The organism is Paraburkholderia sp. RL17-347-BIC-D (assembly GCF_046027915.1).
GTDB lineage: Bacteria > Pseudomonadota > Gammaproteobacteria > Burkholderiales > Burkholderiaceae > Paraburkholderia.
The window spans coordinates 169,502-226,752 of record NZ_JARESS010000012.1; the positions used below are offsets into that span (position 1 = coordinate 169,502).

At 64.6% G+C, this 57,251-nt stretch carries 48 protein-coding genes (1 of these 48 cut by a window edge); 24 read left to right on the top strand and 24 right to left on the bottom strand.

The genetic code is table 11. The features are described from left to right. Positions 1 to 13: 13 nt before the first annotated feature. Positions 14 to 448, bottom strand: a complete 435-nt coding sequence (locus P0D96_RS18665; protein WP_408314721.1) for a rhodanese-like domain-containing protein — start codon at positions 446 to 448, stop codon at positions 14 to 16. Between the two features lie 132 nt (positions 449 to 580). Between P0D96_RS18665 and ftrA the strand changes: the two genes are divergently transcribed. The 9 genes from ftrA (at position 581) to P0D96_RS18710 (ending at position 10,334) form a co-directional block, all read left to right on the top strand. Then, on the top strand, positions 581 to 1,546 hold the full coding sequence (gene ftrA / locus P0D96_RS18670; protein WP_408314723.1) for a transcriptional regulator FtrA: 966 nt from the start codon (positions 581 to 583) through the stop codon (positions 1,544 to 1,546). Positions 1,547 to 1,633: 87 nt separating this feature from the next. Next, the gene (locus P0D96_RS18675; protein ID WP_408314725.1) at positions 1,634 to 1,954 is read left to right on the top strand and encodes a hypothetical protein; all 321 of its coding nucleotides are present in this window, start codon (positions 1,634 to 1,636) and stop codon (positions 1,952 to 1,954) included. A 45-nt stretch (positions 1,955 to 1,999) separates the two neighbouring features. Beyond that, on the top strand, positions 2,000 to 3,214 hold the full coding sequence (locus tag P0D96_RS18680) for a DUF2252 domain-containing protein (RefSeq protein ID WP_408314797.1): 1,215 nt from the start codon (positions 2,000 to 2,002) through the stop codon (positions 3,212 to 3,214). A 265-nt stretch (positions 3,215 to 3,479) separates the two neighbouring features. Beyond that, positions 3,480 to 4,892, top strand: coding sequence for a GH1 family beta-glucosidase (locus tag P0D96_RS18685; RefSeq protein WP_408314727.1), 1,413 nt, complete (start codon positions 3,480 to 3,482; stop codon positions 4,890 to 4,892). Between the two features lie 61 nt (positions 4,893 to 4,953). Beyond that, positions 4,954 to 6,192: an ABC transporter substrate-binding protein gene (locus tag P0D96_RS18690; protein WP_408281750.1), complete on the top strand. Its 1,239-nt coding sequence runs from the start codon at positions 4,954 to 4,956 to the stop codon at positions 6,190 to 6,192. A gap of 9 nt (positions 6,193 to 6,201) precedes the next feature. After that, positions 6,202 to 7,143, top strand: coding sequence for a carbohydrate ABC transporter permease (locus P0D96_RS18695; RefSeq protein ID WP_132382447.1), 942 nt, complete (start codon positions 6,202 to 6,204; stop codon positions 7,141 to 7,143). Then, the gene (locus tag P0D96_RS18700; protein WP_408281748.1) at positions 7,143 to 8,060 is read left to right on the top strand and encodes a carbohydrate ABC transporter permease; all 918 of its coding nucleotides are present in this window, start codon (positions 7,143 to 7,145) and stop codon (positions 8,058 to 8,060) included. The genes P0D96_RS18695 and P0D96_RS18700 overlap by 1 nt, the downstream gene beginning before the upstream one ends. A gap of 22 nt (positions 8,061 to 8,082) precedes the next feature. Then, a complete protein-coding gene (locus tag P0D96_RS18705) occupies positions 8,083 to 9,228 on the top strand; it encodes an ABC transporter ATP-binding protein (protein WP_408314728.1) in 1,146 nt (381 codons plus the stop codon). 50 nt (positions 9,229 to 9,278) lie between these two features. Beyond that, positions 9,279 to 10,334 (top strand): LacI family DNA-binding transcriptional regulator, encoded by a 1,056-nt coding sequence (locus tag P0D96_RS18710; RefSeq protein ID WP_408314730.1) that lies wholly within the window; start codon positions 9,279 to 9,281, stop codon positions 10,332 to 10,334. A gap of 42 nt (positions 10,335 to 10,376) precedes the next feature. On the opposite strand, the gene P0D96_RS18715 is transcribed toward P0D96_RS18710, so the two are convergent. Then, the gene (locus tag P0D96_RS18715; RefSeq protein ID WP_408177091.1) at positions 10,377 to 11,234 is read right to left on the bottom strand and encodes a PA4780 family RIO1-like protein kinase; all 858 of its coding nucleotides are present in this window, start codon (positions 11,232 to 11,234) and stop codon (positions 10,377 to 10,379) included. A 707-nt stretch (positions 11,235 to 11,941) separates the two neighbouring features. On the opposite strand from P0D96_RS18715, the gene P0D96_RS18720 reads away from it, so the two are divergent. Then, on the top strand, positions 11,942 to 13,654 hold the full coding sequence (locus P0D96_RS18720) for a SulP family inorganic anion transporter (RefSeq protein ID WP_408314732.1): 1,713 nt from the start codon (positions 11,942 to 11,944) through the stop codon (positions 13,652 to 13,654). Positions 13,655 to 13,698: 44 nt separating this feature from the next. Here P0D96_RS18720 and P0D96_RS18725 read toward each other — a convergent pair whose 3' ends face one another. From P0D96_RS18725 to P0D96_RS18735, 3 genes are all read right to left on the bottom strand, one after another. Next, positions 13,699 to 14,046, bottom strand: a complete 348-nt coding sequence (locus tag P0D96_RS18725) for a hypothetical protein (RefSeq protein WP_408281743.1) — start codon at positions 14,044 to 14,046, stop codon at positions 13,699 to 13,701. A 69-nt stretch (positions 14,047 to 14,115) separates the two neighbouring features. Further along, positions 14,116 to 14,754 carry a LysE family translocator gene (locus tag P0D96_RS18730; protein WP_408281742.1) on the bottom strand — a complete coding sequence of 213 codons (639 nt, stop codon included), beginning with the start codon at positions 14,752 to 14,754 and terminating at the stop codon, positions 14,116 to 14,118. A 168-nt stretch (positions 14,755 to 14,922) separates the two neighbouring features. Beyond that, positions 14,923 to 15,807 carry a LysR family transcriptional regulator gene (locus P0D96_RS18735; RefSeq protein ID WP_408281741.1) on the bottom strand — a complete coding sequence of 295 codons (885 nt, stop codon included), beginning with the start codon at positions 15,805 to 15,807 and terminating at the stop codon, positions 14,923 to 14,925. 145 nt (positions 15,808 to 15,952) lie between these two features. Between P0D96_RS18735 and P0D96_RS18740 the strand changes: the two genes are divergently transcribed. The 6 genes from P0D96_RS18740 (at position 15,953) to P0D96_RS18765 (ending at position 24,931) form a co-directional block, all read left to right on the top strand. Continuing rightward, positions 15,953 to 16,387 carry a VOC family protein gene (locus P0D96_RS18740; protein WP_408177096.1) on the top strand — a complete coding sequence of 145 codons (435 nt, stop codon included), beginning with the start codon at positions 15,953 to 15,955 and terminating at the stop codon, positions 16,385 to 16,387. Between the two features lie 323 nt (positions 16,388 to 16,710). After that, positions 16,711 to 19,950, top strand: coding sequence for an efflux RND transporter permease subunit (locus P0D96_RS18745; protein WP_132382462.1), 3,240 nt, complete (start codon positions 16,711 to 16,713; stop codon positions 19,948 to 19,950). Between the two features lie 22 nt (positions 19,951 to 19,972). Continuing rightward, positions 19,973 to 21,196: an efflux RND transporter periplasmic adaptor subunit gene (locus tag P0D96_RS18750; RefSeq protein WP_408281739.1), complete on the top strand. Its 1,224-nt coding sequence runs from the start codon at positions 19,973 to 19,975 to the stop codon at positions 21,194 to 21,196. Beyond that, entirely contained in the window at positions 21,193 to 22,689 is a 1,497-nt protein-coding gene (locus P0D96_RS18755; protein ID WP_408314735.1) for an efflux transporter outer membrane subunit, read from the top strand. Before P0D96_RS18750 ends, P0D96_RS18755 begins: the two co-directional genes overlap by 4 nt. Positions 22,690 to 22,790: 101 nt before the next feature. Next, on the top strand, positions 22,791 to 23,477 hold the full coding sequence (locus tag P0D96_RS18760) for a heavy metal response regulator transcription factor (RefSeq protein WP_007176723.1): 687 nt from the start codon (positions 22,791 to 22,793) through the stop codon (positions 23,475 to 23,477). Beyond that, positions 23,474 to 24,931 (top strand): heavy metal sensor histidine kinase, encoded by a 1,458-nt coding sequence (locus P0D96_RS18765; RefSeq protein WP_408281736.1) that lies wholly within the window; start codon positions 23,474 to 23,476, stop codon positions 24,929 to 24,931. The genes P0D96_RS18760 and P0D96_RS18765 overlap by 4 nt, the downstream gene beginning before the upstream one ends. Here P0D96_RS18765 and dinB read toward each other — a convergent pair. From dinB to P0D96_RS18785, 4 genes are all read right to left on the bottom strand, one after another. Continuing rightward, positions 24,898 to 26,064, bottom strand: a complete 1,167-nt coding sequence (gene dinB / locus P0D96_RS18770; RefSeq protein WP_408250543.1) for a DNA polymerase IV — start codon at positions 26,062 to 26,064, stop codon at positions 24,898 to 24,900. The two genes, P0D96_RS18765 and dinB, sit on opposite strands and share 34 nt — an antisense overlap. 365 nt (positions 26,065 to 26,429) lie before the next feature. Beyond that, positions 26,430 to 27,008 carry a YceI family protein gene (locus tag P0D96_RS18775; protein ID WP_132382471.1) on the bottom strand — a complete coding sequence of 193 codons (579 nt, stop codon included), beginning with the start codon at positions 27,006 to 27,008 and terminating at the stop codon, positions 26,430 to 26,432. A 45-nt stretch (positions 27,009 to 27,053) separates the two neighbouring features. Then, the gene (locus P0D96_RS18780) at positions 27,054 to 27,629 is read right to left on the bottom strand and encodes a YceI family protein (protein WP_132382473.1); all 576 of its coding nucleotides are present in this window, start codon (positions 27,627 to 27,629) and stop codon (positions 27,054 to 27,056) included. Between the two features lie 125 nt (positions 27,630 to 27,754). After that, positions 27,755 to 28,309, bottom strand: coding sequence for a cytochrome b (locus tag P0D96_RS18785; protein WP_132382474.1), 555 nt, complete (start codon positions 28,307 to 28,309; stop codon positions 27,755 to 27,757). Between the two features lie 208 nt (positions 28,310 to 28,517). Here P0D96_RS18785 and P0D96_RS18790 point away from each other — a divergent pair, with 208 nt between their 5' ends. Beyond that, positions 28,518 to 29,543 (top strand): sensor domain-containing diguanylate cyclase, encoded by a 1,026-nt coding sequence (locus P0D96_RS18790; RefSeq protein ID WP_408314737.1) that lies wholly within the window; start codon positions 28,518 to 28,520, stop codon positions 29,541 to 29,543. 133 nt (positions 29,544 to 29,676) lie between these two features. Then, the gene (locus P0D96_RS18795; protein ID WP_408314739.1) at positions 29,677 to 30,927 is read left to right on the top strand and encodes an arsenic transporter; all 1,251 of its coding nucleotides are present in this window, start codon (positions 29,677 to 29,679) and stop codon (positions 30,925 to 30,927) included. Between the two features lie 45 nt (positions 30,928 to 30,972). Here the strand turns inward: P0D96_RS18795 and P0D96_RS18800 are convergent, their stop codons facing one another. Both P0D96_RS18800 and P0D96_RS18805 read right to left on the bottom strand, forming a co-directional pair. Further along, a complete protein-coding gene (locus tag P0D96_RS18800; RefSeq protein WP_408314740.1) occupies positions 30,973 to 31,218 on the bottom strand; it encodes a hypothetical protein in 246 nt (81 codons plus the stop codon). A gap of 373 nt (positions 31,219 to 31,591) precedes the next feature. Next, positions 31,592 to 32,077, bottom strand: coding sequence for a hypothetical protein (locus P0D96_RS18805; RefSeq protein WP_408177106.1), 486 nt, complete (start codon positions 32,075 to 32,077; stop codon positions 31,592 to 31,594). 252 nt (positions 32,078 to 32,329) lie between these two features. Between P0D96_RS18805 and P0D96_RS18810 the strand changes: the two genes are divergently transcribed. The 4 genes from P0D96_RS18810 (at position 32,330) to P0D96_RS18825 (ending at position 35,202) form a co-directional block, all read left to right on the top strand. Next, positions 32,330 to 32,620, top strand: a complete 291-nt coding sequence (locus tag P0D96_RS18810) for an EF-hand domain-containing protein (RefSeq protein WP_132382480.1) — start codon at positions 32,330 to 32,332, stop codon at positions 32,618 to 32,620. Positions 32,621 to 32,733: 113 nt separating this feature from the next. Beyond that, a complete protein-coding gene (locus tag P0D96_RS18815; RefSeq protein ID WP_408177107.1) occupies positions 32,734 to 33,120 on the top strand; it encodes a hypothetical protein in 387 nt (128 codons plus the stop codon). A 16-nt stretch (positions 33,121 to 33,136) separates the two neighbouring features. Continuing rightward, positions 33,137 to 33,850 carry a response regulator gene (locus P0D96_RS18820; RefSeq protein ID WP_132382482.1) on the top strand — a complete coding sequence of 238 codons (714 nt, stop codon included), beginning with the start codon at positions 33,137 to 33,139 and terminating at the stop codon, positions 33,848 to 33,850. Next, positions 33,847 to 35,202: an ATP-binding protein gene (locus P0D96_RS18825; RefSeq protein ID WP_408314743.1), complete on the top strand. Its 1,356-nt coding sequence runs from the start codon at positions 33,847 to 33,849 to the stop codon at positions 35,200 to 35,202. The genes P0D96_RS18820 and P0D96_RS18825 overlap by 4 nt, the downstream gene beginning before the upstream one ends. A gap of 45 nt (positions 35,203 to 35,247) precedes the next feature. Here the strand turns inward: P0D96_RS18825 and P0D96_RS18830 are convergent, their stop codons facing one another. The 6 genes from P0D96_RS18830 to P0D96_RS18855 all read right to left on the bottom strand — a co-directional run bounded on the left by P0D96_RS18830 (position 35,248) and on the right by P0D96_RS18855 (position 41,359). Then, positions 35,248 to 35,514, bottom strand: coding sequence for a hypothetical protein (locus P0D96_RS18830; RefSeq protein WP_132382485.1), 267 nt, complete (start codon positions 35,512 to 35,514; stop codon positions 35,248 to 35,250). A gap of 106 nt (positions 35,515 to 35,620) precedes the next feature. Further along, positions 35,621 to 35,944 (bottom strand): DUF1634 domain-containing protein, encoded by a 324-nt coding sequence (locus P0D96_RS18835; RefSeq protein WP_408177110.1) that lies wholly within the window; start codon positions 35,942 to 35,944, stop codon positions 35,621 to 35,623. Then, entirely contained in the window at positions 35,941 to 36,813 is an 873-nt protein-coding gene (locus tag P0D96_RS18840; protein ID WP_408314745.1) for a sulfite exporter TauE/SafE family protein, read from the bottom strand. The genes P0D96_RS18835 and P0D96_RS18840 overlap by 4 nt, the downstream gene beginning before the upstream one ends. A gap of 14 nt (positions 36,814 to 36,827) precedes the next feature. Continuing rightward, positions 36,828 to 37,574: a GntR family transcriptional regulator gene (locus P0D96_RS18845; protein ID WP_408281719.1), complete on the bottom strand. Its 747-nt coding sequence runs from the start codon at positions 37,572 to 37,574 to the stop codon at positions 36,828 to 36,830. A 172-nt stretch (positions 37,575 to 37,746) separates the two neighbouring features. Beyond that, a complete protein-coding gene (locus P0D96_RS18850; protein ID WP_408281718.1) occupies positions 37,747 to 38,661 on the bottom strand; it encodes a DUF72 domain-containing protein in 915 nt (304 codons plus the stop codon). Positions 38,662 to 38,695: 34 nt separating this feature from the next. Further along, a complete protein-coding gene (locus P0D96_RS18855) occupies positions 38,696 to 41,359 on the bottom strand; it encodes a hybrid sensor histidine kinase/response regulator (RefSeq protein ID WP_408314747.1) in 2,664 nt (887 codons plus the stop codon). Positions 41,360 to 41,817: 458 nt separating this feature from the next. Between P0D96_RS18855 and P0D96_RS18860 the strand changes: the two genes are divergently transcribed. Continuing rightward, positions 41,818 to 43,050 (top strand): DUF2252 domain-containing protein, encoded by a 1,233-nt coding sequence (locus P0D96_RS18860; RefSeq protein ID WP_408314749.1) that lies wholly within the window; start codon positions 41,818 to 41,820, stop codon positions 43,048 to 43,050. A 62-nt stretch (positions 43,051 to 43,112) separates the two neighbouring features. On the opposite strand, the gene P0D96_RS18865 is transcribed toward P0D96_RS18860, so the two are convergent. The 7 genes from P0D96_RS18865 to bcsD all read right to left on the bottom strand — a co-directional run bounded on the left by P0D96_RS18865 (position 43,113) and on the right by bcsD (position 56,088). Continuing rightward, on the bottom strand, positions 43,113 to 47,822 hold the full coding sequence (locus P0D96_RS18865; protein WP_408314751.1) for a cellulose synthase subunit BcsC-related outer membrane protein: 4,710 nt from the start codon (positions 47,820 to 47,822) through the stop codon (positions 43,113 to 43,115). Then, on the bottom strand, positions 47,813 to 48,994 hold the full coding sequence (gene bcsZ, locus P0D96_RS18870) for a cellulose synthase complex periplasmic endoglucanase BcsZ (RefSeq protein ID WP_408314753.1): 1,182 nt from the start codon (positions 48,992 to 48,994) through the stop codon (positions 47,813 to 47,815). Before bcsZ ends, P0D96_RS18865 begins: the two co-directional genes overlap by 10 nt. A gap of 10 nt (positions 48,995 to 49,004) precedes the next feature. After that, positions 49,005 to 51,548 carry a cellulose biosynthesis cyclic di-GMP-binding regulatory protein BcsB gene (bcsB, locus tag P0D96_RS18875; RefSeq protein ID WP_408314755.1) on the bottom strand — a complete coding sequence of 848 codons (2,544 nt, stop codon included), beginning with the start codon at positions 51,546 to 51,548 and terminating at the stop codon, positions 49,005 to 49,007. A 3-nt stretch (positions 51,549 to 51,551) separates the two neighbouring features. Next, the gene (gene bcsA, locus P0D96_RS18880) at positions 51,552 to 53,756 is read right to left on the bottom strand and encodes a UDP-forming cellulose synthase catalytic subunit (RefSeq protein ID WP_132382499.1); all 2,205 of its coding nucleotides are present in this window, start codon (positions 53,754 to 53,756) and stop codon (positions 51,552 to 51,554) included. After that, positions 53,753 to 54,541, bottom strand: a complete 789-nt coding sequence (gene bcsQ, locus P0D96_RS18885; protein WP_132382501.1) for a cellulose biosynthesis protein BcsQ — start codon at positions 54,539 to 54,541, stop codon at positions 53,753 to 53,755. The genes bcsA and bcsQ overlap by 4 nt, the downstream gene beginning before the upstream one ends. Continuing rightward, positions 54,538 to 55,428 carry a cellulose biosynthesis protein BcsP gene (bcsP, locus tag P0D96_RS18890; RefSeq protein WP_408314757.1) on the bottom strand — a complete coding sequence of 297 codons (891 nt, stop codon included), beginning with the start codon at positions 55,426 to 55,428 and terminating at the stop codon, positions 54,538 to 54,540. The genes bcsQ and bcsP overlap by 4 nt, the downstream gene beginning before the upstream one ends. A 204-nt stretch (positions 55,429 to 55,632) precedes the next feature. After that, positions 55,633 to 56,088: a cellulose biosynthesis protein BcsD gene (gene bcsD / locus P0D96_RS18895; protein WP_132382504.1), complete on the bottom strand. Its 456-nt coding sequence runs from the start codon at positions 56,086 to 56,088 to the stop codon at positions 55,633 to 55,635. 557 nt (positions 56,089 to 56,645) lie between these two features. On the opposite strand from bcsD, the gene P0D96_RS18900 reads away from it, so the two are divergent. Further along, positions 56,646 to 57,251, top strand: the 5' portion of a protein-coding gene (locus P0D96_RS18900) for a GGDEF domain-containing protein (protein WP_408314799.1). The gene runs 540 nt beyond the window's last position; only the first 606 of its 1,146 coding nucleotides appear in the window; it begins with the start codon at positions 56,646 to 56,648; its stop codon lies off the right edge, out of view.

Here is a 57,251-nt window from a genome sequence, read left to right on the forward strand (position 1 = left end):
GATTTTCAATATGTTAGCCATTGGCGTCGGCCGTCTCGCCGGCGCGCGCCGCTTGTGCGAGGGCGAAGCCTTCGTCGAGCCAGCCGGTGATGCCGCCGCTCATCAGCTTGACGGGCCGCCCCAACTCGGCGAGACGCAGTGCGCCGCGCGCGGCGCCGTTGCAATGCGGACCCGCGCAGTACGTGACGAAGAGCGTCTTCTGCGGATAGCCGGCGAGCTTCGACGCCACAATCTTGCCGTGCGGCAGATTGAGCGCGCCCGGCACGTGACCCTGCGCGAACAGCGCAGGGCCGCGCACGTCGAGCAGCACGAAGCCGGGCGCGCCGCTCGCGAGCGTGTCGTGGACGTCGGCGCAATCGGTTTCGAACCGCAGCGAGTCCTGGAAGTGGGCTTGCGCGGCGGGGCTGTCGGCGGCGGGAATGGCGGTAACTGCGTTCAAGGTCGGCATGGTGAAGTGAGGTTCCGGTAGGAGCGGTGGGTGTGTAGTTGCCTGGCGATCGCGATTCGGACGCCTTCATTGTGGCGTTGCGCGCCACGCGGGATAAGTGGCGGAATCGTCAATCTCCGGTAACATCACGCCATGCACAATCATCTCGTCGTCGCGCTCGCCTACGATCGGCTCTGCACCTTCGAATTCGGCTGCGTGACCGAACTGTTCGCGCTCGAGCGTCCTGAGCTCGGCGTGGACTGGTATCGCTTCGCGGTCTGCGCAAGCGAGCCGGGCCCGATCCGGGCGGCGGGCGGCATCACGCTTGCCGCGCCTTATACGCTCAAGTTGCTGGAGCGCGCCGACACCATCGTCATTCCCGGCTGGCGCGATGCCGACGAAGTGCCGCCCGAACCGCTCCTGAAGAAAATCCGCGCCGCCTACGCGCGCGGCGCGCGCCTCTGTTCGATCTGCTCGGGCGTGTTCGTGCTCGCGGCGGCGGGCGTGCTCGACGGCAAGACCGTCACGACGCACTGGCGCTATGCCGAAAAATTGCAGCAGCGCTATCCGCAATTGCGCGTGCAGCCGGACGCGCTCTATGTCGACGAAGGGCAGATCATCACCTCGGCAGGTTCGGCGGCCGGGCTCGACATGCTGCTGCATCTGGTGCGGCGCGATCACGGCAGCGCGGTGGCGAACCGGGTCGCGCAGCGGCTCGTGGTGCCGCCGCATCGCGAGGGCGGCCAGGCGCAGTTCGTGCCGCGCCCCATGCCGCAGGACGACAGCGGTCGTCTGTCCAAACTGATGGACTGGGTGCGCAGTCATCCCGCTTTGCCGCACACGTTGCGCTCGCTCGCCGAGCGGGCGGCGATGAGCCCGCGCACACTGCAGCGGCAGTTTCACGATGCCACCGGCATGGCGCCTTATGAGTGGCTCGTGCGCGAGCGCGTGGCCATCGCGCGCGAGCTGCTCGAAGCGCAGGCGCCGCTGCCGATGGCGCGCGTCGCGGAACTGGCGGGATTCGGTTCCGAAGAATCATTGCGGCGGCATTTCCGGCGCATCGCATTGACGAGTCCGGGTGCGTATCGCAAGGAGTTCGGCGCGCGGGAAACGGTATAGACGCGCGCCCGTGTGGTGAGCAACACCCGCACCGAGAAAAACGCTAACCATGCAAACTAGTCTCGATCACCCGCCGCTCGTTTCATCGTGTCCTTCGCGTTGCTGTGGCTGCCGGCGCGGATCGGCGCGGCGCTTCTGCGGCGCTTCACAAAAATCGAGGACGACGCGATGTGGTCTACTGTGAAGCAGTCGACCGCCGCGCAGCCCACGCCGATGGTCGCGCTCGCCATCGCGGGAATGAACGATGTGCTCGACACGCAGGGCAATACGCCAGCCACGTGGTGGAACCGCATTCCTTATGCGGCGTGGGCGCTCATGATCGCCGACATCGACAGTCCGCGCGGTGGCGTGATTCGCGTGAAGCCGCTCAATCTGCATGCGCTTGCGGAGTCCATGCGCCCGCATTGAACGATGGTCGAGGCTCGCGCTGAGCCTCACATGCAAAGGAAACTCATGTTCGATATCGCCAGGACGATCGCCAGTTTCAACGCCGGTCGAGATCCCGAACGGCTCGCGATGAAATACAAGGCCATGCGCACATCACCGTTCGTGTTTTTGCGCGGCACATGTCACCTGTTTTACGAACGCCTGCCGCGCGACAAGGTGTTCGACGAGGCCCCGCCGGTGTGGATCTGCGGCGACATGCATCTGGAAAATTTCGGCAGCTACAAGGCCGACAATCGCCTCGTCTACTTCGATAACAACGACTTCGACGAAGCCTGTCTCGCGCCGAATCTCTACGAACTGGTGCGGCTGTTGACGAGCGTGCTGGTCGGCGCGAGCGATCTCAAGCTGAGCCGCGCGCAGGCGCTGGCGCTGTGCCACACCGCGCTGGAAGCGTATGGTGCGGCGCTCGCGTACGGCAAGTCGCGCTGGATCGAAGGGGAAACCGCGACCGGCATGGTGCGCGATCTGTTCGTCGCGCTCGCGAGCCGCACGCGGGTTGCGCATCTGGACCGGCGCACCACGCTCAAAGGCAAAACCCGCACGCTGAAAGTGGACGGCAAGAAAGCGCTGGCGGTCAGCGACACGCAACGTGCCGCCGTCACGCAGTTCATGCAGAAGTTCGCCGCGGGCGAGCCCAATCCCGACTTCTTTCGCATTCTCGACGTGGCGCGGCGGATTGCCGGCACCGGGAGTCTCGGCGTGGATCGTTACGTGATCCTCGTCGAAGGAAAAGGCTCGCCGGACGGCAACTATCTGATCGATCTGAAAGAGGCGCTGCCTTCTTCCGTGACGCCGCACTTGAGTACGCCGCAGCCGGCGTGGCAGACGGAAGCGCAGCGCGTCGTCGAGATTCAGCGGCGCAATCAGGCGGTCTCGCAGGCGTTCCTGCATGCGGTCGAATTCAATCAGCGCTCGTATGTGCTGCGCAGCCTGCAGCCTTCCGAAGATCGCGTGGCCTTGAGCGATTGGGACGGCAAGCTGCCGCGTCTCGAAGAGGTGGTCAACAGCATGGCCGAGTTGAGCGCATGGGCGCATCTGCGCAGCGGCGGGCGGCAGAAGTCGTCGATTGCAGACGAGTTGATTGCGTTCGGCAATCGTAAAGACTGGCAGTTGCCGTTGGTCAATATCGCGACGCAATGCGAGGCCCAGGTCGCGGCGGATTGGAAAACGTACTGTGAAGCCTACGACAGCGGCGTGTTCGACCTGACACCGAAGCCTTGAGATTGCGTCGCGCTGGCGGCGTATGACATCGTGACCGCCGCGCTTACAACGTCTTCGATTCGCCGCCGGCAGAGGCTCTCGGGATGCCCAGCGCATCGCGGTGCCGCGCCTGCCGATACGTCTCCAGACAAACCCTGATTGCTGCGTCGAATCCGCCGCTGCTATCGTTCGCAGGTCATGTGGAAGCGCTTCCACTCAGTTTCGGACGCGGGTACGCCGGAGCTTCCACCGTACCCGGTTCAACGACCTCAGCGCAGGAGAATCCGTGGCAAACGACACATCCGCTGTATCCGACGCTCTCTCCCCCCATTCCCAGTCAGTCGCCGACCCTTTCACCCCGCCCGCGGACTCGTCGCTGTGGCGCAAGAACTTCCTGCTCGGCGCGGCCACCGCTTCGTATCAGATCGAAGGCGCGGTGAACGAAGACGGCCGCCTGCCGTCCATCTGGGACACCTTCTCGGCGACGCCCGGCAAGGTGTTGGCCGGCGACACCGGCGAGGTGGCCTGCGATCACTATCATCGCTGGGAAGCGGACGTCGACCTGCTGGCCGGACTCGGCTTCGAAGGCTACCGGCTTTCGATTGCCTGGCCGCGCGTGATGGATGCGGCCGGCGCGCCGAACCGCACAGGCATCGACTTCTACAAGCGTTTGCTGGCGCGGCTGAAAGAGAAGGGCATCGCGACCTCCGTGACGCTTTATCACTGGGACTTGCCGCAGCATCTGGAAGATCGCGGCGGCTGGCTCAATCGCGATACCGCGTACCGTTTCGCCGATTACGCCGACCTGATGAGCCGCGAACTGGCCGGCAGCGTCGATGCGTGGGCGACGCTCAACGAGCCGTGGTGCTCGGCGTTTCTCGGCTATGGCAACGGCCACCACGCGCCGGGGCTCGCCGACACGCGCTACGCCACCCAGGCCATGCACCATCTGCTGCTGGCGCACGGCCTCGCGGTGCCGGTGTTGCGCGCCAACGATCCGGCTTCGCAAAAAGGCATCGTCGCCAACATCGGACGCGGCACGGCCAATAGCGAGAGCGCCGCCGACCAGCGCGCAGCGCATCTGTTCGAAGTGCAGCACAACGCGTGGATTCTCGATCCGCTCCTCAAGGGCAGCTACCCGCGGGATCTGTTCGAGTTGTGGCCGGGCACCGAGCCGCTGGTGCTCGACGGCGACATGCAAACCATTGCCGCGCCGCTGGACTTCCTCGGCATCAACTATTATTTCCGCACGAATGTCGCGAGCGATGGCGCGCACGGTTTCAGGGACGTGCCGCTCGAAGGCGTGGAGCGCACGCAGATGGGCTGGGAAGTGTATCCGGACGGCCTGCGTGATCTGTTGACGGGATTCAAGGCCACGTATGCGAATCTGCCGCCGATCTACATCACCGAAAACGGCATGGCGTCGGACGACAAGGTGATCGACGGCCATGTGGAGGACAGCCAGCGCATCTCGTTCCTCAAGCGCCATCTCGCCGCGGTCGACCAGGCGATCAAGGCCGGCGTGGAGATTCGCGGCTATTTCCTCTGGTCGCTGATGGACAACTTCGAGTGGGCCTTCGGGTACGAGCGTCGCTTCGGTGTCGTACACGTCGATTACGCTACCCAGAAGCGTACGATCAAACGCAGCGCGGAGCTGGTGTCGAAGTTCCTGAAGGAGCGCAAAGCACGCAGTGAATAGCAGGCGGGAGCTGGTTGGTATGTCGACTTGAAACACGGGCGCCAAGCCTGGAGGAGACGGAATGAACAGCAAAAAAATGGTCTTGCGAGGCGTGGTTGCGGCACTGGCGTTGTATGGCGTCGTCGCGCAGGCGGAGCCTTTGAAGGCCAACGTGATTCACTGGTGGACCTCGGGCGGCGAGTCGGCCGCGATTCGCCAGTTTGCCGATGCGTATAACAAGGCCGGCGGCCAGTGGGTCGACAATGCGGTGGCGGGCGCCGATCAGGCGCGCTCCACGGCGATCAACCGGATCGTCGGCGGCGATCCACCCACTGCCGCGCAGTTCAATACGTCCAAGCAGTTTCACGACCTGATCGATCAGGGCCTGCTGAACAACGTCGACGACGTCGCCGCGAAAGAGAACTGGAACGGCGTGTTCCCGCAGTCGATTCTCGACAGCATCAAGGTCAAGGGGCATTACTACGCCGCGCCCGTGGATATCCATATGCCGGCCTGGTTCTTCTACTCGAAGCCGGTTTTCCAGAAAGCCGGCATTGCCGGAGAGCCGAAAAGCTATGACGAGTTCATCGCCGATCTCGGCAAGCTGAAAGCCGCGGGCGTGATTCCGCTCGCGCTCGGCGGCCAGCCCTGGCAGGAGAAAATCACCTTCGACGCGGTGCTGGCGGATGTGGGCGGTCCCGATCTCTATATGAAGGTGTACCGCGACCGCGACATGAACGCCGTGAAGTCGGACGCCTTCAAGAAAGTGCTGGCATCGTTCAAGCGCCTGCACGATTTCGTCGATGCCGGCTCGCCCGGCCGCAACTGGAACGACGCCACGGCGCTCGTGATTTCCGGCAAGGCGGGCGTGCAGATCATGGGCGACTGGGCCAAGGGCGAATTCTCCGCGGCCAATCAGGTCGCGGGCAAAGATTTCGGCTGCTTCCCCGGTTTCGGTCTGCATTCGCCGTATCTGGTCGCGGGCGACGTGTTCGTGTTCCCGAAAACGGACAATCCCACCACGATCAAGGCGCAGAATCTGCTTGCCACGGTGATGACCTCGCCGGCCGCGCAAGTCGCATTCAGCGCGAAGAAAGGCTCGATTCCGATTCGTCCTGACGTGGACGGCAGCAGTCTCGACATCTGCGCGAAGGAGGGCATTGCGATCATGAAGGACAAGTCGCGTCAGTTGCCGAATCCGGAAATGCTGCTCTCGCCTGACACGCAGGGCGCGTTGATCGACGTCATTACCAACTTCTGGAACAAGAACCAGTCGGTCGACGACGCGCAGAAAGCGTTCGCCAGTGCGCTGAAGAGCTAGGTGCGCAGCATGCACGCGCTCAAGCTGCCGGCCGCCGGGTCGAAGACACGTCAAGCGCGGCTGAAGAAGCCGCTCAAAAAGCGTTTTCCGTTCGCGGCGTGGCTGGCGCTGCTGCCGATGGTCCTGACCGTTGTTTTCGCCTATCTCGGCACGATGATCTGGACCGCGCGCGTGTCGCTCAGCAATTCGCGCACGTTTCCTTCCGGCGACTTCGCGGGCTTCACGCAATACGTGCGGCTCTTCCATAACGATCGCTGGCTGCTGTCGCTGCAAAACATCGTGATCTATGGCGCGTGCTTTATCGTGGCGTGCATGGTGATCGGTTTGCTGCTGGCGATCTTCATCGATCAGCGCGTGGTTGCCGAAGGCGCATTGCGCACAGTGTTTCTCTATCCGTACGCGATGTCGTTCGTGGCCACGGGACTCGTCTGGCAGTGGATCCTGAACCCGCAACTGGGCGCGCAGGCCGTGCTGCACAAGCTCGGTTTCGCGCACGCGCGCTTCGACTGGATCGTCGATCAGGACTGGGTGATCTACACCATCGTCATCGCGACGGTGTGGCAGGCCTCGGGTCTGGTGATGGCGTTATTGCTCGCGGGTTTGCGCGGCATCGACGACGAGTTGTGGAAGGCCGCGCGCATCGACGGCATTCCGCGCTGGCGTGTCTATGCCAGCATCGTCGTGCCGATGCTCGGGCCGTCGATCTCCACCGCTTTCGTGCTGCTGTTCGTGATGGTCGTGAAGCTCTACGACGCCGTGGTCGCGATGACGCAAGGCGGCCCCGGCACGGCGAGCGAAGTGCCGGCGAAGTTCATCATGGACTATCTGTTCGGCCGCGCCAACATCGGGCTCGCGTCGGCGGCGTCGATCGTGTTGCTGGCCACCGTGCTGGCGATTCTCGCGCCGTTCTTCTACGCCCGCAGCCGCGCGGCCTTGCGTAAGGAGGTGTGATGAACACGCTCAGTCCGCCGCTGAAAGGCGGCACGCCGGACCGCACGCGGCCGCGTCGCCGCCGCACTGCATTCACACCGGCGCGCCTCGGCGTCTACGCATTTTTGCTGACGGCCGCGCTGTTCTTTCTGCTGCCGCTCTACGTGATGCTCGTCACCTCGGTCAAGCCGATGAGCGAGATCCGCCTCGGCAATCTGCTGGCGTTCCCAGCGCATTTCACGCTCAGCGCGTGGGGCGCCGCGTGGCAGTCCGCGTGCACCGGACTCGATTGCAACGGCATTCAGGTCGGTTTCTGGAACTCGGTGCGCATCGTCGTGCCGAGCACGATTCTGTCGATCGCGATCGGCGCGGTGAACGGCTATGCGCTGTCGTTCTGGCGACCGCGCGGCGCCGGCCTGCTGTTCGGCGTGCTGCTGATGGGCGCGTTCATTCCCGTGCAGGTGATGGTCTATCCGCTCGTACGCGTGCTGGCGAGCGTGCATCTGTTCAGCTCGCTGCCGGGTATCGTGGTGATTCACACCATCTTCGGCATGCCGGTGATGACGCTGCTGTTTCGCAACTACTACGTGTCGATTCCGCAGGAGCTGTTCAAGGCGGCGCGCATCGACGGCGGCGGCTTCTGGCGTATCTTCGTGCAACTGATGCTGCCCATGTCCACGCCGATCATCGTGGTGGCGATCATCATGCAGGTGACGGGCATCTGGAACGACTTCATTCTCGGTCTCGTGTTCGCCGGCACCAAAAACCTGCCGATGACGGTGCAACTGAACAACATCATCAATACGACGACCGGCGAGCGCCTCTATAACGTCAATATGGCGGCGACCATTCTGACCTCCATGGTGCCGCTCGCGGTGTACTTCGTTTCGGGCCGCTGGTTCGTGCGCGGCATTGCATCCGGCGCCGTCAAGGGATAGGGCGATGACAAACGTGGCTAATATGGCAAACGCCGTGGACATGGCGGGCGTAGCCGGCAGTTCCGATGCGGCGGACGCGGCGGATCTCACGAATCCGGCCAACGTCGCCGTGCGCAATCTGACCATTCGGCTGGGCGCGAACACGGTGATCGAGAACCTCGATCTCGACGTGCGAGCCGGCGAATTCGTCGTGCTGCTCGGCCCGTCCGGCTGCGGCAAATCCACCTTGCTGCACAGCATTGCCGGATTGATCGACGTGACCGACGGCGCCATCGAAATTGCCGGCGAGGACATGACCTGGGCCGACCCGAAGGACCGGCGCATCGCGCTGGTGTTCCAGTCGTACGCGCTCTATCCGACCATGAGCGTGGAGCGCAACCTGTCGTTTGCCTTGCGCATCAACGGCACGCCGAAAGCGGAGATCGCGCGGCGCGTGGCGCGCGCCTCCGAGATGTTGCAACTCGGGCCGCTGCTCAAGCGCAAACCGGCGCAGCTTTCAGGCGGCCAACGGCAGCGGGTGGCGATCGGCCGGGCAATCGTGCGCGAAGCGGACGTGTTCCTGTTCGACGAGCCGCTCTCGAATCTCGACGCCAAATTGCGCACTGAACTGCGCCGCGAACTCAAGCAACTGCATCAGCGTTTGGGCGCGACGATGATCTACGTCACGCACGATCAGGTCGAGGCGATGACGCTCGCTACCCGCATGGCAGTGATGCGCGGCGGCGTGATCCAGCAGTTCGGCACGCCCGCCGAAGTCTACGCGCGCCCCGACAACCTTTTCGTCGCGACATTTCTGGGCACGCCCGCGATGAACCTGCTCAAGGGCACGCTTGAAGAACGCGAGGGCAGGGTCCACTTCAGCACCGGCCATTGGCGCCTCGACGTGTCTGCGTACCCGTTCAAGACCACGCCGGTCAACGGGTTGCCGTGCGTGCTCGGCGTTCGGGCCGAAGACGTGCGCTTGGCCGAGGGCGCGAGCGAACACGCAAAAGTTTCGCTGGTGGAGCCGATGGGCAACCACCGCGTCATCTGGCTCGACTATCATGGAGTGCAGGTCGCATCGATCGACCAGACGAAGACGCCGTTGGCGATAGGGGACACCGCGGCGTTCTCGTTCGACAGTACCCATGTCTCTCTGTTCGACGAAGCGGGCGGCGCGCGTTTGTAGCGCCGGCACGCGGCGTCACTGAAAATACAACATGCTTGACGGAGATCCGCGTGGCAACACTCAAAGATGTCGCGGCACTGGCCGGCGTGGGCATGTCGACCGCCTCGCGTGCCATTTCCGGTAAAGGACCCATCTCAGCCGATGCCGCCGCCCGCGTGAAGGCGGCCATCGAACAGTTGAACTTTCGTCCGTCTTCCATCGGCCGGGCCATGGCAACGCAGTCGCTCGGCATGGTCGGCATTTTCGTGCCGACTTTCTTCGGCTCCTACTACGGCACGATTCTCAAGCAGACGGATACCGAACTGCGCGCGGTGCACCGTCACGTGGTGGTGGCGACGGGCTGCGGAGAAGTGTCGCCGCGCGAGCAGGCCATCGAGGCGGTGCGCTTTCTGATCGGCCGCGATTGCGACGGCGTGGTGGTGATCAGCCACGATCTGCACGACGAGGATCTGATCGTGCTGCACCGCATGCACCCGAAAATGGTGTTTCTGAACCGCGCGTTCGATCAGTTGCCGGAAGCGTCGTTTTGCGCCGACCATCATCGTGGCGGCGAACTGGCGGCGCGCACGCTGCTCGATCACGGGCACCGCGACATCGCGGTGATTTCCGGGCCGTTCAGCGCCTCGGACAACCAGACGCGTCTGGAAGGCTTCTTTGCCGAACTGGCGCGCGAGGGCATTGCGCGCGACGACGTCACGCTGATCGAATCGGACTTCTCACCGGAAGGCGGCTACGCCGCCGCGCAAAAGCTGCTCGACGCGAAGCGTCCCTTCACCGGCGTGTTCTGCGCGAACGATACGATGGCCGTGAGCGCGTTGGCGCGTTTTCACCAGGCGGGCATTGCCATTCCCGACGAGGTCTCGGTGATCGGCTATGACGACGATTACTCGGCCGCTTATGCCGCGCCCGGACTCACGTCGGTGCATATTCCGACTGCGGAACTGACGCAGAACGCCGTGCGCTGGCTGCTCAATCAGTGCTACCGGACCACGTGGGAGATTTTCCGTGAGTTTCCGGTGAGCGTGACGATGCGTGAGTCGGTGGGGCCGGCGCCGGGTGTGACGGCGGCCGCGATCGAGGCGGCGCGTTTGAGCCGCACGACGTAGCGGCGTCTCGCGTGGCGGCGAAGTGCCGCCCGCGGCTAACGCTCAGGTGCCGCTGCGCAGCGACTGCTCGTAGCGCAGGCGCGCTTCTTCGTCGAGCCGTGTATCTTCCAGTTCCTGGAGCACGGCTTCGAGATCGATCGGCGTGGTGTCCAGTTCGACGCGGCCGGTCAACGCGGCGTCGACATGCAGCGCGCCCGCTTCGTAGAGCGACCAGATTTCCTTGCCGTAGCTGGTGTCCAGCAACGCGGGCGCGAAGCGGCCGAAATACGTGGCGAGGTTGTTGACGTCGCGCTCGAGCATGGCGGGCGCTTCGAGATTGCCGGCGGCGTCCACCGCTTGCGGCAGGTCGATGATGACCGGGCCGTCGGCGGCAAGCAGGATGTTGTACTCGGACAGGTCGCCGTGAATCATGCCGGCGCACAGCATGCGCACCACCTGGTTCACCAGCAGCGCATGCAAGTCGAGCGCGCGTTCTTCCGTCAGCTCGACGTCGTTCAGACGCGGCGCGACATTGCCGTCGGCGTCGGTCACCAACTCCATCAGCAACACGCCGTCGGTGCAGATGAACGGCTGCGGCACGCGAACGCCCGCGTTGGCGAGCTGGAACAGCGCGTCGACTTCGGCGTTCTGCCAGGCCTGTTCCTGCACTTCGCGGCCATAGCGGCTGCCTTTTTCCATCGCGCGCTGCTGGCGGCTGTTCTTGACCTTGCGGCCTTCGCGATAGGACGCGGCCTGGCGGAAGCTGCGCTGCTTGGCGTCTTTGTAGACTTTCGCGCAGCGCGTGGCGTCGCCGCTGCGCACCACGTACACGGTGGCTTCCTTGCCGCTCATCAACTGGCAGATGACTTCGTCGATCAGGCCTTCTTCGACCAGCGGGAGCAGACGTTTCGGAGTTTTCATGCGACCGCCGAAGGGCGGCGGGCGGCGCGGCGGCGACAAGCGGCCGGTTGCGAGGGCAGATGATGCGGGATTCGGGTCATGCCGGATTATACGGGGAGACCGCGCGGAGCATGGAAAAGAGCCATGACGGGGGTCGCGAGTCGATCGCTTCTTGCCTGATGATTCCAATGCGCGCCCGAACCGCTAGAAGCGTTCGTCTAATTGCCGGACGGTGAAAAGGAAAGCCGACTTTTCGATCGTGACGGGTGAATGGGCTCGCAACCGTTTGCGTATCGCACGCGCCGTCGAACATACGCTTCGCTACCGTTTGCGCCGCATTTTCTGCTGATATCCCGATGCGGACGATCGCGGGCGCACGCGAGATTGTTGTAGCTGCCGACACACTGATTTGCTGATTTCCAGCATTCAATTCGCATGGTGATCGCTTAAACTTGGCGGTAACAATATGTTACGGGGTGCGAGATGTTGGCCGTGTTCTTCATTGCCTGCCCGATCTGCATCGCCGCGTTGGTTGGTTTCGCGCGGCACGTGGATCCGGTGACGGGGCAATTCAAGCGTTGAATCTGTAAGTGGGTGATTTTCCGCAGCGCCATGGGGGCGCGTGATGCGGTGTTCTCTTTTCTTGAGCCGATCTCGCTACAAGTCTTGCCTTTGAGTGCCGAGTCGCGGCACGATGCGCGATAACCTGGATTAGGGCAGTATCGCGTATGCGAGAATTTCTGGCGAATATCACGGCGCGCGCCAGCGTGCTGAAGGGCGTTCTTCCCCTGAACCGCGCCGCGGCGGCGCGCGATGCGCTGGCCGGTGTGCAGCTTGCGTCGATGGATATTCCGCAAGTGCTGGGCTACGCACGCATTGCGGGCATGCCGGCCGTCACGGGTCTGTATACGGTCTTTCTGCCGCTGATCGCGTTTGCGTTTTTCGGCGCTTCGCGGCACCTCGTTGTAGCCGCCGACTCCGCAACCGCCACGATTTTCGCAAGCCGGCTCTCCACCATGGCGCCGGCGGCGAGCGCTGAATATGCCGCGCTCGCCGCGATGGTCGCCTTGCTTACCGCTGCCTTGCTGTTCATCGCGCGGATTTTCAAACTGGGCTTTCTCGCCGACTTTCTGTCGCGTACCGTGCTGGTCGGCTTTCTCGCCGGCGTCGGCGTGCAGGTCGGCATTGCGATGCTCGGCGACATGTTCGGCTTGCCCGGGCACGCCGTGCGCAGCGTCGATCAGCTTGTGCTGGTGGTGCGCGAAGCCACCCAGGTCAATCGGCCGACGCTCGCCATTTCGCTGCTGGTGGTCGTCGCCATTCTGACGTTCAAGCGCTTCCTGCCACGCGTGCCGGTGCCGTTGATCGCGGTCGTGGCGGGTATCGCCGCGAGCGATCTCTATCATTTCCCGGCCCACGGTATCGCTGTGCTCGGCCCGGTGGCGGGCGGCTTGCCACCGCTGCGCATCCCGTCGGTGACATGGCAGCAGATGCTCGATTTGCTGCCCGTGGCGGCGTCCTGCTTCGTGATGATCGTCGCGCAAAGCGCCGCCGCGAGCCGCGTGTTCGCCGAGCGTCATCACGAGCCGGTGGATACCAACGCCGACCTGCTGGGCATCGCCGCGGCCAACACGGCGGCGGCGATCTCGGGCGCCTTCGTGGTGAACGGCAGCCCGACGCAAACCGCCATGGCCGATCTTGCGGGCACGCGCAGCCAGTTCGCGCAGCTCGTGTTCGCGGCGGTGGTGGTCGTGGTGCTGCTGTTTTTCAGCCGCTTTCTGCAGTATCTGCCGCACTGCATTCTTGCCAGCATCGTGTTCACGATCGCCATCGGCCTGATCAATCTGAAGACCTTGTTTGCGATTCGCCGCGAGAGTCCCGGCGAATTCGCGCTGGCCGTGTTCACCGCAGCGGCGGTGGTGCTGATCGGCGTCGAGCACGGCATTCTGGTGGCCGTGGCGCTCTCGCTGCTGCGGCACGTGCGCCACAGCTACCGTCCGCATACGATGATTCTCGCCCCTGGCGACGACGGCGTGTGGGTGCCGGTGCCCGCCGTGCCCGGCATCCAGACCGCGCCGGGCCTGATCATCTACCGCTTCGGCGCCGACCTGTTTTACGCGAACGACCACTTTTTCGTCGACGATGCGCGCCGCCTGATCGACGCAGCCCCCAGCAAGGTGCACTGCTTCGTGATCGACGCGAGCGCGATCACCGACCTCGACTATTCGGCCTCGCGTTCGATCGGCGAGTTGATCCAGACGTTGAAAAGCGTTGGCATCAAGGTGCTCTTCGCGCGCGTGAACCGCTATTTGCGCTCGGACATGGACCGGCACGGCATCACGCCGATCGTCGAGGAAACTTGCATTTTCAACACTTTGCACGAAGCGCTGCGCACGGCCGGCGTGGAGAAGCCCGACCGGCATGTGAAAGAGGCGACGTAAGCGCTGGTTTGCGCGAGGGTGGCGCGTGGCTTTTGGCGTTGCGCTTATTCGTCTGCGAAGAAATAGCCGATGAAGAAGCACACGCCCGCGATGACCGCACCGAGCACGGCCACCGTATAAGCGAGCGCCGTGCCGTGCCACAGTCCGTCGAACCACTGATGAAGCTGCGCCATCAGCACCGCCGCATTGCCGCCGATACGCTGCAATTCGATCTGATAGCGCGGATCGGCGATGCTGTACAGGGAGACGGCGCTGTCCGGCGGCGGCGTGGTCGCATAGATGATCACGGCCAGAATCACACCGGTCACCAGCGCCGCGACGCCCGCCAGATAGAGCCGCTTCTGCCACGGCGAGCGTTGCGCTGCCGGATTCACTTCGTTGCTGCCGCTCATCGTGTTCGTCTATCCGCTTCAATCGTCACGGCGACAGTATCGCAGAGCGGCGGCCGTTTCCAGGCGCGCTCAGGTTTTCGAAGTCAGCAGCTTGATGCCGGCAATGCCGAACATGATCGCGAGCGACCCGTCGAGCCAGCGGCGGATCGCCGAGTAGATGCGCCGTGCCGAAGCGGTCGAAAACAGCACCGCGTAGCTGCTGAACACCGATACGCCGATGCACATGCAGCCGAGCACCACCGGCGTGGTGTGCGAGGCGCCGCCGGCCGGCGACATGGCCAGCGAGACGATCGACAGCCAGACCAGAATCGCTTTCGGATTGGTGAGATGCAGCAGCAGGCCACGCAGATAGAGGCGCTTGAGCGATTCGTCCTCGCGCGCGGTGCCCGTGGGCAGCGCCTTGGGACGAAACGCGGAGCGTGCCGATTTGAAGCCGAGCCACAGCAGATACAGGCCGCCGGCGATCTTGATCGCCACCAGACATTCCGAATAAGTGGCGAGTACCGCCGACAAACCCAGCGACGCCAGCAGCGCCCAGAAGAACGAACCCGATACCACGCCGAGCGCGAAGGTCAACGCGCAGCGGCGGCCCGAGCTCATCGCCAGTGACATGATCGCGAGATTGCTCGGCCCCGGGCTCGCCGTACCGACGAAGTAGGCGCTGTAGGCGATCAAAACATCGGCGGTGAGGAAGGTGCTGGCGATCATGGGCTGGACCTCGGCGGCGGGCAAGGTGTGCGGCTGGGTGCGCACAGGGGTAAAGGCGCGAACGTCACGAAGCGTCGCGCGAACGGGGATTTTGCGCTCGGCAGGCCGAATCTCACAGATACAGTTGACTGTTCCGGCAACAGCACAATCACGCAGGCGCCTGCCGGCTCACGCACCCGCCGCCGCGCCGATGCAGTCGGCGAGCGCACCCGCCACCGCCTGCCGGCTATGCCGCGGGCGCTGCACGAGGCCGATCTCCCGCTGAAACGTCGCCTCGCCGAGTTCGAGCGCGACGACCCCGGCTGGCCACTTGCCGAGTCCCGCGCTATTCGGAAGCAGCGCCACGCCGATGCCGCGTGCGACCAGTTGCACGATCCCCTGCAATTCGTCCAGTTCGATCACGTCGTGCACGTTCAGCCGCGAGCGCTGCAGAAACCGGTCGACCAGCCTGCCGCCGAACGAGGTGCGGTCGTAGCGGATAAACGGCTCGCTGCGCAGCAGTTCGCGCCAGGACCGCGCCTCGCCCTTGCCGCGCGCAAGCGCCTTGGGCACGAGCAGCACGAACGGCTCGGTGACGAGCGTGCGCCATTCGAGTTCGGACGGTAGCGCGAAGGGCGGTTTGATGACGACGGCCAGATCCAGTTCGCCGGAGTCCACTTGCCCCAGCAAGCCCAGCGACACACCGGGCACGACGCGAATGCGCCAGCCGGGACGGTCGTCGCGAAAGCGCGCGAGCGCGTCGGCGAGAAACGACACTTGCGCCGACGCGATGGCACCCACCCGCAGCATGCCGCTTTCCGCCGCGACCGCGCCACGTTCGGAGAGCCGCGCGTAGAGCGTCATCATTTCCTCGGCGAGCGCGAGCGTTTCGCGGCCGGCGTCGTTGAGCGTGGCGGAGCGGCCGGTGCGGTCGAACAGCGCGAAGCCGAGTTCCTCTTCGAGCCGCTGCATCTGCGCGCTCACGGCGGATTGCGTCAAACCGATGCGCGCGCCCGCGCCGGAAAACGTGCCGTACTGACTCACGGCGATAAAAGTCTTGAGTTCGCTCAGCATGATAGATTGATCGATTTTGGTGATGGTGAGATCAAATATATATCGTTTTTCACCATTTTTAATCATGGTTAAACTTTGCCTCACGCGTGTGGCCTTCAAGGCGCATGCACGTTCAACCCAATTCCAATCAGCGAGTTTCCCCATCATGAGCGTTGCCGATACCGCCTTGCCGCCGTTCCATCTGGCGTTCCCTGTTCATAGCCTTGCCGCCGCACGCGAGTTTTACGGCGAACTGCTAGGCTGTCCGGAAGGACGCAGTTCGGACGCGTGGGTCGATTTCAATTTCTACGGTCATCAGATCGTCGCGCACCTCGCGCCCGAGGAAATTGGCCACCGCCACACCAGCAAGGTCGACGGCGACGCCGTGCCGGTCCGTCACTTCGGCGCGGTGCTCTCGATGGCGCAATGGCAGGCCGCCGCGGACAAGCTGCAGGCGGCCGGCATTGATTTCATCATCGAGCCGCACGTGCGCTTCAAGGGCGAAGTGGGCGAGCAGGCGACCATGTTTTTCCTCGACCCGTCGGGTAATGCGCTGGAATTCAAGGCGTTTGCGGATATGTCTGCGTTGTTTGCGAAGTAACGCTGACAGCGACATGGCAAATCGGCCGTGATCGACTAAGCTTTCAATATGCGTGAAGTATTTGCTTCGCGCAAATCAATCGATGCGATGTTTCGTGATGCTCTCGCGTGACATCGCGTTGAACCGAGGCCTCAACCTCGGCTATCTTCGCTCATCAAACGTTTGCTTTTCAGCAAACCGTCCCGCAGTTCAAGCACTGTTTTTCCTTACATTAGACTTCCTGACAATTCCGCCATTTTCGCGCCATGCAGGCGTTGGTGCTACCGATCTAGCATAAGCGCTGATTCACCCATCCCTTACCTGCATTCATTCGGGCGCGTTTCATGTGGATCGTCAACGTTGCGCTTAAACGGCCATACACGTTCATCGTGATGGCCATTCTGATTTTGCTGGCGACGCCATTCGTGCTGTTGACCACACCGGTCGACGTGCTGCCGGAGATCAATATTCCGGTGGTCAGTATCATCTGGACCTACACGGGCTTGTCGGCCGAAGACATGGCCAACCGCATCACGTCGGTGAACGAGCGCAGTCTGACCACCACGGTCAACGACATCGAGCACATCGAATCGCAGTCGCTCGCGGGCATCACGATCCTGAAGGTGTTCCTGCAGCCGAATGCGAACATCCAGACGGCGATCGCGCAGACGGTGGCCGTCGAACAGGCGCAGGTCAAGCAGATGCCGCCAGGCGCGACGCCGCCGCTGGTGATCAGCTACTCGGCCTCCAGTATTCCGGTGATCCAGCTCGGCCTGTCGAGCCCGAAGCTCTCCGAACAGGCGCTCAACGACACGGCGCTGAACTTCCTGCGTCCGCAGCTCGTGACGATTCCCGGCGCGGCCGTGCCGTACCCCTACGGCGGTAAATCGCGGCTGATCTCGGTCGACCTGGACACGCGCGCGTTGCTCGCCAAAGGGCTGACGCCATCCGATGTGGTCAGCGCGTTCAACGCGCAAAACCTGATTCTGCCGACCGGCACGGCGAAGATCGGACCGAAGGAATACACGATCAACATGAACGGCTCGCCCGCCACGTTGGAAGGGCTCAACGATATTCCGGTGCGCACCCTCAACGGTGCGACGACGTATCTGCGCGAGGTCGCGCACGTGCGTGACGGCTACTCGCCGCAAACCAATATCGTGCGGCAGGACGGCCATCGCGGCGTGCTGATGTCGGTGCTCAAGAACGGCAGTGCGTCGACGCTTTCCATCGTCAATACGCTGCGCGGCCTGCTGCCGAACGCGCAAGCCGCCTTGCCGCCGGATCTGAAGATCACCGCGCTATTCGATCAGTCGGTGTTCGTGAAAGCGGCGGTGCAGGGCGTGGTGCGCGAAGCGCTGGTTGCCGCCGCGCTGACCGCCGCGATGATTCTGCTGTTCCTCGGCAACTGGCGCAGCACCTGCATCATCGCGATCTCGATTCCGCTGTCGATCCTGTCCTCGTTGATCGCGCTGCATGCGCTCGGACAGACCATCAATATCATGACGCTCGGCGGTCTCGCGCTGGCGGTCGGGATTCTGGTGGACGATGCCACGGTGACGATCGAGAACATCGAACGGCATCTGCATATGGGCACGAATCTGCACGATGCGATTCTCGACGGCGCGGGCGAAATCGCGATTCCCGCGCTCGTGTCCACGCTATGTATCTGTATCGTGTTCGTGCCGATGTTCTTCCTGACCGGCGTGGCGCGTTACCTGTTCGTGCCGCTCGCCGAAGCCGTGGTGTTCGCGATGCTGGCTTCGTATGTTCTGTCGCGTACGCTGGTGCCGACCCTCGCGATGCTGCTGATGGGTCACGCGCACAAGCCGAAGCAGGGCGCGAAGCCGAATCTGTTCATGCGCCTCTATCACCGCTTCGATCGTGGTTTCGAGCGCATGCGCGCCGGCTACATCATGATTCTCAGCAGCTTGCTGGTGCGGCGTGGCATGTTCGGCAGCGTGTTCCTCGGCTTTTGCGTCGTCTCGATGGGCCTGATTTTCGTGCTCGGCGAAGACTTCTTCCCGAGCGTGGACGCCGGCGACATTCGCCTGCATATGCGTGCGCCGACCGGCACCCGCATCGAGGAAACCGCGCGTCTCGCCGACGAAGTCGAAAAAGTGATTCGCGAAGTCGTGCCGCAAAAAGAGCTCGGCACGATTCTCGACAACCTCGGTTTGCCCTATAGCGGCATCAATCTCTCGTACAGCAATGCGGGCACGATCGGTACGCTTGACGGCGAGATCCAGGTGGCGCTCAATGAAGATCACAAGCCCACGCAAATCTACATGGACAAACTGCGCGCGATCCTGCCGCAGCGTTTTCCGGGCGTCGAGTTTTTCTTTCAGCCCGCCGACATCGTCACGCAGATTCTCAACTTCGGCCTGCCTGCTGCCGTGGACGTGCAGATTTCCGGCGCGAATCAGGAGGGCAACTTCGACATTGCGCGCAAGCTGCTGAAACAGGTGCGCATGATTCCCGGCACGGTGGACACGCACATCCAGCAGAAACTGGATGAACCGGCGATCAATCTTCAGATGGATCGCACACGGCTTCAGCAACTCAATCTGAGCGCGAGCAACGTGGCGCAAAACGTGCTCATTTCGTTGTCGGGCAGTTCGCAAACCTCGCCGGGTTTCTGGTTCAACAATCGCAACGGCGTGGAATACAACGTGGCGGTGCAGACGCCGCAGTATCAGGTGTCGTCGATCGATGAGCTATTGCGCACACCGGTGTCGGGCTCGACCACCGGCCCGACGCAATTGCTCGGCAATCTGGTGCGGGTCACGCCCCGGACGCAGTTCGCGGAAGTCACGCATTACAACATCAGGCCGGTGATCGATCTCTATGTGAGCGTCGAGAAGCGCGATCTGGGCAGTGTGGCGAATCAGGTCGACAAGCTGGTGGACAACGTGCGTGCGTCGCTGCCGCGCGGCAGTCAGATTACCGTGCGCGGCCAGGTGCAGACCATGCGCAGTTCGTTCTTCGGTCTGGGGATCGGCGTGGCGATGGCGATCGTGCTGGTGTACCTGTTGATCGTGGTGAATTTCCAGTCGTGGGTCGATCCGCTGATCATCGTCAGCGCGTTGCCCGCGGCATTGGCGGGCATTGTGTGGATGCTGTTTCTGACCGGCACGCACCTGAGTGTGCCGGCGTTGACGGGCGCGATCATGACCATGGGCGTGGCCACCGCCAACAGTATTCTGATGGTGGCGTTCGCGCGCCAGCGCCTTTCCGCCGGCGCACCGCCGTTGACCGCCGCGCTCGAAGCCGGTGCAAGCCGGATCAGGCCGGTGCTGATGACCGCCTTCGCGATGATCATCGGCATGATTCCGATGGCGCTCGGTCTCGGCGAAGGCGCCGAGCAGAATGCGCCGCTCGGCCGCGCGGTGATCGGCGGCTTGCTGTTCGCCACCGTGTCTACGCTGTTTTTCGTGCCGCTGGTGTTCGCGGCGATTCACTCCCGCCTTGCGCGCCGTCACCGCGACGATGGTGACGACGGCGACGCAAACCACAACGGTTCCCACGGCGACGGCCACGACGGCCCCGCGCCCGGGCACGGCGGCGCCGGCAAGCCCGCGTAAAGTTAAATGATGGCTGACTGAGATGACCGAAAAAACTCATGCATCGCTAGCGATTCCGGCGCGAGAGACCGAAGGCGGCCACGCCTTGCCGCCGCGCCATCGCGAATGGAAACGCGCCAAGATCGCCGTATGGATCGTGCTGGCACTGCTCGCCGTCGGGGCCTTGCGCACCGTGGTTGCGAACATGATGCAAAACCGTTCGGTGGCGGAGACCACCAAGCAGAACGCCACGCAGTATGTGAACGTGGTGAGTCCGACGCAGACCGAAGGCGGCGGCAATACCTTGCTGCCGGGTACGCTGCGCGGCTACGTCGAATCGCCGATTTACGCGCGCTCCACCGGTTATCTGTTGCACTGGTACGCGGATATCGGCACGCGTGTAAAGCAGGGTCAACTGCTCGCCGATCTGGACACGCCGGAAATCGATCAGGAACTCGCGCAGGCATTGGCACAGCGCCAGCAAACCAGTTCGAGCCTCGGCCTTGCCAAGAGCTCGCTGGACCGTTGGCAGCAACTGCGTCAGCGCGATGCGGTCTCGCAACAGGAACTCGACGAACGGCAGAGCACGTACACGCAAGACGTGGCCAACCTCGCCGCCGCCGACGCCAACGTCAAGCGCCTGCAGCAGCTCGAATCGTTCAAGCGCATCGTCGCGCCGTTCGCGGGCGTGGTCACGCAGCGCAATGTGGATGTCGGCGACCTGATCGACGCGGGCAGCGGCACGAGCCGCGCGCTCTTCGCGCTCGCGCAGTCGGACCCGCTGCGCGTCTATGTGCAGTTGCCGCAGGCGTACGCGCAGAACGTGTCGGTGGGACAGAAGGTGGTGGTGACGCAGGCCGAACTGCCGGGCCAGCAATTCCACGGCACGATCACGCATATTTCCGGCGCGATCGACGTGCCCACCCGTTCGCTGCAGGTCGAAGTGACACTGCCGAATCCGGACGACAAGCTGCGGCCCGGCGCGTATGTCCAGGTCGCGCTGCCGGCGGTTGCGCACGCGCGATTGATGGTGCCGGGCAACGCCTTGCTGTTTCGCGCTGAAGGCCCGCGGGTTGCGGTGGTCGATGCGAACGGCAACGTGCAGTTGCACAAGATCGTGATCGCGCAGGATCTCGGCCAGTCGCTCGAAATCGAAAGCGGCATCGAGGCCAGCGACAGGATCATCATCAACCCGAGCGATTCGATCGCGGACGGCGATCACGTGCAGATCCAGCAGCCGCAGGCCAATGGCAAGGGGGCGTCGTGAGGCACGTGGCCACATGCCGTGCACTGACGACGCTGGCAGGCGCGGCGCTGCTGGCCGCGTGCACGGTCGGGCCGGACTATCAGCGGCCGCAGGCCGAAGTGCCGCCCACCTGGCAAACCGATTCGTACTGGCGCGTGGCCGTACCGTCTCATGCGCCGATTTCGCCGGACTGGTGGAGCGCGTTCAGAGATCCGACGCTCGCCACGCTGGAAACGCAGGGGCTCGCGCAGAATCAGACGCTGCTGGCGGCCAGCGCGCATTACGAGCAGGCGCGGGCGACGCTCGCGAACAACCGCGCGCAGCAGATTCCCGAAGTCGATTTCGCGGCGCAGGCATCGCGCTTCCGGATTTCGCAGAACCGGCCGCAGACGAATTACGGCACGCCCACGACGTCGACGGTGCAGAACAGTGTGCAGCTCGGCCCCACCATCAACTACGACACCGATCTATTCGGCCGGATACGTCGTGAGGTGGAAGGCGCGGCGGCTTCCGCGCAGCAGTCGGCCGACGACCTCGCCAACGCGCGGCTCGTGCTGACCACCGATCTCGCCACCGACTATTTCTCGCTGCGCGAACTCGACGCCGAGATCGACGTGCTGAATCAGTCGGTGAAACTGCAGCAGAAGGCGCTCGACTACGTCACCACGGAACACGATCTCGGTTCGGTGTCGGGGCTCGACGTGCTGCAGCAGAAATCGCTGCTCGACTCGACGCGTGTGCAGGCGCAACTGCTGCTGAACCAGCGCGCGCAGTTCGAGCATGCGATCGCCGCGCTAGTCGGCGTGCCCGCGCCGCAGTTCGCGATCGAACCGAAGGTGCTCGATGCGAAAGTGCCGTCGATCCCGCTCGGCGTGCCCAGCGACGTGTTGCAGCGGCGGCCGGATGTCGCCTCGGCGGAGCGCGCGATGGCCGCGGCGAATGCGCAGATCGGCGTCGCCAAGGCGGCATTTTTCCCGAGCCTCACGCTGGCGCCGAGCATCGGTTGGGAAAGCACACAGTTCGCCAGCCTGTTGAGTGCGCCCACGCTGATGTGGACGCTCGGCGCGGCGGTCGGCCAGGTATTGTTCGACGGCGGCCGCCGCGCGGCCAACGTGAAGTTCGCGAGCGAAGGCTACAAGGCCACTGAGGCGAACTACCGCCAGACCGTGCTCACCGCGTTCCAGCAGGTGCAGGACGGCATCACCGGACTCTCCGTGCTGGACGGCGCGGCGAAGCAGTCGAGCGAGGCCGTCACCGACGCGCAGCATCTGCTGGCGCTCGCCAACGACCGCTATTCGGGCGGCCTCGTCGCTTACCTCGACGTGATCACCGCGCAACAGCAACTGCTCACCAGCGAGCGCCAGGACGTGCAGATTCACGGCCAGCAGATGACGCTGTCGGTCTCGCTCGTGAAGGCGCTCGGCGGCGGCTGGGACGTCGGCGCGGACATGCCGAATACGCCCATGGGCGCGCAGCCGAACGACACGAAGGAAGCGATGGCTCCCGCGCGGTGAGCTACCGGATCATGAAGCAACAGGGGCGGCAACAGGAGCACGCGGCGGTGCGCAAGAAGATTGCAAGGCGTTTCGTATAATGCACATACAAGGGGACGCGCATGAAATTGCTGATTGTTGAAGACGAGCACAAGGTGGTGGACTACCTGCGCTCCGGTTTGACAGAGCAGGGCTGGGTCGTCGACGTCGCGCTCGACGGCGAGGAAGGCATGCATCTGGCCACCGAATTCGATTACGACGTGATCGTTCTCGACGTGATGCTGCCCAAACGCGACGGCTTCAGCGTGCTGAAGGCGCTGCGTATGCGCAAGTCCACGCCGGTCATCATGCTCACCGCGCGCGATCACGTGAACGACCGCGTGCGCGGCCTGCGCGAAGGCGCGGACGACTATCTCACCAAACCCTTTTCGTTCCTCGAACTGGTCGAGCGGCTGCATGCTCTCGCGCGCCGCACCCGTTCGCAGGAGTCGACGCTGATTTCCGTCGGCGATCTGTTCGTCGATCTGATCGGCCGGCGCGCGACCCGCGACGGCGTGCGGCTCGACCTGACCGCGAAAGAATTTCAGTTGCTCAGCGTGCTGGCGCGCCGGCAAGGCGACATTCTGTCGAAGACGGCCATTACCGAACTGGTCTGGGACGTCAATTTCGACAGCCATACCAACGTGGTCGAGACCGCGATCAAACGATTGCGCGCCAAGCTCGACGGCCCGTTCCCCTCCAAACTGCTGCATACCGTGCGCGGCATGGGTTACGTGCTCGAAGTGCGGGAAGAGGCGGAGCAATCATGAACCGCTCGATAGCCCGGCGCCTCGCGTTGATGTTCGCGTTCGTCGCGCTATTCGTGTTCACGCTGGTCGGCACGGGGCTCTTTCTCGTGCTGCGCACGCAGCTCGAACACCATCTGCGCGAGTCGCTCGACGACCGCACGCAGATCGCGCGCATCATCGTGTATCACGCCGTGACGCCGGAAAAGTGGCGCATGGCGCGCGAAAAGCTCACCGACATGACGCCGCACGATGGCAGCACCGTGTATGCGGTGTCGAGTCCCGATCCGTATTTCCATTACGGCACACCGGTCGACGGTTCGGTGGTCACGAGCTGGGCGGGCGGCTATGCGCGCGTGACGCCGGCCGGCGGCGGCCAGGACATGCTGACCTCCACGGCCACGATTCCAGCCTACGGCGCGCGTCCGGCGGTGCAATTGCAGGTGGCCGCGAGCTATTCGCCCAATGTGCGCACCATGCGCGTGTTCGGCTTCGCGCTTGCCGCGCTGTCGGCGCTGGGCAGCCTCGGCGTCCTGTTGCTCAGCTATTCGGTCACGCGGCTTGGCCTCGCGCCGCTCACGCGTCTCACGCGCGACGCTTCCGCGGTGAGCCCGAACAACCGCTCGCAGCGTCTGAATACCGCCTCGCTGCCGCTCGAACTGAACGACCTGGCCAACTCCTTCAACGGTGCGTTGGAGCGGCTAGACGGCGCGTATGGCCGCCTCGAATCGTTCAATGCGGACGTGGCCCATGAACTGCGCACGCCGGTGACGATTCTGATCGGCCAGACGGAGGTGGCGTTGACACGCAATCGCTCGGTCGACGATCTGCGCCATACGTTGCAATCGAATCTCGAAGAATTCGAGCGCATGCGGGCGATCATCAACGACATGCTGTTCCTCGCCCGCGCCGATCAGGGCGAACGCGCGACGGGCCTCATCGACGTGTCACTGGCCGCGGAAGTCGCGCATACGCTGGAGTTTCTGGAGATACCGCTCGAAGAAGCGCGGGTGCATGCGCAATTGCGCGGCGACGCCATGGCGCGGGTGAACCGCTCGCTGTTCGGCCGCGCCTGCACGAATCTGTTGATGAACGCGATCCAGCACTGCGAGCCGGGCGCCGAGATCAGCGTGACGATCGTGAGTGATCAGGATCAGGTGCGCGTCGCGGTGGCCAACCCCGGCGAGCCGATCGCGCCGGACGTGCTCGAACATCTGTTCGACCGCTTCTATCGCGCCGAGGTCTCGCGCACGAACAGCCGCGAAAACCACGGGCTGGGTCTGGCGATCGTGAAAGCGATTGCGGAGATGCATAGCGGCACCGTGTCGGCGCAAAGCGCGCACGGCATCAACACCTTTGCGTTCTCGGTTGCGGCGGTCTCGCCGCTCGAAGCCGGCGTGCCGGCGGCGCGCTCGAACACGAGCGCGGCGGCCGAGGGAACCGGTTATTCGTCGCTGGTGAAGGGCAAGTCGGCCTGAACCGGCAGACGTCGCGGCGGTGTCAGCGCGTTGGCCGGCGTCAACGCACTGACGCGCACGCCGAGGAGCCGCAGCTTGCGGTTCAATTCCACTCTGCGCAGGCATTCGGTCGCCGCGCGCCGGATCTCGGCGGCGTCGGCGGTCGGCACGTCCAGCGTCAGATCGCGCGTGACCGTGCGGAAATCGTCGTAACGCAATTTGATGCCCACGGTCCGTCCCACGTAGCCCTTGCGCACCAGATCTTCCGCCACCCGCACGCACAGGCCGGTAAATGAACTCGATAGCGCGGGCCGGTCGTGACGCGGATGCAGATCGCGCTCGAAAGTCGTCTCGCGGCTCATCGACTTGGGCTCCGATTCGACCACCACCGGCCGCTCGTCGTGGCCTTGCGCGACCTGCATGAGCCACGCCGAATAGCTGCGCCCGAAGTGGTCCTGCAAGAGCCCCGCGTCCGCCGCCGCCAGATCGCCGACGGTGGCGAGACCGAGCGCGGTCAGCTTCTCCGCGGCCTTCGGTCCGATGCCATTGACCTTGCGCACCGGCAGCGGCCAGACGCGCAAGGGAATGTCAGCGGGCGTGAGGATGGTGAGGCCGTCGGGTTTGTCGAGTTCGGAGCCGATCTTCGCGAGCAGCTTGTTCGGCGCCACGCAAATGGAGCAGGTGAGGCCGGTGGCCTGATTGACCGCCTGCTTGATGCGCGCGGCGATCTCGCGCGGCTCGCCCGGCAGTTCCGTCAGATCGATATAGATTTCATCGATGCCGCGATCTTCGATGCGCTCGGTGAACGTGGCGACCGCCGCCTTGAACAGGCGCGAATAGTGGCGATAGGAGTCGAAGTCGGTGGGCAGCAGGATCGCATCCGGCGCGAGCACGGCGGCCTTCATCATGCCCATGGCGGAGAACACGCCGAGCGCGCGCGCTTCGTAAGTGGAGGTGGTCACTACGCCGCGGCCCGCGTAATCGCGCAGCTTCGCGAAGCGGCGGGTGCCGTCTTCGAGCGTTTGCGGTATGCCATTGCGGCCGCCGCCGATCACCACCGCCTGGCCTCGTAGTTCCGGATAGCGCAAAAGCTCGACGGACGCGTAGAACGCGTCCATGTCGAGGTGCGCGATGCGGCGGCTTGCAGAACTCATGGGATGGCAAAAAACGGCTGACGACGGCGGTCAAACCGTAATAGTACCTTGCTCCGCCGCCGCCAGGACCGCTCAGAAGCGGTAGCTCACCCCGTACACGGCCGTTGAGTCTGCCAATGCGTCGACGCTGGTTTCCGCTAACCGCACGAGCGTGGTGAAAGACGCGCCGACGCTCGGCATCACGGTGACATCGAATCGGCAGACGGGGACTTACACGGAAAGCGCGGACGTTCGGCTCGCCGGTGAGCGGCTGAGGGAAGAAACGGGCTGGCGTGGAGAGTTGGGAGCGGGTTGCGGCAACGGAAGTCGAGGGACTGGTTGCCGCAACCGCCTGATGCAAACCCGGGAGTCCGGGCGACAGGCAATTACTGCTTGATGCCTTCGGCCTGAATGTGCAGCGTGGTCTGCATCTTGAAGCCGTAGGTCTTGCCGAAGTCGACGCCGAAGTCGTCGCGATTGAACGTCGCGGTCGATTCCGTGCCGCACACTTCACGCTTGAGCATCGGGTTCATGATGCACTTGAACGATTCGATCTTCAGATTGACCGGCTTGGTGATGCCGTGCATCGTCAGCGTGCCGATCACTTCCACCGGCTTGTCGCCGTCGAAGCGGATCTGCGTGCCCTTGTAGGTCGCGGTCGGGTACTTCGCGGCGTCGAAGAACTTGTCCGTGACCAGTTCCGCGTCGAGCTTGTCGTTGCCGATATCCACCGAGCTCATGTCGATCGTCACGTCGACCGTACCGGTCTTCGCCGCGCGATCCAGCACCACGGTGCCGCTGCTCTTCTTGAACTTGCCGCGCCAGATGGACAGGCCGCCGAAGTGATCGGTTTCGAAGCTCGGGTAGGTGTGCGTCGGGTCGAGCTGATACGTATCGGCTGCCATCGCGTTGAACGACAGTGCAGTGGCCAGCGCGCCTGCGGCGAGCAAAAGTTGTTTCTTCAAGTTGTTCTCCAGGTTTCAGAAAGTGCTGTGACGCTTCGTGTCGAGTTATTTCTTCGAAGCGACGATGTGAAATTTGATGACGACTTCATCGGCGACCACCGACGTGTCTTTCCATTCGCCAGTACCGACGTCGAATTGCGAGCGCTTGATCGGCAACGCGCCGTCGAAGGTTTGCGTGGCGCCCTGGCTGGCAATGGTGACGGGCACCACGACGGTTTGCGACTTGCCCTTGATGGTGAGCTTGCCGGTGATCTTGTACTGGTTGCCGCCGGCCGGCGCGATCGCGCTGGAGACGAAGGTTGCGGCCGGGAAGGTGGCGCTGTCGAACCATTCCTTGCCTTGGGCCTGCTTGTTGTAGTCGTCGGCGCCGAGGTCGTAGCTGCCGGTGTCGATCGACACATTGGCGCTGCCCGCGGTGGGCTTGGCCGGATCGAAATTCAGTTGCGCCGAGAATTTCCTGAACTTGCCGTCGACGGGCACGTTCATCTGTTTCGTGGTGGCAATTACGCTGCTCTTGCCCGTGTCGACATCGGCATGCGCGAGGCTTGCGCCCAGCAGCGAAAAGGCCGTGATGCCGGCGAGCGTCACGCGTTGAACGGAGTGGTAAAAGTTTGCTTTCATGGTGGTACGCATCCTATGAACCCGCGTGCGTTGATTGCGCACCGCTGGGAATTAGATTGCCAACAAGCCGTAGCCAATCGCCGGCTGTCCGCCGCTGTCTGCTGCCGTGTGGCTATCGTCTGCCGTTACTTGAGGAACGGAATCATTCGGGCCAGCAATCCGTCGCGATCGACGAATTGATGCTTGAGCGCCGCCGCCACATGCATCGCCACCAGCGCGAGCAAGGTGTAATTGAGCAGCACGTGGACCGTGCGCAGACTTGCCTTGAGCGCCTGATCCGGGCCGATGAAGGTAGGCAGCGGCACGATGCCGAGATACACCACCTGAATGCCGGCGGCGGAACTATAGAAGTAGCCGGACAGCGGAATCGCCAGCATCAGCACGTACAGCACGCCGTGCACCAGATGCGCGGCGGCCTTCTGCCATGCGGGCGTGGCGCTGTCGAGCGCCGGCGCGCGGTGGGTGGCGCGCCACAGCACGCGGGCCACGGCGAGCACAAATACGGTTACGCCGATCCACTTGTGCCAGGAGAAATACTTCAGCTTGGTAGGCGTGAAGCCGGGGATATCGGTCATGATCCAGCCGATATAGAAGCCGCAGATGATCAACGCCGCGATCAGCCAGTGCAAGGCAATGGCGGCGCCGTGGTAGCGGTCTGAACGGACGGGGCTGGATTTCATGCTTTAACGTTCGTGGGTTATCGGGTATTGCAAGTGAATGCGAATGGTAGGGATGCCAATGAAAACTGAATAGCCGGGGAGAAAGGAACAGATTGTTGTATCCGTGACGCTAATGTCGCTGGAATAAAGCGGCGCGGCGGCCGTAATGGGCCGGTAGGTCCTCCACTGTGTTAATTTGCCGGCTGAACCGCCAGGAGAGTCGAGACCGATGAACAGGATTGAAAACAACAACATTGCGCTAGGCGCGGATTTTCTGCGCCACGAGGTGGCACCCGTGGCGACTGCCGCGGCCGGGGTGGAAGGCTACATGGAGCACGACGCGGCTGTCTACCGCACGTTGCTCGAATCGACCAAAGCGATTCCGTGGAAGATCGATTGGGCGACCATGGAGTTTGCCTATATCGGCCCGCAGATCGAAGGCCTGCTGGGCTGGGCGCCCTCGAGCTGGAAAACCGTGCAGGACTGGGCCGCGCGCATGCATCCCGAAGACCGCGAGAAGGTGGTCGAATTCTGCGTCGCCCAATCTCAGGCGGGCACCGATCACGAAGCGGACTATCGCGCGTTGACGAGCCGGGGCGAATACGTCTGGCTGCGCGACGTGGTGCATGTGGTGCGTGACGCGCGCGGCGAGGTGGAGTCGCTGGTCGGCTTCATGTTCGATATCAGCGAGCGCAAGAAGACCGAGGAGAAACTGGCCGCGCTGCAACGGGAACTCGAGGCGCTCTCGTTCGTGGACGGCCTGACGGGCGTCGGCAATCGCCGCGCGTTCGACGCGCGCCTGCAGCGCGAATGGAGCGCGGCGTTGCGTCATGCGGCGCCGCTCTCGTTGATCATGGTCGATATCGACTTCTTCAAGTCCTACAACGACTACTACGGACACGTGCAGGGCGACGAGTGCCTGAAGCGGGTCGCCGGCGTGTTGAGCAGCGCGGTGCGGCCGGGCGACTTTGTCGGCCGCTTCGGCGGGGAAGAGTTCGTGCTGATCCTGCCGAACACCGGCGCCGACGCCGCCCGCCAGGTGGCCGAGCGTTGCCGCGACCGTATTGCGACCGAAGAGATCGCCCATGAGCGCTCGCCGTTCCGCCAGACGGTGACCGCCAGCTTCGGCGTCGGCACCACGATTCCGGTCGAGGCGGCCGATCCGGTAGCCTTCGTCAATCTGGTGGATACACAGTTGTACTGCGCCAAAGATAACGGCCGCGATTGCATTGCGGCGGTGAACCGCGTGGGATGAAGCGAACGCAACGGCACGGCCATAGGCGCGCAACTTGCTATATCAGCGCCTGCGACCACCGCAACATGGGCGAGTTCGCCCGGCCATGCCGGACATCGCGCTCGCGCGTCATCAATCATCCTGGGCTCACTTCGTGAATTCCATTTTCCTGTCTTGGGGTATCGCCGCCGCCGCCACGGCGGGCGTCATCACGCGGCCGTTCAAATGGCCCGAAGCCGTGTGGGCCGTCGCCGGCGCGCTGCTGCTGGTCTCGCTCGGTCTGTTGCCGGTCCATCTGGCGCTCGAGGCGATCGGCAAGGGCACCGACGTCTATCTGTTTCTCTTCGGCATGATGCTGCTGTCGGAAGTGGGGCGCCGTGAAGGCCTGTTCGACTGGGTCGCCGTGCTCGCGGTCAACCATGCCCAGGGTTCGCCGCGCAAGCTCTTTCTGCTCGTCTACCTGGTCGGCGTGGTGATCACCGCGTTTCTCTCGAACGACGCCACCGCCGTCGTGCTCACGCCGGCCGTGTTCGCCGCGGCCAAAAAGGCGAAGACGCATCCGCTGCCCTTGCTGTTCGTCTGCGCGTTCATCGCCAATGCGGCGAGCTTCGTGCTGCCGATCTCGAATCCGGCCAACATCGTGCTGTACGGCAATCACACGCCCGCGCTCGGCGCCTGGCTGATGCGCTTCACGCTGCCCTCGCTGCTATCGATCGTCGCGACCTACGTGATGTTGCGCTGGACCCAGCGTGACGCGCTCGCCGGCGCCTGCGAGGCGAATCTGGAGCCGGTCGAGCTCTCGTCGAGCGGCAAGGTGGCGCTCGCGGGCATCGCGGTGACGGCCGTCGCGCTGCTGACGGTCTCCGCGTTCGATGTTCCGCTCGGCATGCCGACCGCGATACTCGGCGCGCTGACCGCGCTGGTGGTGCTGATTCTGGAGCGCAAGTCGCCGCTGCCGATGATCCGCGAAATCTCGTGGAGCGTGCTGCCGCTGGTGGCCGCGCTGTTCGTGCTCGTCGAAATGCTCGATCACACCGGCGTGATCACGGCGGCGGCTCAACTGACGCAGCGCGCCGCGCAACATCACGAACTGGCCACGGCGGGCTGGGCAGGCAGCGTCATCGCGATCGGCAGCAATCTGATGAACAACTTGCCGGCGGGTCTGATCGCCAGTTCGACCGTGATGCAGGCGCATAGCCCGGAGCGTGTGATCGACGCGCTGCTGATCGGCGTCGACCTCGGCCCGAATCTGTCCATCACGGGTTCACTCGCAACGATCCTTTGGCTCAACGCGATTCGCCGCGAGGGCGAAGACGTGAGCTTCATGAAGTTTTTGAAGGTGGGCGCGCTGGTTATGGTGCCGGCACTCGTGCTGGCGCTCGCCGCGCGGATCCTGACTGCTTGACGGCGTGAATCGAGCATCGAGGGCGGCGGCTTCCGGGCCGCCCGGTTACCACCGCGTACCGGTGGGACGCAGCGGCGCTTCGGCGAACGACGCTTCGTCCGCTTCGTTCAGCGAGCGCAGCGTCTCCTCGAGCCGCGCGATACGCTCGCGCTGTGTCGGCATCAACGTCGGCCTGGGCAAATTTCGCAGGCGATTGTGCCAATAGGACAACGGAATGCGATCGTTGCTGGAGATCATCCCGAACACACGTTCGAGGTGGGCGATCTCCTTGTCGAGTTCCTGGTAGTTCATCTGATGTTTCCCCAAAGGGTGGTGGCCGGGCCGACATCTGTCCGCAAGCCACTCGCGAGTCCAATGGTTGGACAGCTATGTCCCACGAATGGACATGCGCCACGTGACAAGCGACATTTAGCCAACGATGTTCCGCACCCGCTGGAACGGAACCGCATCGCATTTGGCCTTCCTCTAGAACCGCGAAACCCACCGCTTTATTCCAAGGGTCCGTTCGGAGTTTTGCAACACGGACTCGCGCTCCGCATCACGTCGCCGGACATGCTTCAGGACAACGGGAATTCACCAGGCGTTCTCCCCAACAGCATGTCCTATGCTGGTTCAGCGGCTTTTGTTGTAACCAGCACATCGGCTGACAAGAAGCTGAGCGCGCCTAACGCGGCATCATCATGACGGGCTGGGCGTAGGTCACCGCGGGGGCGGGCACGATCGCGTAGTTGGTTGGCGCGGGTACGACGACGGTGGTGTACAGGGGAACGGGCTTCGGCGCCGTCACCGTTGCCGCGACCGGAACGGCCACGGGAAGGGGAACCGGCGGGGGCGCCACCACATACACGGGATTGACCGGCACGGAGTAGTAGACCGGGCGCGGCGGCGGTGCGTAGATCACGGCGGCGGGCATATAGACGACCACGCGGGCGAACGCCGTCGACGAACAGGCGAGGCCGATGGCGGTGACAGTTGAGGCGCAAACGAGGCGGATAGTCAATTGGTACTCCTGATGCGTTGAGCGGTGCGATGCGTCTTCGGGTGAAGAGGCGGGCCGGCTGGCTCGGGTGACGTGAGAGTTCAGCCGTTGCGACGAGGCGCTGATGGCGCCGGCAGACGAAAGATACGCAAAGCGCGGTGAAAACGGCATCGCATACTCATTTCATTCCATGTCACGCCGAGGCGGTGTTGCGGCGTGCGTGTGTGTGTATGGAGCGCATGCTGCATTTGCAGTGGCGGCAAGCGTGGCGGCTCGTGACGCGGTCACGAAAGCCATGACATAAGTCGACATGATTCTGAAGTTGCCTTCAGGCGACGCTTCCCCAAGAATTCGGCCTGTCATCGAAACGGATCGCGGCAAAACAGCAGGCGACGCTCGGTGGCTCAATCGAAGGAGTCAGTCATGAAGAAGTTGATCGCTATCGTGTTGCTGTGCTGCGCATCCACCGTCACGTTCGCTCAAGCCGCGCCTCAAGGCGGCGACTCGCAGCGCATGGAGCGCATGGTGCAGCAGTTGCAATCGCGCTTTGCGAATGCCAATGCCACGCACGACGGCAAGCTCACCAAGGACCAGGCCGCCGCGGGCATGCCGATGGTCGCCAAGCATTTCGATGAGATCGATACGCAGAAGGCGGGCTACATCACCCTGCCGCAGATCGAGGCATTCATGCAGCAACGCGGGGCAACGCACTGAAGCGCGCGAGCATCGGCGGGACCATGAGGCCGTGGCGCGGCGCGGTGTGCCGCCGGCGCGCGAGCCGTCCTGCCGAACCATCAGCCGTCCTCTGAAACCAATAAAAACGCGCGATGAAACCTGCCACGTCCCGCCATCTGTGCAGCTCCGGCGCGTCGATCAGCGGTCGCGTGAGCGTCGGCAAGCCGGCCGCGGGCATCGGCATTTATCAGTTACCCGAAGCGAATGCGCTTGAAGCCGGCATCGTGCTGGACGACGCGATCGTGACGTTCGAGCAGGAAGCCGCGCGCATTCTGCCCGCGGGTATCGGCTATGAATCGACCGCGAGGTCGTATCAGGAGAAGTGCCAGCGCGCACCGTTCGCTCGGGATTGCGGTATTTTCGGGGATGCTCGCTTCCACCTGCATCGCCGTGCTGTTCATTCCGTCGTTCTACGTGTCGTTGCAGCGCCTCTCCGAGCGGCATGCGGCGCGGAAAACGCCGCCCGACGCCTAGCGTGAACCGAGGAGCCTTCGCATGGATCGCCCCGCCAAAATCATCGTGCTCGACGACGAAGTCGAATTGCGCAACATGCTGCAGCGCTTCCTGCGCGGGCACGGCTTCGACGTGCGCGTCGCCGAGGACGGCAAGCGTCTGGACCGCTACCTGGAGCGCGAACCATTCGATCTGCTGGTGCTCGATCTGATGATCGGCGAAGAGGACGGTCTCGCCATCTGCGCCCGCTTGCGCGAGCAGGGGCAGACCTTGCCGATCCTGATGCTGACCGCGAAGGGCGATCCGCTCGACCGGGTGGTCGGCCTCGAAACCGGCGCCGACGACTATCTCGCCAAACCGTTCCTGCCGCGTGAACTGGTGGCGCGCATCAACGCGCTGCTGCGCCGCCAGAAGATCGCCTCGGGGGAAGTCACCGTGACGTCGCAAAGCGTGCGCTTCGGCGATTTTTCGCTCGATGTCGCCAAGCAGCAGCTCTCGCGCATGGGCGAGTTGCTGGATATTCACTCGGCGCAGATGCTGCTGCTGGTCGCACTCGCGTCGTCGCCGAACCGGCCGGTGAGCCGCGACAATCTGCTCGCGCGCGCGCGGGGCCGCGAGCACGATGCGCTCGATCGCAGCATCGACGTGCAGGTGCTGCGGCTGCGGCAGATCGTCGAGGACGATCCGTCCAAGCCGCGCTTCATCAAGACCGTGTGGGGCGTGGGCTACATGCTGGTCGCGGACGTCGACTCATGACGCGCCCGCTGCTGCACAGGTTGCTGCCGAGAACGCTGCTGGCGCGCAATATCGCGCTGCTGATCGCGCTCGTGATGCTGAGCCAGGTGTGTTCGCTCGCCGTGTTGCTGCATTATGTGCAGCGGCCGCGGGTCGAGCGCGCGGCGGCCGTGTTCGCCACTTATGTGACCACACTCGACAATCTGCTCGCGGCCACGCCGCCCAACACGCGTCGAGAATTGACGACGCGCCTCGATATGCGCGCACAGGTTCCGGACGAAGCCGTCGCCGAGCCGCCGCCGAGTTTCATGGGCGCGTATCGCGTTTATCAGCGCCGCATCTTTCTCCAGAGCCTGCGCGCGCATCTGCCCGCCGACATGCCGACACGCTGGCAATTGGTGGGCGGCCAGCGCCTGTGGATCCGTATGCACGCGCCGGCCGACGCTCCGCAAACGCCGTACTGGATCGCCCTGCCGATTCCCGAAGACGCGCAGGGCAACGGACTCGACGCCGCGATCGTGCTCTCGCTCGGGCTCGGCGCGCTGGCGGCATTGACCGGTTATGTGATCCAGCGCCACCTCAACCGGCCGCTTCAGGAATTGACGCGGGCGGCGCGCCGCGTGAGCGCCGGCGAAACGCCCGCGCCGCTGCCGACAGACGGCCCCACGGAAATCGCCGCGGTGAGCGGCGCCTTCAATCAGATGACGCAGGCGTTGCAGCAAGCCGAGGCGACGCGCGCGCTGATGCTCGCCGGCATCTCGCACGACATCCGCACGCCGCTCACCAAGCTGCGCCTTTCGATGGCCATGGCGATGCCCAGCGGCAGCGACAGCAGCTTCGTGGTCGCCGCCGAATCGTATCTGGATCAGATCGAAACGATCTTGCAGCAGTTCATGGATTACGCGGGCAGCGGCGAGCGCGAGCAGCCGGAGCCCGGCGATCTGAACGCCTTGGTCGAACGGCTCGCGGGGGATTTCGCGGGGCTGGGTCACGAGTTCGATCTGTCGCTCGCGACTTTGCCCGCTGTGCCGTACCGGCCGATCAGCATGATGCGGCTGCTGATGAACCTGATGCAAAACGCGATCGTATACGGCGGAACCGGACTGGCGGTGCGAAGCTGGGCGACGGGCGAGGCGGTGTATGTGGCGGTCGGCGATCGCGGCAAAGGTCTTTCAGCGCAGGAACTGGAGCAACTGAAGGCGCCGTTTCAGCGTGGCCGCAATGCGCGTTCGCATAGCGGCGGCACCGGTTTGGGACTGGCGATCGTCGAGCGGATCGCGCGGCTGCATGGCGGCAGTCTGGAGTTTCATGCGCGCGAGGGCGGCGGGCTGGAAGTGTGGGTGGTGTTGCCCCTTAGCGCCTCGACGCGCTAAAAGTGGCCGTTGCGAGGCGTCGTTCCGCTGCTGCGCGTTCTTCGCTCACTTCCGGTCGAACCATGCATCCAGCCCGACCCGGAACGCCACGCCCGCGATCACCGGCACGGTCAACATGAGGATGATGCCGAAGTTCGGAATCTCGTCGCCGTACGTAATCGGACCGTAAAGCACGACGGTCGCCACGATCGCGAAGACCACGATGCCGACGGCCACCATCAGAAGATTGCGCGCGGCGATGGGCATCACCTTGCGCGGGGCCTTGTCCGGCGTGGCGCTGGCAGCGGGGACTTTGTCGGGTTGGACGGGCATGATGGTTCTCGTGACGATGGGAAGCTGCGTGAGGAGCACCGGTGAACCGAACTCCACGGAAGGCGCACGATGGGCATCATACCAGGGCGCGTGCGTGCCGCGCATCTCACGCCGCGCCGACCACCAATCCCGCGGCCACGATCACCAGCACGAGTGCGGCGATCGCGCTGAACCGGTAATCCCGTTGATGCAGGAACACGCCTAACATCAATATAAGCCGCATTACCGGCAGCAGGATAAAAAGCGCGATGCCGATAGTCACGACAGGCATCCCGGCCGATGCCGGGAGACCGGCGCCCGTGGTCCGCATGGCGGCCAGGGCGATGGCGAGGCCGAGCGCGATCGTGCCCGTCGCGATCCACGTGCCGTAATGCAGCAGCGCCGCCAGCCAGTGTTCGAGCCGGGCGCCGGCCCGCGCGATGCGGCTCATGCCGACGCTCCGAACAGGTGAACGCCGAAGGCTTCGAGCAGCATCTGCACGGCAAGCGCCGCGAGCACCGCGACGAACAACACGCGCAGCCGGTCGTTGGAGACGCGCATGAGCACGCGCGCGCCGAGCAGCGCGCCGGCCACCGAGCCCAAGGCCACCGGACCGGAGATCGCGGTCACGATCTCGCCCCTCAGGAAGTACGCGCCGGCGCTGGCCGCCGCCGTCACGCCGATCATGAAGTTGGAGGTCGCCGACGAGACCTTGATCGGCAGGCGCAGCGCGGTATCCATCGCGGGAATCTTGAGCACGCCGCTGCCGATGCCAAGCAGCGCCGAAATCAGACCCGCGCCGTACATCAGCGACAGGCCCAGCGGCACGCGCTGCACACGGTACGCGACGTCGCGTCCGAGCGCGCGGTCCGGATAGCTCGAATCCAGCCGCAACGAGGCGCCCCACGAGTTGGCGCGGGGCGTGCCGGCGGCATCGGCGGCGGTCGCCGGATCGGTGCGCCGTGCGAGCATTTGCTGCGCCGACAACAGCAGGATCACGGCGAAAATGAAGTACAGCGCGGGCACGGGAATCAGCCCGCTCAGCAGCACGCCCGACAGCGCGCCGAGCGTGGTCGCCGTTTCCAACACGAGCGCGAGCCGGACGTTGGTCAGGCGTTCGCGCAGGAAGGGCGCGGCGCCGCCACACGAACAGGCGATCACTGAGACGATGCTGGCGCCGATCGCGACGTGGATATCGACGTGGCCGAACATGGTCAGGACCGGCACGATGAAAATGCCGCTCGCCATGCCGAGCATGCCGCCCAGCGCGCTCGCGCCGAGCGACACCGCGAACAGCCATAACGTGTAGTGCAGATCCATCGCCGCCGCGCCCGTCATTGGCCGCGCGGCTTGCGCCGCGCGAGGCGGGTCACGAACTGGATCTGGTCGCCGCGGTAGTAGAGCTTTTCGTAATCGACGGGACGGTTGCCGTCGCCATACGAGGTGCGCTCGATGAGAAAGATCGGGCTGCCGGGCGCGATGTCGAGCGCCCGAGCGACGGCTTTGTCGGCGGCGATCGCTTCGAGGCGGTACTCCGCCTCGATCAGCGGCATGCCGTACTTTTGCTCGAGCAGCGTAAAGATCGGCTCGGCCTCCAGATCGTCTTGCATGATCTTTTCGCCGATGTCTTGCGGCAGCCAGGTTTCGTCGAACGAGAGCGGGGTGCCGTCGGCGATGCGCACGCGCCGGATGTGCACGACCGGCGTGCCGGGTGCGAGCGACAGCTTGCCGGCCACTGCTTCGCTGGCCTTTTCGATCTGCTTGCCGACCAGCCGGGCGGTCGGATGACGGCCGTGCGCGCGCATGTCCTCGACGAAGCCGCTCAGTTCGGTGAGCGGCTGGGTCAGGCGCGGCTGCGTGACGAAGGTGCCTTTGCCACGGCGGATTTCGATCAGGCCGCGCGCGATCAGGTTCTGCACCGTCTTCTGCAGGGTGGTGCGGCTGATGTTGAAGCTGGCGAGCAGGCTGGCTTCGTTGGGTAGCTGGGTGCCCGGCGGATAGGTGCCGTCGGCGATGCGTGCGGCGAGGGTCGCTTCGACTTGCGCGTAGAGAGGGAGCTGGTTGCTGCGGTCCGTGGTCATGTGAGACATCATGACGTCATGATGTCTTGGTGTCAAGGGCCGGTTTTGAGGGGCGGCGTCAGTGCCTGGCTGCGATCGTCATGAGGTCAAGGCTGAAGGGATTCGATCGGCAAAGATACTGACGCGCCTCGCGTGGGCGGCGAAACGATCATTGGAGTGTTCAGCGCGATTGCTACGGGAAATCATTTCCCAGAATCTCCATCAACGTCCGCGCATTCCGCTGCCCCTGATCCTCGAAGCAATTATTGAAAATGACATGCGTGCGTCCTGCCCGTCTCGCGATCGCGCGGATCGGGACGGCCAGTTCCGTCAGTTCCGCTTCGTTGTAGTCATAGTCGAAGCGATCCGCGGCGCTCGCGGCGCCTGTCGCGCTCCACGTTTGCGTGTTGCGCCCATGCAGACGCACCATCGCGAGTTCAGGATTCGTCGCCTCCCACACGGTATGCACGCGGTTGCTCACGTCCGGCGGCGCATCGACGATCACATGCACGATGCCCCGCTCGCGCAGAAACTCGAGCGACCAGGCCGCATGCTCGTCATCGAACCACGACTGATTGCGAAATTCCGCCGCCATCATGTAGCCCGCCATGCGCGCCCGGCATTCCTCGACCAGCGCGAGGCCATCCGGCGCGCGCGTGATCCACGGTGCAAACTGGAACAGCACGGCGCCGAGTCGTCCGCTCACGCGCAGCGGTTCGAGCGCTTCCAGATAGCGCCGCCACAGTTCATCGCGGATGTCGTCGGGCATGTCGCGGTAGTAGACGTTTTTCTTGCGCGGGCCGGTGATGCCTTCCGGCAGCGCCATTGCGATGTCTCTCGGCAGCGCTTCGGGCGAAGTCTGATGTCCGGTGAAGAGACGAAACGCCTTGAAGTTGAAGGTGAAGCCTTCGGGCGTGCGCTCAAACCACAATTGCGCATTGCTCGCCGATGGCATTGCGTAGTAAGCCGAATCGACTTCGACCAGCGGGAACTGCGACGCATAAAAACGCAGACGTGCTTCAGCGCTGCTGCTGCCGCGCGGATAAAAGCGCTTGCAGGCAATCAGCGTCTTGTCGGTCCAGCCCGCGGTGCCGCAGCGAATGTCCATCGGCGAAGTCAGTTGAATGCGTGGCGTGCGCCGGCTAGGACGCTTCTTCGGTGTGATCGATCCAGTCCGCGAGTTCGCGCCGCAGCTCCGCGATATCGAGCGGTTTGCCGAGCAGCCGCGCGCCGGGAATGGCGTCGCCGATCTGCGCGCTCTTGCCATAGCCCGACACCAGCAGCACGCGAATACCCGGCTGCTGGCGCAGCATGGCGCGCGCGAGGCTGTCGCCGGACATGCCCGGCAACGTGAGATCAGTAAACAGGATGTCGAAGTGTTGCGCGGGCACGAGCGGCAGCGCTTCTTCGGCGCTCGCGACCGCGGTGCAATCGAGGCCCAGGGCGTTCAGCAGGTCACTGAATGCTTCGCGTGAATCCGCGTCGTCTTCGACCAGCAGCACGCGAGCCGGCGTGCCGGGCGAGCGCGCCGTCCCCCACGGGGCCCTCCTTTGGGATGCAGCCTCGGTAGCGCAATGCTGGCTTTCCTGCCTGGACTCTCTGCCTGGGTCGTACACGGCGGGCGGCACGCAGGCGGCGATCTGTCCATCGGCGACGGACACGGACAAGGACACGCCGGCAGGCGTGGCCGCGCCGGCACGCAACACGCCCCGCACCTTGCGGGCGAGATCGTCGCGCCGGTACGGCTTCGAGAGCAGCGTGATGCCGGCGTCGAGTTTGCCGTGATGGACGATTTCATCGCGCGTATAGCCGGAAGTGAAGAGCGTCGGCACGGCGGGCGAGCGCGCCGCGGCACGTTGCGCGAGCTCCACGCTTTTCACCTTGCCGGGCATGACCACGTCCGTGAACAGCAGATCGATCGGCACATCGCTGTCGATGAACTCGATCGCCGCGTCGCCGCTCGACGCGGTCAGCACTTTGTAGCCGAGTTGCGCGAGCATTTCGACGGCGGTCAGGCGCACGTCGGCATCGTCTTCGACGACCAGAACGGTTTCGCCGCCGCCGCTCGGCGCCGCGGTCTCGTCGACGGCTTCCGAGGTTTCGGCTTCGCAGCTGCGCGGGAAAAACAGCGAGACGGTGGTGCCGCGTCCTACTTCGCTGTCGATCAACGTGTGACCGCCGCTTTGCCTGACGAAGCCGAACACCATGCTCAGGCCGAGGCCGGTGCCGTGGCCGTCGGGCTTGGTGGTGAAGAACGGTTCGAACACGCGTTGCAGGATTTCGGGCGGCATGCCGGCGCCGGTGTCGGTGACGGAAAACACCACGTATTCGCCCGGAGAGAGTTCCGGTTTGCCTCGGCAGAACGCGGCATCCAGCACTCGGTTGGCCGCGCGCACGGTGAGCGTGCCGTCCGCCTGCATCGCGTCGCGCGCGTTGATCGCTAGATTGAGCAGCGCGTTTTCCAGTTGATTGCGATCCACCTGCACGTTCCACAGATCGTCGCTCAGGACCGTATCGATCCGGACCGTTTCGCCGAGCGCGCGATGCAGCATTTCGCTCATGCCGCGGAGCAGGCGGCGCGGGTTCAGCACGGTCGGCGAGAGCGGCTGGCGCCGTGCGAAGGCGAGCAGATGCGCAGCCAGTTTCGCACCGCGTTTGACGGCGTCCGTCGCGGCGGACAGGCGGCGCAGCGTGGCCGGGTGCCCGCCGGCGTCGGCGGCAAGCATTTGCAGGTTGCCGTTGATCACCTGCAGCACGTTATTGAAGTCGTGCGCGACGCCGCCCGTGAGGCTGCCGATCGCTTCCATCTTCTGCGCCTGGCGCAATTGCTCCTCGGCCAGCGCGCGTGCCGCGACTGCGTCGGCGACGCGCTGTTCGAGGGTCTCGGTCAACTGGCGCAGCGACTGTTCGGCGATCTTGCGTTCGTGAATGTCGATCAGCACGCCGGGAAAGCGTGTCGGTTCGCCATGCTCGTCGAATTCGCACTGGCCGTTTGCCTGCACCCACATATAGTCGCCATCGGGCCGGCGGATTCGAAACTCGGCGCGAAACGGCTCGCCCGAGCGGATCGCCTCGGCGGTCAGTTGATCGTTGAGCGCCTGATCGTCCGGATGAAGCATCTGGATGGCTGCATCGCGCTCGACGCCCTTTGCGGCTTCTTCCTGCAGAAAGGAAAAGGTGCGCGCGAAACGTTCGTCGCCGCTGACCTTGCCCGTGTGCACATCCAGCACCCATGTACCGAGCACCGTGCCGGTATTGAGCGCGAGTTGCAGCCGTTCGTTGGTCTCGTGCAGTTCGGCCTCGGCGCGCTGCCGCCAGCGTTCGGTGAGCACGCGCGCGGTGGTTTCGACGACCACCGCCAGCACGCCGGCCGGCGCGCCGCTGTCGTCGGCGACCGGGCTGTAGTAGAGATCCATCCACACGTCTTCGGGTTTGCCGTCGCGCAGCAGCACCAGCTCCTTGTCGCGATACGACAGCGTGCCGCCCGCGAGACAGGTGGCCATGACATGCCGGTTGAAGTCGGCGACTTCCGGCCAGCCGTGTTCGACAGGACAGCCGAGCAGATAGGGATGGCGTCCGCCCGCGAAGATCGCGTAGGCGTCGTTGTAGATCATGTAGCCGGGCTTGCCCCACAGCAGCACCAGCGGCACCGGCGAGGCGAGCAGCAACTGGACCGTGGCGGTCAGACTGCGTGGCCAGTTTTCAATGGCGCCGAGGCCGGTGGCGGCCCAGTCGAATGCGCTGATGCGCTGCGCCATCTGCCCGCGCCAGCCGGGGCAGCCGTGGTCTTGTGCCGGAAATGGCATGCTGCGCTCCACAGAGGTCACGTCGATGAAAGTGTCCCCACTCTGCCGGCGCGCGCGACGCGCTTGCACTCTCAGCAGGAGGCGGGATGAATCTTCTGCCGTGCACCGCGAGCCGGCGGATAGCTGACACGCGGTTGCGACAATTGTAGGCCACAACGCCGGGCCGGTGACCCGTCACGCATGGGTTATGGGGTTTAGCCGAAGCCTGTCCGCAACGGGGTTCGCAAGAATTACCTGGACGAAGAACCGAGTGCCCCGGATAGCGGAAAGAAGCTCACAGGTAGGCATTTCATGCGGAAGATGCCGGCGTGATTCCGGCCGCTGCGTGCCGCTTACAGACTGCATTCATCACGCGGGCGCGCATCCTGCTGCCGCCATTTGTTCAACTGCGCCGACCGGCGCACTGTGGGCCTGGACGCCACGCAGAAATTTGAACGTCGATAAAAGCGGACCGCACAATGAGCAAGAAAAACATCACACGAAACAAGCTGCCTAAAGCGGATGCGCGCCAGGCGTTGTTGATCACGCGCCGCAACGCCAGAATGGCGCGCTCGGCACACGCTTATGTACGCGGCAACACCAGCAAGTTCTACGAATGGCTCGAGGGCATCGAAGGCCATGCTTTGCCGGAGGGTCCCGCGATCTGGATTTGCGGCGATTGCCATACCGGTAATCTCGGACCCGTTGCCGACGCGCAAGGGCGCGTCGAAATCCAGATTCGCGATCTCGATCAAACGGTGATCGGCAATCCGGCCCACGACCTGATTCGCCTCGGCCTGTCATTGGCGACCGCCGCGCGCGGCTCGGACCTGCCGGGCGTGACGACGGTACGCATGATGGAAGCGATCGCGGACGGTTACGAGCGCGCCTTCGACGACGCCGCGGGCGACGCCGACATCCACGCGGAAAAGCCCGAGGCGGTGCGAGTGGTGATGAGGGAAGCGGTGCGCCGTTCGTGGCGTCATCTCGCTGAGGAGCGCATCGAGGATCTCGATCCGACCATTCCGCTCGGCCCGCGCTTCTGGCCGCTCGCCAAGAGCGAGCGGCGGGAGATCGAGACGTTGTTCGAGAAAGGCTCATTGGCGCGGCTCGCCACAGTGCTGCGCGGCACCGGCGACGAGGCCGACGTGGAAGTGCTCGACGCCGCCTACTGGGTGAAAGGCTGCAGTTCGCTCGGCAGGTTGCGCTATGCGGTGCTGCTCGACATCGACGGCGCGGCGGTGGAGGGCGACGACTTGTGCCTGATCGATATCAAGGAAGCGGCGCAAGCGGCCGCGCCGCGCTATCCCGGCGTGCGCATGCCGCGCGATAACGCGGAGCGGGTGGTGGAGGGCGCGCGGCATCTGTCGCCCTCGCTTGGCGAGCGGATGCGCTCGGCGCGTCTGGCGGAGCGCGCCGTCGTGATTCGTGAACTGCTGCCGCAGGACATGAAGCTGACCATCGAGCAGTTCACCCGCGACGAGGCGATGAAGGTAGCGCGCTTTCTCGCGATGGTGGTCGGCAAGGCGCACGCGCGGCAGATGGATAGCGCCGAGCGCAAGGGCTGGCTCACCGAGCTACGCAGAAACCGCTCGAAGACGCTCGATGCGCCGGGGTGGCTGTGGACGGGCATCGTCGAATTGGTGAGCAGCCATGCTGCCGGTTATCTGGAGCATTGCCGGCGGTATGCGACCGGTCGCGATGACGGCTGATGCGGTGTGCTCGCGGCGGCGGCAGCCTGAAGCGGGCCGCGCCGTCGTGAGACACGCAAAGATCAATTCGACAACGACAGATACGGCGAAACAAGCGGCGTGGGCGGGAACGGCTGCAACCCGGTCTGCTTGCTGAAGCTATACCGCACATAGACCGCCGCGAGATACTCGCGATATTCATAAGCATTGCCGAGCGAAGCCGTCGCCCCGAACGCCAGTTGCGGCGCGAGTTGATATTCGCCCACTGCGCTGAGCGAATACGACACGCCGGTCTTGCTTTGGCTCGGGTACTGCGCGTTGCTCTGCACGCTCGTACCGAACTGCGCTGCGTTTCCTACCGCCGAACTCTGCCGGTTGGATCCGTCATTGAGCGGGAAATAATTCGACGCATCCTGGCGGTAGTGCTGCACTCCGATCGATCCCTTCACGTCGTACGTGAACGCGCCATTACGTCCTGTCCATTCGATCGGCAAGTTCAGAATGACGTATTCCTGCGGGCTGAAGTAGCCCCCTTGGCCATACGTGAAGTACGACAGATTCTTGTTGTAGCCCATCACCGTCGTATTCACGCCGATCGTAAAGGTCTGGTCGGCATCTTTCAGCAGGCGCGTGTAGACGCCACCCCCTACCTTGACGGCGACATTGCCCTGCACGTTGTCGCCCTTGTAGTACTGAACCGCCCCGTTCACATACAGGCCGCTCGTGCCGTCGTCCCATGCGAGGCTGGCAAGGCCGCCGGTCGATGTGATGCCACCCCATTCGAGGCCGGAACCGGCATCGTGCGCACCGGCATAGGACAGCAGACTGTCGGTCACCGCGCGGCGCGCGACGGCCAGAGAATACGACACCTTGTCGGTAATGCCGCCGTTGTATTGCGCGCCGCCCACGATGTTGGTCTCGCGGAAGCCGATCGGCGTCACGCCGATATCGCCGCTGATGCTGCGGCCTTCGTAGCCGACCGACAGGCCCACGCCGCTCGCCGTCTGGTTCCCGTAGGTGTTGTTGCCCGCCTTGGCCGCCGCGGTGGACGTGTCGTTCGAGAGGCCGGCGCCGAATCGCGCGAGCGTCGAGACATTGCCGGCGGCCGTGCCGGCATCGAGGGTGACAGGCGTCGCCGTGACGACGACGTGGCCGTTGCCCGCCCGGATGCGCCCCTGGATCGGCGCTTCGATGTCGGTAAGGTTGGACAGGCCGTCCTCGCCGCTGCGGTTACGGAACACGATCCCGCCCGAGATGCTGCTCGACTGCTCGCGGTTGACCTGCGCCAACTCTTCGGCCACGCCGAGAGTTTGCGTGTTCGCCACGTTCGACGGTGCGTAAGTGTTGCCGTTGCCGTTCGCGCCGGGTTGTGCCGGGTAGTAAGGCTGGGCGTAACCGGTGGGCGGCTGCGGAATGTACGGCTGCTGCTGCGCGTAAGCCTGCTGCGGCGGATACGGCTGGTAAGGCTGTTGCTGTTGCGCCGGATAGGGTTGATAGGGTTGCTGCGCGTAGCCCTGCTGCTGCGGATACGCCTGCTGCCCGTAATAAGGCTGCTGTTGCTGCGGATACCCTTGCTGTTGTCCATACGGCTGCTGCGCGTAAGCCGGCGCATTGCGGCTATTCTTCGACGCGCTTTGCTTCTTGCTGGTCGAGCGCTTCGAACTCGTGCTCGCGCCCGGTGCGCCATACGGTTGCGCTTGCATTGAACCGGCATTGGCCTGCGCTTCGCGCGCGGCCGGCGACATCGGCCAGGGCGTGGCCGCATAACCATCCTGCGCGCCGTATTGCGCTTGCTGCGGATAAGGCGCCTGCTGCGGATAAGCCGGGTTGTACTGCGGAGCCTGCTGCATCGGCGGCATCTGCGCCTGCTGTTGCATCGGCGGCTGTCCTTGCCCCGGATAAGGCTGCAATGGCGCACCCGACTGGCTCGACCCGTAAGTCTCCTGGCCGTAGCCACCCGAGTCGGCGCCACGGCGCGGCGCGTTGTACGGCAGGGCGGCGGGCGCCGGGCTCGGCGCATAAGGCTGCGCCGGCGCGGTATAAGGCGCGACGTAACGCGCGGGTTGCGTAGGCGGCGGATAGTTCGGCACGGTCTGTGTCGGCAAGGAAGACTGCGAATACGGAAGCGCTGCGCGCGCGGCGTTGTCGGCGTCGGTCGGCGTGACGGTGGCGGTTTTGCCTTCGAAGGGATTGGTGCCCGGCAGCGGCGTCGCGCCGATCCGGCGCATCGCCACTTCCCAGCCGCGCGGCACGTTGCTCGCCGGGCTGCGCGGGACGTTGGCCATCAGCGGCGTATTGGCGGCGACCAGCGAGCGTTGCAGATAAGTCGACGCGAGCGACAGCTTGCCTTCCGCGCGATACATGCGGCCGACCGTCGCCAGCAAGCCGGGATCGCCGGGCGCCGCGTTCAAGGCTTGCTTCGCGAGCGTTTCGGCATAGCTGAACTGCTTTGCGCCGGCCGCGGCGGAGATCGTTGCCTGCAACAGGTTCAGATCGTCGGGCTTGCGTTGCAGCGCGACGCGATAGCTGGCGAGCGCGTTGCGATCGTCGCCGGCGCTCGAATAGAGGCGGCCGAGCGCGGCCTGCAGATCGGGATTGTCGGGCATCGCCGCGAGCCACGGCGCGATCACGTCGTAGGCGCTGGCGAGGTCGCCGCTCTGACGCACCGCATCGCACTGCTTGATGACGATGCCGAGATTCAGGTTGCCGAAGTCGGTGCGTTGCTGCGGCGTCAATTGCATCGACGCGAGCCGCCGCATCACCATGCCGAGTTCGGCTTCCTGTTGCGTGGCGGACAGAATGCCCGCGTATTGCAGCAGCAGATCGGTGTTGCCGGGCGCCGCGTTCATCGCGGCGCGCACGAGTCCGAGCGCGCGGTTCGGGTCGCCGGCTTGGCTGTAAGCGGCGGCGATCACGCCGATCAGTTCGGGGCTGTTGCCCGCGACCGGCTCGGCGGCGTGCAGCGTGGCGAGTGCCTGTTGCGTCTGCCCGTTGCGCACCATGCGCGTGGCGAGGTCGGCTTGCTGATGCACCCACAAGCGGTGCTGCAAGGTCGCCATCGCATCGGTGCGCTGCGCGACCGGAATGCGGTCGAGTTGCGCGAGACCCGCGGACCAGTCCTGCGTTTCCGCCGACAGCAACGCACTCGCGTACAACGCGTCGGTCATGTCGGGATGCGCGGCGAGCAGGCCGTCCATCATGCTGCGCGCGTTGGCGACCGCGCCCTGGCGCACGTAGATGCGCGCGAGGTCGAGACGCAGCCACGGATCGTCGGGCGTGTTCAGCAGCGCGTCTTCGAAGAGGCTGCGCGCGCTGCCGAGATCGCCGCGCGCTTCGGCCGCGCGCGCTTGCGCGGCCTGCGCTTCGCCACGCAGACGGTTGATGCCGCCGGCCTTCGACTGCTGTTCGGTGTTGAGTTGATTGGCGAACTGCAGCGCCTCGTCGCCGCGGCCTTGCGCGGCAAGTGCGCCGACCAGCCCGCGCACCGCGTCGGGGTTGTCGGCCTGGCGGCGCAGCGCCATCCGGTAAGCCTGTTCGGCGCCGCTCGGATCGCCGTTGGCGAGCAGCATTTCGCCGAGCAGCACCTGCGCGGTGACGTCGGACGGATTGAGCGCGATCGCGCGTTCGAACAGCGACTTCGCCTTCGCGAATTCGCCGTTGCTGCGCGCGCCGATCGCGTCGCTCGTGTAGGTCCAGTAGGTCGCACTGTCGAGCGCGGTTTTCCAGCGCGCCGGATTGCCGTTGCGCGACGCGCGTTCCAGATAGTTGCGGGCTTCGGCGAAATGCTCCTGCTTCAATGCGGCGATGCCCATGCCGCCGAGCGCGTCGGGGTCGTTCGGGCTGGTGGCCAGCACCGAGGAAAACTTCGCGCGCGCCGTCGCCACGTCGTTGCGATCGAGCGCGGCGAAACCGTCGGCGATCGTGCGGCCGCGCGCGTCGACGGCGGCGTTTTCCTGCGAGCGGGCGCGGGCCGTGCTGTCTTGCTGCACCATCGAATCGAAGCGTGCCTTGACGGCGGCGTCATCGGTGGCGGTTTGCAGATAGGCCTGATAGAGCGGGGCGTCGGAGGGCCGCGCGTCGAGCCACAACAGCGCCTGACGCCAGCTCTTTTTCGCCGACGCGGCGACCGTGCTGTCGCCCGCCAGTTTCTGCAACCGCGCGATGCCGTCGCGGCGCGTCACGTCGCGATAGGTCAGATGCTGCGCGTAGGCGAGGGCGTAACGCGGATCGTCGGGGTTGTCGCGCGCGAGTTGTTCGAGACCGCGGCGCGCCTGATCCCAGCCTTGCGGCGTGGCCGAGAGCGCCTGGTAGTATTCGAGTTGCAATTCGGGGGTGGCCGGTTTGCCGCTCAGCGCGCGCTGGTATTCCTGCACCGCGCTCGCGCTTTGACCGCTTTGCGCGAGCCGCCGCGCGTCGTTCACGGTCTGGTCGCGCAGGCTCGATTCGCCGAGGCGCCGGCCGAGTTCATCCAGATTCGGATAGTTCGGCGCGACCGCTTTCAGGCGCGCCAGATATTGCTGCGCGCCGGCGCCGTCCTTGCGGTCGGCGAGCACCATGCCCATGCCGAACAGCGCGTCGGGCTGCTTGGGATCGATGCGCAGCACCTTCTGCCACGCCTGCTCGGCGAGGTCGCCGCGCTGATGCGATTGCCAGTACTTGCCCTGATCGATCAGCACGTTCAAAGGATCTTTCGACGCCTGCGCCAGCGCGTCCGGCGAAACCGTCGCCACGCAACAGACCGCCGTGAGGCTCAGCGCGAGGCGCAATGACAACGCGAGGGCGCTCAGTCGCATGCGTTTCTCCAACTCGGCACGAGACGTCCGGCTTCGTCGAAACGATAGCGGCCGTCGATGAAACCCGTGCCGAACAAGCCCAGCACACGATCGTAGTAAACCGGTTCGCGGCCCGGCACGCTGGTGTCGAGCGCGGCGAGATGCGTGCGCGCGAGGCCGAGGCCGCGCTCGTCGCCGAGCGCCTTGAAGTACGGCGCGAGCGCGCCCCAGTAGCTGAGCGGTCCTTCGCCGCTGGCCGTGCCGGTGGTCGAGGAAACCTTCTCCGGCGGAAAGCCGGTTTGCGCGACGCGGGCGCGCATGCCGCCGAGCGCCGCGAGCCACGGCTTGGCGAGCGGATCGGCGGGCGAGGCGAGGCCAGCCCACAGATAGACGCGGATCGCGTCGTAGCTGCCGGTGTCGCCGTTCTTCGGATCGACCACGAACTGGCCGTTTTGCCAGGCTGCCCAGTCAGGCGCAAAGCCTTGCGGCGCGGTGGTTTTGATGAGCTTGTAGGCGCTGTCGGCGAGCTTGCCCCACGGGCCGCTCGGCATTTCGTGCGCGAGCGAGCGCAGCACCGGCAGCGGCAGATAGCTCGGATTCAGGCGCGTCACGCCGCCGGTTTTGAAGCCTTGCGGTCCGGGCAGCAGCATCGGCCCGACGCCCGGCAAGGTGGTCATTTCCTGACGCGCTATCTGTGTGGCGAGTGCTTCGCCCAGCTGCGTGTAGCCGGTTTCATGCCACAGGCGGCCGGCTTGCAGCAGATCGTAGGCGATCCACAAGTCGGAGTCGGAAGCGGAATTCGGATCGAGCACGCCGTACGAGCCGTCCGCTTTTCTGCCCCATTGCCACGACGGCAGCCGCATGTTTTGCGCGTCGAACTGATTGCCCGCGAGGTTGGTACGGGTCCAGCCGAGCAGCCGGTCGAAAGTCGCGCGGTCGTTCGCGACCAGCGCGAAGAAGAGCGCGTACGACTGGCCTTCTGAGGTGGTTTGCTGCGCCGGCGTGGAATAGTCGATCACGCGGCCGTCGGCCTGCACGAAGCGCTCGACGAACGCGCGATAGCCGCTCCAGTCGCCGCAGGCGCCGGGTGCGGCGGTGGTCTGCGCCACCTTGACGAGATTGGCGAAACTCGCGGACGCCGCCAGCCCGAGCGTCAGCGCCACGCCGATTTTCTTGTTGATTCGAACCCGCATATCAGTCCTATTAGTCCTTCAGGCGGCGCGCGGCGATCGAGCGCAGCGTCCGGTAGAACAGGCCCGCGATGATCAGCGCGGCGAGCACGCCGCCCAGCATCAACAGCAGCGGATGCGACGACAGCGCCCAGCGCAGATACTCCTGCGGCGACAGATGGCCGACGTAATACGCCTCTCCATTCGAAGTGATGGTCACGGTGCGGCCGTGGATCACGGCCATCGCGCCTTGAATCTGCGGCAGCACGTCCGAGTCGAGCAGCGCCGTGGACAGATCGGCGTCCGACTGGCCGGCCGCGCTTACCAGCGCGACGGCGCTGCGGTTCTTTTGCAGCGGCGATTCGAAGCCGGTCAGAAGCGCGTCGCCGTTCGAACTCACGAGAGTCAGATCGGCGCGTGCGGGCGTGCGCTCGACGCCGCGTTCGCCATGCCACCAGTCTTCGAGCTTGAAGACGATGTCGGTGAGCTGGAAGGTGCGCGAGTCGCCGTCGCTGGAGAACGGCATCGACTTCGCCCAGCGCTGCAACAACGGCTGCTTGCCCGGCGCGCCGAAGATCAGCAGATCCTTGTTGGCGAACTTGTCGGCGTCGTCGGCGGTGCCGACCGTGACGCCCGTGACCGGATAACCGGTGGAGGTGCCCATGCGGCCCATGGTCAGCAGATACAGGCTGTAGTCGCTCGAATCGGCTTCGTTCGGCAGGATCACGGCGGTCTCGGAGAGGTCCGCCATGCGCGTGAACGGGAAGCCGCTATTGGCGAACGCGGCCAGATCGGGCAGCGCCATGTAGTGGGGGAACGACGAGAGGTCGATGGTCGAGTTCGGATCGATCGCGCCGACCACGTTGTCGAGCAGACGCCCGTGACATTCGCCGGTATTCGGAATGTCGTAGTAGAAGTGCAGGCGCACCTGCGCGCGCGGCGTCAGCAGCAGCGGCGGAATATGCAGGGTGCGGCGCGCTTCGGCGGTCTTGTCCGGCAGCACGGTGGCGAAGTAATGGCTCAGCTCGAACACGGAAGCGGACTCGGCCGGAATCGGCAGCGCCTGCACGAAGCCGTTGTTCACGCTCACGTTGAGCGAGGAACGATCGCGCAGCGGGCGCACCGTGTAGCGGTAGCGCAGATCGATCGGCGCGCCCTTGGTGTGCCACATGAACAGATCGGGCGGCACGCGCAGATTCACACGCACGGCGTCGGCGTCGTAACCGGACACGGTCAGATCGCGCGGATCGGCGAGTTCGCCGAAGCGCACCGGACGGTTGGTGGGCAGCCAGTTCGGCGCGTCGTACGGCGCGCGCGGCGCGAGTTCGTTCAACTGCGTGATGGTCGCGCTTTGACCCGTCAAGGTGTTCTGGCCGATGCCGAGCGACTTGGCGGCGGTTTTCAGTTCGGCTTCGGTGCGCCCGAGCACGAGCAGCAGCTTGCCGCGCGCCGGCGCCTCGCGATCGACCACCGCGATGGTCGGGCCGGAGATCGCCGGAATGTTGATGCCGGCCGGGCGTTGATCGGAAGTCGCGAAGACCACCGCATTGCCCGACAGCGGCGCGTTATCCAGTTGCGCCGGAAACAGCGCGCCGCGATAACCGGCGAGCGCGCCGAACCACGAGGCCACGATGCCGCCCGCTTCGAGCGTGGCATTACCCGGCTTTTGCGGGAACACGAACGGCAGCTCCAGCCGGCGCACGTCGCGGCGGTCGAAGAACGGTTGCGGCAGCGCGGCCAGATCAGGCTTGCTGGCGAGCGACGCATACGTGAGGTCGAGCGAGCTCGCATTGCTGACGGTGGCCCACAGCGAAGAGTTCGCCGGGTCTTCGCAACTGGTCGTGTAATGACCGATCAACTGCACGTTCAGATGGTTGAACTCGGTGATGAAGCGCGGATCGATCGAGACGTCGCGCGCCACCAGCATGCCGGCCTGTTCGTGCGGCACGGGCAGGGTGGCGGCGACTTCGCCGTTCACCAGCACCTTGAGCTGCGAGATGTTCGCGAGCAGCGCGGGCGAGTAGCTATACACCAGATGCAGGACCGCGCCCGTCACCACTTCGTCGCCGCGCACGGAAAACGCCACGCCGTTCTGGCCGTCGGTGCCGCGCAATTGCAGCGGATCGAGCGCGCCGAGATCGGCGAACGTCAGCGTTTGACGGCGGCCGCCCGGCACGAGGGTGCCCGGCTCGGCGGTGGTCGGCGTCCTGATGCCCAACGCCTTCACCGACGACGCGGCGAGCGCCGGCGTCGGTGCCGCCAGTTGCGGTTGCGCCATCGCGTTCGGATCGTAGGGTACGGCCGGACTCGGCGCGCTCACACTGCCGACGCCGGTTGCAGCCGGAGCGGCCGGCGTGCTCTGAACGGCACCCGCCGCGCTTGAACCGCCGCCGGCCGCCACGACTTCAGCCGCCGACGCCAGCGGCGCGGCCAGCGCCGTCTGCAAAGCGAGCCAGCACGCGAGGCCGCGCATCAGCCGTTGCGAGCCGGGGCGAGCCACGCGGCGCATCTGCAATCCGGTCCCACTGCGCTCGTGATTCGAGCGTTCGATGTTGCCCTTCGCCATCCAGTTGCGCATAGATCAGTCTTTCGTTTTTAGCTTCTTGACGTCCATTGGACGGCTTTTCATCGAACTGCGAAGGTCGGCATAGAGATGCTCGAACAGCCCCGCGATGCCACGCGCGCCGACCGTCAGCACATGCGACAGGCCGCGCAGGGGCGTGTCCTGCTGCCGTCCTTCCGCCCAGCCGGTCCAGGCGTCGGCGCGTGCAAAGGTGGTCTTGACGAACTCGTACTCCTGCTCGCGCGTCATCGCCGAGAAGCGCAGGCCCACGCGGCCTGGCGCGGTGAAGCCGACGGTCGCGGGGAACGCGTATTCCTCGTCGCCGCGAAAGAGGGAGACGGTTACGCGTTCGTGCATCGGCACCTGGATCGCGGCGGGCAGCGCCACGCCGACGCCGCCTTCCGAGTAGTCGATGGTTTCGCAGGCGAGCGTGCGGCCGGTCGAGAACTTCAGCATCACGGGCATCTGCATCGCCACGCGGTGCACCGCGCGAATCTGCCGGCGCTCGCTCGCGGCGGCCACGCTCGCGCCGAGAATCAGCATGTTGTACGTGGTCCAGCCGAGGTTGAGGATCGTGGTCTGCACCACGCTGCGCACATGCCAGTTGAAGTAGATGTGCACGACGCCCACGCAGAAGCCGATCAGGTTCAGCAACAGCAGGAACAGATAGGGCCGCGAGATTGCCCAGTCGAAATAGTTCTTCTCGATCTGGCCGCCCTTGGCCGTCACGTTGAACTTGCCGAGCTTCGGGTTGATCAGCGCGAGCAGCGTCGGCGCGGTGATGTACGAGGCCAGCACCGATTCATACACTTCGGCCCAGAACGAATGGCGGAACGAACGCTGCATGCGCGAGTTGGTGATGCTCGCGTGCATCATGTGCGGCAGCGCGTAGATCGCGATCGTGCTGGCGGCGGCTTCGATCACGTGCGCGCCGAAGAACAGATACGACAGCGGCGCGGTCAGGAACACCAGACGCGGGATGCCGTAGAAGAAGTGCATCATCGCGTTCAGATAGCACAGGCGCTGGCCGATTTTCAGGCCCTTGCCGGTGAGCGGATTGTCGATCCGGAAAATCTGCGTCATGCCGCGTGCCCAGCGAATCCGCTGGCCGATGTGGCCGGAGAGACTTTCCGTGGCCAGCCCCGCGGCTTGCGGAATAGCCAGATACGCGGTGGTATAGCCGAGACGGTGCAGCTTGAGCGCGGTGTGTGCGTCTTCGGTCACGGTCTCGACCGCGATGCCGCCGATCTCCTCGACCATGGTCCGGCGCAGCAACGCGCACGAGCCGCAGAAGAACGTGGCGTTCCACAGATCGTTGCCGTCCTGCACGAGGCCGTAGAACAGTTCGCCTTCGTTCGGCACCTTGCGGAAGGTGCCGAGATTGCGCTCGAATGGGTCGGCGGAGAAGAAATGGTGCGGCGTTTGCAGCATCGACAGCAGCTTGTCGCGCAGGAACCAGCCGAGGCCGATCTGCAGGAACGAGCGGGTCGGAATGTGATCGCAGTCGAAGATCGCGAGGTATTCGCCGCTGGTGATCTTCAGCGCTTCGTTGATGTTGCCGGCCTTGGCGTGGCGATTGTGCGTGCGGATCGTCCAGTTGACGCCGACCTCTTCGCAGAACGCCTTGAACTCGGGGCGGCGGCCGTCGTCGAGCACGTGGATCGAGATCTTCTCGGCCGGATAGTCGAGCGCGAGCGCGGCGTAGATGGTCGGCTTCACCACCGAGAGCGGCTCGTTGTAGGTCGGGATGAACACGTCGACGGTCGGCCATTGGTCGCGCGAGGCGGGCAGCGGCATCGGCGTGCGCTTGAGCGGCCAGGCGGTCTGGAAGTAGCCGAGCAGCAGCACGATGGTCGAATAGACTTCGGCGGCCACCAGCAGCAGGCCCCAGCCGGCGTCGAGCGGATGTTCCCAGTACGTGGTCGCGGTCAGCCGCCAGTACATATAGCGGCCCGAGGTCACCACCGACAGCATGATCATCACCATCGTCGCGTACCGGCCTTGCAGGCGGCGGAACATCAGCGCGGTCACGAAGCAGCAGGTCGCGAACGTCAACTGTTCGTAGAAGGCGAGCGGCACGGTGAACACGAAGTACAGCATCACCAGCGCGAACAGCGTGACGAGTCCGGTGACGATGCGGCTGTTCCAGAAACGCGCGTCGACGAAGCGTTCGAGCCGCGAAGGCTCGGCGGGCTCGAGACCCGGCGATGGAGTCGTGCTCATGCGACGTTCCTCGGCGAGACGGCGATCGCGTCGAGCGCCGCCAGCAGCCACGCGCCACACGATTTGAAATCGGCGGCCGCCTGGCTGAGTGGATCGTAGTGAATCAGCGTGGTGTCGCACGCGAGCGCTTCGCTCACGCCTTCGTCGAGATGGATCACGCCGGGGAACAGCTTCGCGCCGAGCATCTGGCGCAGCACCTTGAGGACGTCCTTGGTCAGTTGGCGCGACTGGTCGATCTGGTTGATCACATAGCCTTCGCCGCCGAACTCCGCGCGCGGCGCCGCGTAGGTTTCGATCAGCCGCTCCATCTGCGGAATCGCGGCGTACGACGCGGCGTCCGCGAGCACGACGTTCAGCGTGAAGGTGGCCGCGCACAAGGCGGTGCGGACATAGGCGGACGAACCCGGCGGCGTGTCGATGATCACGATGTCGGATGCATCGAGGCGCAGGTTTTGCAACGACTGCGCGAGCCAGCGCGGCTCCTGGTCGATATGCGCTTCGAAGCGGCGGCGGTCGTCTTCGAGCAACGCGCCGTAGGGCAGCACGGTCACGCCGTCGACGCCGTCGAACATCACGGATTGCCACGGGTCGCCCGTCAGCGTGGCGCGCGACAAACCGTCGATGCTGTCGAGCGGCACGCCGAAGTGCAGACGCAGCGCGTTTTGCGGGTCGAGGTCGAGCGCGATCACGCGCCGGCCGCCGGCGGCCAGCACGGAAGCGAGATTGGCGGCGAGGGTGGTCTTGCCGACCCCGCCTTTGGCGGACACCACCGCGATGACTTTCATGAGCGACGAGGGCCGTTGATCAGCCACGAGTTGGAGGTGGCGGGCGTGGCGGCGCGCGCGGCGCCGGCCGGTGCTGCGGTGGGTTGAGCGGGTGTGCCGCGCAGGCGGTCGAAGACCGCTTGCAACGGCGCGGATTCGCCACGGGTCGCGGCCGCTTGCGGCGGCGGAGGTGCGGATGCGGGTTCCGGCGCGAAGAGCTTGCCGAGGATCGAAGCGGGTTGCGTTGGCGCGGCGGGTGCGGTTGTTGCGGTTGTTGCGGTTGGTGCAATCGGCGCGGTCGCAGTCGTGTAAGCACGCGCCGGCGCCGGAGTTTGAGTCCAACTCGGCACGGCGGACGAAACCGTTTGCATCACTGGCGGCCGTAAAGGAATGGCGGCGGCCTGGACGGCTTGAGGCGCGGAAGCGACCGGCGCAGTCTGAGCCGGAGCAACAGCCGGCGCGGCTTGTGCGGCCACCGGCGCGACGCCTTCCACTCGGGCGGCGCCGACTGCTGCTTGCGACGTCGCGTCATCTTTCGATTCGAGCTCGCCAAAGCGCGACGCGCCTTTCGGCGCGGTCGGCGGCGCGGCCACGGCAACCGGCGGAATGTCTCGCCGATGCGAACGGGTGAACAGCGGCGCTTTCGCGCGTGTCACGGAGGCCGCATCTTTCGGCGTGGTGTCCTGACGATCGACGGCTACCGGCGCTTCGACCGTGAGCGGCTGAGGCTTGGCCTCGCGACGCTGCCCGATTGCGGGAATCGTCGGCTGGGTCAGATCGAGCGTCACTAGTAGCGGCCAGCGGGTGCGCGCCGAACGCGCTTCGTTTTCGCGGCCGATTTCCTGGTACGCGCTGGCGTCACCGCCAAAATGATCGAAAAGTTTTTCGATGTCGCTCGATGAGCTCATAGTGCCGCCGTCTTGTTCATGCCTACCCTTGCCCCGATCCCGACTTGCGTTCGCGGCCCTGAAACGCTGGTCCTGCCTGTTCCGCTACTTCACTGCTACTTCACGCGCACCGGTCTGGCGCGTTTCTCTACGGCTCATTGCTACTGTGTCCATTCACAAACGCGGCCCATCAATCCAGGCCACATGTTCATCAACGTGCGGCGTTCAAACAGGATGACGTCCCAGACGGAACTCGATCGCGGTGTCCTCGCTGTACCCACTCGTTTGCGCGACCGACAAGCCTTGCGCGCCCAACGCGCTCAACCAGGTCTGATACACGCCTTCGAGAAACGCCGGCGTCCATGCAAGCGCCGTGCCGCCGAATGCCTGCAACGGCGCGCAGTAGTGAACGATGCGCAATGACTCGGGTTCGTCCGCCAATTCGACGTAGCCCCAATCCATCTCATGCCAGTACAGGTTCAAGGTTCGCGCGAGTTCGGCGGTCGAGTCGCAGGCGGGCAGCGGATGCGCCGCCGCAAACCGGCTGCCGACGCGATGCATCAATTGGCGCAATTCGTCGCGGCCTATCTGCGCTTCGAATTCGGTGGCCAAGGCGGTCAGCATGCCGCGCCACTGCGGCGAGATTTGGCGTTCCAGCAGGTAATCGAGAATTGGGACCATGTTTTCCGGGGAATGGCCGTTGCTTCAGCCGCATAAAAAGTCGGAGGCCCACGGCCGGATGCAAGGAAAAAGTGTTGCGGGAAATCGCGTATTGCACGCGGCCTAGGTTAGTTTTACCGGGTTGTCTAGTCTGTCCACCACACTTCGAAGCAGTCTACTTAAGACATTAACTTTTAGCCACTTTCCATTCGTCTGTTTATACGCGCAATCGATTGCGATGGATGCATTTGCGATTAAGTAATTTTTGCTGCTTGATTCGCCGATTGGCTTATCCAGCGTGGATGTCCGGTAAGAATGCTTCGGTCGTGACTCTATTAACGGCGTGTTTCCGCAGTTGATTTAACGCTTTCGTTTCGTGATAAATGCAACGCTTCGCGATTGCGCGCAAGCAACGGGATCACCGCCCGTCGGTAAGTCTTTCTAAATCTTTCGCGGTGCTTGCGTGCCCATTTTTTGCCCGAGCCGCTAAGCTTGCGAACTTGCAGCGGGTTGCACACAGAAAAAGCACGTGCGTACGTGGCGCATGTTCACGATGCCGTTTGATTCAATTCACTTCAATGCTCAATCCACTCAGTATTCTTCTGGTCACCGTGTTGTCGAGCGCCATGGCGATGGCCGTGCTCGGCTCGTTGTGGCGTGCGGCGATTCCCGGCGTCGGTTACTGGATCTCGGCGAACGCGATCGCGATCGTCGCGCTGCTCGCTTTCGCCTTGCAAGGCCATGCGTCGCGCTGGCTGACTTTTGTGGCGTCCAACGTGTTGCTGGCGGCTTCGCTGCTGCTGGTGGTCGAAGGCTGTTTGCGCTTTCTGGGGCGCCGCACGCGACCGTGGCCGGCTTACGCCGGACTCGTCGTCGTGCTGTTCGGCATCTCGTACTGGACCTTCGCCGCGCCGAACTTCAACGCGCGCGTCGCACTGGTGTCGGCATTTCATGCGGGCCTCTACGCCGCGCTTGCCGTGATCATGCTGCGCGGCCGTCCTGCGAACCGGCCGCGCTACAGCTATTACTTCCTCGCGGTGGCAGGCGTCCTGCTATGTGCCGGGCATACTTCGCGCGGGCTCATGTACGGCTTCGGTTTGCTGACGCAGACCGGGCTCCTGCAAGTGTCGCCGTCCAACATCGTATTTCTTGCGCTCGGCATTCTTGCGCCGCCCTGTCTTTCG

What these genes read in the sequence shown, in the direction of transcription:
- P0D96_RS18665 (WP_408314721.1), bottom strand. Translation starts at nt 448, where the DNA reads ATGCCGACCTTGAACGCAGTTACCGCCATTCCCGCCGCCGACAGCCCC.
- ftrA (WP_408314723.1), top strand. Translation starts at nt 581, where the DNA reads ATGCACAATCATCTCGTCGTCGCGCTCGCCTACGATCGGCTCTGCACC.
- P0D96_RS18680 (WP_408314797.1), top strand. Translation starts at nt 2,000, where the DNA reads ATGTTCGATATCGCCAGGACGATCGCCAGTTTCAACGCCGGTCGAGAT.
- P0D96_RS18690 (WP_408281750.1), top strand. Translation starts at nt 4,954, where the DNA reads ATGAACAGCAAAAAAATGGTCTTGCGAGGCGTGGTTGCGGCACTGGCG.
- P0D96_RS18695 (WP_132382447.1), top strand. Translation starts at nt 6,202, where the DNA reads ATGCACGCGCTCAAGCTGCCGGCCGCCGGGTCGAAGACACGTCAAGCG.
- P0D96_RS18700 (WP_408281748.1), top strand. Translation starts at nt 7,143, where the DNA reads ATGAACACGCTCAGTCCGCCGCTGAAAGGCGGCACGCCGGACCGCACG.
- P0D96_RS18705 (WP_408314728.1), top strand. Translation starts at nt 8,083, where the DNA reads ATGGCAAACGCCGTGGACATGGCGGGCGTAGCCGGCAGTTCCGATGCG.
- P0D96_RS18715 (WP_408177091.1), bottom strand. Translation starts at nt 11,234, where the DNA reads ATGAAAACTCCGAAACGTCTGCTCCCGCTGGTCGAAGAAGGCCTGATC.
- P0D96_RS18720 (WP_408314732.1), top strand. Translation starts at nt 11,942, where the DNA reads ATGCGAGAATTTCTGGCGAATATCACGGCGCGCGCCAGCGTGCTGAAG.
- P0D96_RS18725 (WP_408281743.1), bottom strand. Translation starts at nt 14,046, where the DNA reads ATGAGCGGCAGCAACGAAGTGAATCCGGCAGCGCAACGCTCGCCGTGG.
- P0D96_RS18730 (WP_408281742.1), bottom strand. Translation starts at nt 14,754, where the DNA reads ATGATCGCCAGCACCTTCCTCACCGCCGATGTTTTGATCGCCTACAGC.
- P0D96_RS18735 (WP_408281741.1), bottom strand. Translation starts at nt 15,807, where the DNA reads ATGCTGAGCGAACTCAAGACTTTTATCGCCGTGAGTCAGTACGGCACG.
- P0D96_RS18740 (WP_408177096.1), top strand. Translation starts at nt 15,953, where the DNA reads ATGAGCGTTGCCGATACCGCCTTGCCGCCGTTCCATCTGGCGTTCCCT.
- P0D96_RS18745 (WP_132382462.1), top strand. Translation starts at nt 16,711, where the DNA reads ATGTGGATCGTCAACGTTGCGCTTAAACGGCCATACACGTTCATCGTG.
- P0D96_RS18750 (WP_408281739.1), top strand. Translation starts at nt 19,973, where the DNA reads ATGACCGAAAAAACTCATGCATCGCTAGCGATTCCGGCGCGAGAGACC.
- P0D96_RS18760 (WP_007176723.1), top strand. Translation starts at nt 22,791, where the DNA reads ATGAAATTGCTGATTGTTGAAGACGAGCACAAGGTGGTGGACTACCTG.
- P0D96_RS18765 (WP_408281736.1), top strand. Translation starts at nt 23,474, where the DNA reads ATGAACCGCTCGATAGCCCGGCGCCTCGCGTTGATGTTCGCGTTCGTC.
- dinB (WP_408250543.1), bottom strand. Translation starts at nt 26,064, where the DNA reads ATGAGTTCTGCAAGCCGCCGCATCGCGCACCTCGACATGGACGCGTTC.
- P0D96_RS18780 (WP_132382473.1), bottom strand. Translation starts at nt 27,629, where the DNA reads ATGAAAGCAAACTTTTACCACTCCGTTCAACGCGTGACGCTCGCCGGC.
- P0D96_RS18785 (WP_132382474.1), bottom strand. Translation starts at nt 28,309, where the DNA reads ATGAAATCCAGCCCCGTCCGTTCAGACCGCTACCACGGCGCCGCCATT.
- P0D96_RS18790 (WP_408314737.1), top strand. Translation starts at nt 28,518, where the DNA reads ATGAACAGGATTGAAAACAACAACATTGCGCTAGGCGCGGATTTTCTG.
- P0D96_RS18800 (WP_408314740.1), bottom strand. Translation starts at nt 31,218, where the DNA reads ATGAACTACCAGGAACTCGACAAGGAGATCGCCCACCTCGAACGTGTG.
- P0D96_RS18805 (WP_408177106.1), bottom strand. Translation starts at nt 32,077, where the DNA reads ATGCCGTTTTCACCGCGCTTTGCGTATCTTTCGTCTGCCGGCGCCATC.
- P0D96_RS18810 (WP_132382480.1), top strand. Translation starts at nt 32,330, where the DNA reads ATGAAGAAGTTGATCGCTATCGTGTTGCTGTGCTGCGCATCCACCGTC.
- P0D96_RS18815 (WP_408177107.1), top strand. Translation starts at nt 32,734, where the DNA reads ATGAAACCTGCCACGTCCCGCCATCTGTGCAGCTCCGGCGCGTCGATC.
- P0D96_RS18820 (WP_132382482.1), top strand. Translation starts at nt 33,137, where the DNA reads ATGGATCGCCCCGCCAAAATCATCGTGCTCGACGACGAAGTCGAATTG.
- P0D96_RS18825 (WP_408314743.1), top strand. Translation starts at nt 33,847, where the DNA reads ATGACGCGCCCGCTGCTGCACAGGTTGCTGCCGAGAACGCTGCTGGCG.
- P0D96_RS18830 (WP_132382485.1), bottom strand. Translation starts at nt 35,514, where the DNA reads ATGCCCGTCCAACCCGACAAAGTCCCCGCTGCCAGCGCCACGCCGGAC.
- P0D96_RS18835 (WP_408177110.1), bottom strand. Translation starts at nt 35,944, where the DNA reads ATGAGCCGCATCGCGCGGGCCGGCGCCCGGCTCGAACACTGGCTGGCG.
- P0D96_RS18840 (WP_408314745.1), bottom strand. Translation starts at nt 36,813, where the DNA reads ATGGATCTGCACTACACGTTATGGCTGTTCGCGGTGTCGCTCGGCGCG.
- P0D96_RS18845 (WP_408281719.1), bottom strand. Translation starts at nt 37,574, where the DNA reads ATGACCACGGACCGCAGCAACCAGCTCCCTCTCTACGCGCAAGTCGAA.
- P0D96_RS18850 (WP_408281718.1), bottom strand. Translation starts at nt 38,661, where the DNA reads ATGGACATTCGCTGCGGCACCGCGGGCTGGACCGACAAGACGCTGATT.
- P0D96_RS18855 (WP_408314747.1), bottom strand. Translation starts at nt 41,359, where the DNA reads ATGCCATTTCCGGCACAAGACCACGGCTGCCCCGGCTGGCGCGGGCAG.
- P0D96_RS18860 (WP_408314749.1), top strand. Translation starts at nt 41,818, where the DNA reads ATGAGCAAGAAAAACATCACACGAAACAAGCTGCCTAAAGCGGATGCG.
- P0D96_RS18865 (WP_408314751.1), bottom strand. Translation starts at nt 47,822, where the DNA reads ATGCGACTGAGCGCCCTCGCGTTGTCATTGCGCCTCGCGCTGAGCCTC.
- bcsZ (WP_408314753.1), bottom strand. Translation starts at nt 48,994, where the DNA reads ATGCGGGTTCGAATCAACAAGAAAATCGGCGTGGCGCTGACGCTCGGG.
- bcsB (WP_408314755.1), bottom strand. Translation starts at nt 51,548, where the DNA reads ATGCGCAACTGGATGGCGAAGGGCAACATCGAACGCTCGAATCACGAG.
- bcsA (WP_132382499.1), bottom strand. Translation starts at nt 53,756, where the DNA reads ATGAGCACGACTCCATCGCCGGGTCTCGAGCCCGCCGAGCCTTCGCGG.
- bcsQ (WP_132382501.1), bottom strand. Translation starts at nt 54,541, where the DNA reads ATGAAAGTCATCGCGGTGGTGTCCGCCAAAGGCGGGGTCGGCAAGACC.
- bcsP (WP_408314757.1), bottom strand. Translation starts at nt 55,428, where the DNA reads ATGAGCTCATCGAGCGACATCGAAAAACTTTTCGATCATTTTGGCGGT.
- bcsD (WP_132382504.1), bottom strand. Translation starts at nt 56,088, where the DNA reads ATGGTCCCAATTCTCGATTACCTGCTGGAACGCCAAATCTCGCCGCAG.